This window comes from Shewanella sp. SP1S1-7 (assembly GCF_031932105.1).
Lineage (GTDB): Bacteria > Pseudomonadota > Gammaproteobacteria > Enterobacterales > Shewanellaceae > Shewanella > Shewanella baltica.
Window position 1 is genome coordinate 56,216 of sequence record NZ_JAUOEU010000015.1, and the last position, 53,457, is coordinate 109,672.

44 protein-coding genes and 1 pseudogene (1 of these 45 running past the window's edge) are annotated in these 53,457 nt (G+C 46.5%); 16 read left to right on the forward strand and 29 right to left on the reverse strand.

What is annotated here, in order from left to right; genetic code table 11:
• From Q4Q49_RS13010 to Q4Q49_RS13025, 4 genes are all read right to left on the reverse strand, one after another.
• Positions 1-428, reverse strand: partial view of a glutamate-5-semialdehyde dehydrogenase gene (locus Q4Q49_RS13010; protein ID WP_311999538.1) — the start only. Its footprint begins 850 nt before the window's first position; 428 of the gene's 1,278 nt are visible here — the first part of the coding sequence; it begins with the start codon at positions 426-428; its stop codon lies off the left edge, out of view.
• 12 nt (positions 429-440) lie between these two features.
• Positions 441-1,559, reverse strand: a complete 1,119-nt coding sequence (gene proB, locus Q4Q49_RS13015; protein WP_311889866.1) for a glutamate 5-kinase — start codon at positions 1,557-1,559, stop codon at positions 441-443.
• A 210-nt stretch (positions 1,560-1,769) separates the two neighbouring features.
• The gene (locus Q4Q49_RS13020; RefSeq protein WP_311999539.1) at positions 1,770-3,059 is read right to left on the reverse strand and encodes an NCS2 family permease; all 1,290 of its coding nucleotides are present in this window, start codon (positions 3,057-3,059) and stop codon (positions 1,770-1,772) included.
• A gap of 1,250 nt (positions 3,060-4,309) precedes the next feature.
• Positions 4,310-5,848 (reverse strand): leucyl aminopeptidase family protein, encoded by a 1,539-nt coding sequence (locus tag Q4Q49_RS13025; RefSeq protein WP_311999540.1) that lies wholly within the window; start codon positions 5,846-5,848, stop codon positions 4,310-4,312.
• A 219-nt stretch (positions 5,849-6,067) separates the two neighbouring features.
• On the opposite strand from Q4Q49_RS13025, the gene Q4Q49_RS13030 reads away from it, so the two are divergent.
• From Q4Q49_RS13030 to Q4Q49_RS13040, 3 genes are all read left to right on the forward strand, one after another.
• The gene (locus Q4Q49_RS13030; RefSeq protein WP_311999541.1) at positions 6,068-7,528 is read left to right on the forward strand and encodes an aminoacyl-histidine dipeptidase; all 1,461 of its coding nucleotides are present in this window, start codon (positions 6,068-6,070) and stop codon (positions 7,526-7,528) included.
• A 262-nt stretch (positions 7,529-7,790) separates the two neighbouring features.
• Positions 7,791-8,192 (forward strand): hypothetical protein, encoded by a 402-nt coding sequence (locus tag Q4Q49_RS13035; protein ID WP_311987141.1) that lies wholly within the window; start codon positions 7,791-7,793, stop codon positions 8,190-8,192.
• A gap of 228 nt (positions 8,193-8,420) precedes the next feature.
• Positions 8,421-10,067: a methyl-accepting chemotaxis protein gene (locus Q4Q49_RS13040; protein WP_311999542.1), complete on the forward strand. Its 1,647-nt coding sequence runs from the start codon at positions 8,421-8,423 to the stop codon at positions 10,065-10,067.
• A 153-nt stretch (positions 10,068-10,220) separates the two neighbouring features.
• On the opposite strand, the gene Q4Q49_RS13045 is transcribed toward Q4Q49_RS13040, so the two are convergent.
• Complete coding sequence (locus Q4Q49_RS13045) at positions 10,221-11,153, reverse strand: DMT family transporter (RefSeq protein ID WP_311999543.1); 933 nt, start codon at positions 11,151-11,153, stop codon at positions 10,221-10,223.
• 92 nt (positions 11,154-11,245) lie between these two features.
• Here Q4Q49_RS13045 and Q4Q49_RS13050 point away from each other — a divergent pair.
• Positions 11,246-12,152: pseudogene (locus Q4Q49_RS13050) on the forward strand (LysR family transcriptional regulator).
• 43 nt (positions 12,153-12,195) lie between these two features.
• Here the strand turns inward: Q4Q49_RS13050 and dinB are convergent.
• The 17 genes from dinB to Q4Q49_RS13135 form a co-directional block, all read right to left on the reverse strand.
• On the reverse strand, positions 12,196-13,272 hold the full coding sequence (gene dinB, locus Q4Q49_RS13055; RefSeq protein ID WP_311999544.1) for a DNA polymerase IV: 1,077 nt from the start codon (positions 13,270-13,272) through the stop codon (positions 12,196-12,198).
• Positions 13,273-13,461: 189 nt separating this feature from the next.
• Positions 13,462-15,465, reverse strand: coding sequence for a methyl-accepting chemotaxis protein (locus Q4Q49_RS13060; RefSeq protein ID WP_311999545.1), 2,004 nt, complete (start codon positions 15,463-15,465; stop codon positions 13,462-13,464).
• 296 nt (positions 15,466-15,761) lie between these two features.
• The gene (gene bfr / locus Q4Q49_RS13065) at positions 15,762-16,229 is read right to left on the reverse strand and encodes a bacterioferritin (protein ID WP_311999547.1); all 468 of its coding nucleotides are present in this window, start codon (positions 16,227-16,229) and stop codon (positions 15,762-15,764) included.
• 9 nt (positions 16,230-16,238) lie between these two features.
• On the reverse strand, positions 16,239-16,712 hold the full coding sequence (gene bfr, locus Q4Q49_RS13070; RefSeq protein WP_106651431.1) for a bacterioferritin: 474 nt from the start codon (positions 16,710-16,712) through the stop codon (positions 16,239-16,241).
• 261 nt (positions 16,713-16,973) lie between these two features.
• Positions 16,974-17,198 (reverse strand): (Na+)-NQR maturation NqrM, encoded by a 225-nt coding sequence (nqrM, locus tag Q4Q49_RS13075; RefSeq protein ID WP_063884096.1) that lies wholly within the window; start codon positions 17,196-17,198, stop codon positions 16,974-16,976.
• A gap of 11 nt (positions 17,199-17,209) precedes the next feature.
• Positions 17,210-18,256 carry an FAD:protein FMN transferase gene (locus tag Q4Q49_RS13080; RefSeq protein ID WP_311889855.1) on the reverse strand — a complete coding sequence of 349 codons (1,047 nt, stop codon included), beginning with the start codon at positions 18,254-18,256 and terminating at the stop codon, positions 17,210-17,212.
• A 98-nt stretch (positions 18,257-18,354) separates the two neighbouring features.
• Positions 18,355-19,611, reverse strand: a complete 1,257-nt coding sequence (nqrF, locus tag Q4Q49_RS13085; RefSeq protein ID WP_006080471.1) for an NADH:ubiquinone reductase (Na(+)-transporting) subunit F — start codon at positions 19,609-19,611, stop codon at positions 18,355-18,357.
• A gap of 46 nt (positions 19,612-19,657) precedes the next feature.
• Complete coding sequence (nqrE, locus tag Q4Q49_RS13090; RefSeq protein ID WP_006080469.1) at positions 19,658-20,266, reverse strand: NADH:ubiquinone reductase (Na(+)-transporting) subunit E; 609 nt, start codon at positions 20,264-20,266, stop codon at positions 19,658-19,660.
• A 5-nt stretch (positions 20,267-20,271) separates the two neighbouring features.
• Entirely contained in the window at positions 20,272-20,904 is a 633-nt protein-coding gene (locus Q4Q49_RS13095; protein ID WP_006080467.1) for an NADH:ubiquinone reductase (Na(+)-transporting) subunit D, read from the reverse strand.
• On the reverse strand, positions 20,904-21,692 hold the full coding sequence (locus Q4Q49_RS13100; protein WP_311999548.1) for a Na(+)-translocating NADH-quinone reductase subunit C: 789 nt from the start codon (positions 21,690-21,692) through the stop codon (positions 20,904-20,906). The genes Q4Q49_RS13095 and Q4Q49_RS13100 overlap by 1 nt, the downstream gene beginning before the upstream one ends.
• Positions 21,685-22,884: an NADH:ubiquinone reductase (Na(+)-transporting) subunit B gene (locus tag Q4Q49_RS13105; protein ID WP_006083936.1), complete on the reverse strand. Its 1,200-nt coding sequence runs from the start codon at positions 22,882-22,884 to the stop codon at positions 21,685-21,687. Before Q4Q49_RS13105 ends, Q4Q49_RS13100 begins: the two co-directional genes overlap by 8 nt.
• Complete coding sequence (locus Q4Q49_RS13110; protein ID WP_006083937.1) at positions 22,884-24,218, reverse strand: Na(+)-translocating NADH-quinone reductase subunit A; 1,335 nt, start codon at positions 24,216-24,218, stop codon at positions 22,884-22,886. Before Q4Q49_RS13110 ends, Q4Q49_RS13105 begins: the two co-directional genes overlap by 1 nt.
• A 401-nt stretch (positions 24,219-24,619) precedes the next feature.
• A complete protein-coding gene (locus Q4Q49_RS13115; RefSeq protein ID WP_311999549.1) occupies positions 24,620-26,674 on the reverse strand; it encodes a TonB-dependent receptor domain-containing protein in 2,055 nt (684 codons plus the stop codon).
• 165 nt (positions 26,675-26,839) lie between these two features.
• Positions 26,840-27,349 (reverse strand): S-ribosylhomocysteine lyase, encoded by a 510-nt coding sequence (luxS, locus tag Q4Q49_RS13120; protein ID WP_006080460.1) that lies wholly within the window; start codon positions 27,347-27,349, stop codon positions 26,840-26,842.
• Between the two features lie 168 nt (positions 27,350-27,517).
• Entirely contained in the window at positions 27,518-28,636 is a 1,119-nt protein-coding gene (locus Q4Q49_RS13125; protein ID WP_311999550.1) for a TRAP transporter substrate-binding protein, read from the reverse strand.
• Positions 28,637-28,888: 252 nt separating this feature from the next.
• Positions 28,889-29,209, reverse strand: a complete 321-nt coding sequence (locus tag Q4Q49_RS13130; protein WP_106651435.1) for a BolA family transcriptional regulator — start codon at positions 29,207-29,209, stop codon at positions 28,889-28,891.
• Positions 29,210-29,393: 184 nt separating this feature from the next.
• Complete coding sequence (locus Q4Q49_RS13135; protein WP_311999551.1) at positions 29,394-30,092, reverse strand: alpha-ketoglutarate-dependent dioxygenase AlkB; 699 nt, start codon at positions 30,090-30,092, stop codon at positions 29,394-29,396.
• A gap of 148 nt (positions 30,093-30,240) precedes the next feature.
• On the opposite strand from Q4Q49_RS13135, the gene Q4Q49_RS13140 reads away from it, so the two are divergent.
• The 3 genes from Q4Q49_RS13140 to Q4Q49_RS13150 all read left to right on the forward strand — a co-directional run bounded on the left by Q4Q49_RS13140 (position 30,241) and on the right by Q4Q49_RS13150 (position 35,094).
• Positions 30,241-31,374 (forward strand): methyltransferase, encoded by a 1,134-nt coding sequence (locus Q4Q49_RS13140; protein ID WP_311987163.1) that lies wholly within the window; start codon positions 30,241-30,243, stop codon positions 31,372-31,374.
• Between the two features lie 85 nt (positions 31,375-31,459).
• Positions 31,460-31,741: a hypothetical protein gene (locus Q4Q49_RS13145; RefSeq protein ID WP_006080450.1), complete on the forward strand. Its 282-nt coding sequence runs from the start codon at positions 31,460-31,462 to the stop codon at positions 31,739-31,741.
• Between the two features lie 155 nt (positions 31,742-31,896).
• Positions 31,897-35,094, forward strand: a complete 3,198-nt coding sequence (locus Q4Q49_RS13150) for a DUF2339 domain-containing protein (protein ID WP_311999552.1) — start codon at positions 31,897-31,899, stop codon at positions 35,092-35,094.
• 120 nt (positions 35,095-35,214) lie between these two features.
• On the opposite strand, the gene Q4Q49_RS13155 is transcribed toward Q4Q49_RS13150, so the two are convergent.
• Complete coding sequence (locus Q4Q49_RS13155) at positions 35,215-36,513, reverse strand: O-acetylhomoserine aminocarboxypropyltransferase/cysteine synthase family protein (protein ID WP_012090043.1); 1,299 nt, start codon at positions 36,511-36,513, stop codon at positions 35,215-35,217.
• Between the two features lie 209 nt (positions 36,514-36,722).
• Positions 36,723-38,135, reverse strand: coding sequence for a PLP-dependent aminotransferase family protein (locus tag Q4Q49_RS13160; RefSeq protein WP_311999553.1), 1,413 nt, complete (start codon positions 38,133-38,135; stop codon positions 36,723-36,725).
• Between the two features lie 157 nt (positions 38,136-38,292).
• Here Q4Q49_RS13160 and Q4Q49_RS13165 point away from each other — a divergent pair, with 157 nt between their 5' ends.
• The 4 genes from Q4Q49_RS13165 (at position 38,293) to Q4Q49_RS13180 (ending at position 42,143) form a co-directional block, all read left to right on the forward strand.
• A complete protein-coding gene (locus tag Q4Q49_RS13165) occupies positions 38,293-39,627 on the forward strand; it encodes a cytochrome ubiquinol oxidase subunit I (protein WP_311999554.1) in 1,335 nt (444 codons plus the stop codon).
• Between the two features lie 60 nt (positions 39,628-39,687).
• On the forward strand, positions 39,688-40,695 hold the full coding sequence (gene cydB, locus Q4Q49_RS13170; RefSeq protein WP_107403925.1) for a cytochrome d ubiquinol oxidase subunit II: 1,008 nt from the start codon (positions 39,688-39,690) through the stop codon (positions 40,693-40,695).
• A gap of 181 nt (positions 40,696-40,876) precedes the next feature.
• Entirely contained in the window at positions 40,877-41,011 is a 135-nt protein-coding gene (locus Q4Q49_RS13175; protein ID WP_006080444.1) for a DUF2474 domain-containing protein, read from the forward strand.
• 727 nt (positions 41,012-41,738) lie between these two features.
• Complete coding sequence (locus Q4Q49_RS13180) at positions 41,739-42,143, forward strand: GreA/GreB family elongation factor (RefSeq protein WP_311999555.1); 405 nt, start codon at positions 41,739-41,741, stop codon at positions 42,141-42,143.
• A gap of 769 nt (positions 42,144-42,912) precedes the next feature.
• On the opposite strand, the gene Q4Q49_RS13185 is transcribed toward Q4Q49_RS13180, so the two are convergent.
• Positions 42,913-43,689 carry a helix-turn-helix transcriptional regulator gene (locus Q4Q49_RS13185; RefSeq protein WP_311999556.1) on the reverse strand — a complete coding sequence of 259 codons (777 nt, stop codon included), beginning with the start codon at positions 43,687-43,689 and terminating at the stop codon, positions 42,913-42,915.
• 341 nt (positions 43,690-44,030) lie between these two features.
• On the opposite strand from Q4Q49_RS13185, the gene Q4Q49_RS13190 reads away from it, so the two are divergent.
• Positions 44,031-44,921 carry a DMT family transporter gene (locus Q4Q49_RS13190; protein WP_115334000.1) on the forward strand — a complete coding sequence of 297 codons (891 nt, stop codon included), beginning with the start codon at positions 44,031-44,033 and terminating at the stop codon, positions 44,919-44,921.
• A gap of 164 nt (positions 44,922-45,085) precedes the next feature.
• On the forward strand, positions 45,086-46,717 hold the full coding sequence (locus Q4Q49_RS13195; protein WP_311999557.1) for a methyl-accepting chemotaxis protein: 1,632 nt from the start codon (positions 45,086-45,088) through the stop codon (positions 46,715-46,717).
• 194 nt (positions 46,718-46,911) lie between these two features.
• On the opposite strand, the gene Q4Q49_RS13200 is transcribed toward Q4Q49_RS13195, so the two are convergent.
• The 4 genes from Q4Q49_RS13200 to Q4Q49_RS13215 all read right to left on the reverse strand — a co-directional run bounded on the left by Q4Q49_RS13200 (position 46,912) and on the right by Q4Q49_RS13215 (position 49,870).
• Positions 46,912-47,376, reverse strand: a complete 465-nt coding sequence (locus tag Q4Q49_RS13200; RefSeq protein WP_259215014.1) for a hypothetical protein — start codon at positions 47,374-47,376, stop codon at positions 46,912-46,914.
• Positions 47,377-47,457: 81 nt separating this feature from the next.
• A complete protein-coding gene (locus Q4Q49_RS13205) occupies positions 47,458-48,303 on the reverse strand; it encodes an FAD:protein FMN transferase (RefSeq protein WP_006083954.1) in 846 nt (281 codons plus the stop codon).
• The gene (locus Q4Q49_RS13210) at positions 48,300-48,854 is read right to left on the reverse strand and encodes an FMN-binding protein (protein WP_006083955.1); all 555 of its coding nucleotides are present in this window, start codon (positions 48,852-48,854) and stop codon (positions 48,300-48,302) included. The genes Q4Q49_RS13205 and Q4Q49_RS13210 overlap by 4 nt, the downstream gene beginning before the upstream one ends.
• A gap of 107 nt (positions 48,855-48,961) precedes the next feature.
• Positions 48,962-49,870 carry a DUF6662 family protein gene (locus Q4Q49_RS13215; protein WP_063884108.1) on the reverse strand — a complete coding sequence of 303 codons (909 nt, stop codon included), beginning with the start codon at positions 49,868-49,870 and terminating at the stop codon, positions 48,962-48,964.
• Positions 49,871-50,549: 679 nt separating this feature from the next.
• Here Q4Q49_RS13215 and Q4Q49_RS13220 point away from each other — a divergent pair.
• The 3 genes from Q4Q49_RS13220 to Q4Q49_RS13230 form a co-directional block, all read left to right on the forward strand.
• The gene (locus Q4Q49_RS13220) at positions 50,550-51,884 is read left to right on the forward strand and encodes a Na+/H+ antiporter NhaC family protein (RefSeq protein ID WP_063884109.1); all 1,335 of its coding nucleotides are present in this window, start codon (positions 50,550-50,552) and stop codon (positions 51,882-51,884) included.
• 129 nt (positions 51,885-52,013) lie between these two features.
• Entirely contained in the window at positions 52,014-52,742 is a 729-nt protein-coding gene (locus tag Q4Q49_RS13225) for a 23S rRNA pseudouridine(2604) synthase RluF (protein WP_311999558.1), read from the forward strand.
• A gap of 108 nt (positions 52,743-52,850) precedes the next feature.
• The coding region (locus tag Q4Q49_RS13230) for a hypothetical protein (protein WP_311999559.1) at positions 52,851-53,457 on the forward strand (607 nt) is incomplete at its 3' end.

The window sequence follows — 53,457 nt, forward strand, 5'->3', positions numbered from 1 at the left end:
TTAAGGGCAAGTACCGCGATATCAACAGTCACATTAGGCCGAGCTTCGTAAATCACCCCGATAACCCCAAGTGGTACTCGGCGGCGAGTCAGCCTTAAACCGTTATCTAATAATTGACTGCCAAATTCTTCGCCTACCGGGTCAGCAAGGCGGATCACATCGCTAATATCGCCAATAATGCCCGCCAGACGCGCATCATCGAGCAACAATCTGTCGATCATCGCATCCGTTAATCCATCGGCTTTAGCGGCGGCAACATCTTTAGCATTCGCGGCTAAAATGGCTGCGGCGTTTTCTGTCAGCGCATCGGCGATGGCTTCAAGCAAACAGGCCTTTTGGCTCGCCGTTAAGTTAGCTAAGGCATAACTTGCCTGTTTGGCATTATTACCAAGTTGCTGTAAATACTGATCTTGATTAATTTGACTCAAAACAGACCTCGCTTATAAGACAACCATGTCGTTGCGGTGCACGATTGCGTCACCATAATCGTAACCGAGTAAAGACTCGATCTCATCGGAATGCTTGCCCGCGATCAAACTGAGGGCTTGGCCGCAGTATCGTGTCATCCCTTTAGCAATCACTTTACCCTGTTGATCAACTAATTGCAGCGTTGCGCCGCGCTCAAACTGGCCTTTAACGCCGATGATACCTTTAGACAATAGGCTGCGGCCCTTGTCTGTCACGGCTTTGACCGCGCCCGCATCGAGCACTAAAGAACCTTGAGTCGCAGGTCCCGCTAAAATCCACTGTTTACGGCTTTCTAGCGGGTTTTCAATCGCACTAAAATGCGTGCCAACAGATTCCTTACTCACCACTTTTTTAATCACATCGGGGTGATGGCCAGAGGCGATAACCACTTCGATGCCCGCACGGCGAGCAATATCCGCCGCTTCCAATTTAGTCGACATTCCGCCCGTACCTAAACCAGAAACAGACCCGCCCGCCAACATACGCAGACTGTCGTCAATCTTGACGACTTGGGAGATCAACTTAGCATTCGGGTTAGTGCGCGGATCAGCATCGAATAAGCCCTTTTGATCCGTCAATAAAATCAATAAATCGGCATCACACAGCAGTGCGGCACGGGCCGACAGATTGTCGTTATCACCGACTTTGATTTCATTGGTGGCAACGGCATCATTTTCATTGATGATGGGCACAATATTATTGGCCAGCAAGGCATTAAGCGTGTCACGGGCGTTGAGGTAACGCTCCCTATCCTGCAAATCGGCGCGGGTCAGCAGCAATTGGCCGACATGCAGCCCATAAATACTAAAGAGTTGTGACCAAGCGAGGATCAACTGACTTTGCCCGACAGCGGCTAACAATTGCTTATTGGCCATAGTGTCGGGCAGTATCGGGTATTGGAGATGTTCACGCCCAGCGGCAATGGCCCCTGAGGTGCATAATACGACTTCGACCCCTGACTTCATCAGTGCGGCCATTTGACGAGCAAGCTCAACCATGTGGGCTTTATCTAGCTGTTTACTGCCAGAGGTCAGCACACTCGTCCCTAACTTCACTACTACGCGGCGATACGCAATCTCACTTAAGTTCATTATTCATTTGTAAAAAATAACCGAACAATCCTTATACCTAATCCGCTGAGTAATTGGTAGCAAGGAGTTATTAACTCCGAATAAATTTTCGATTTTGCTTAGAATCGCGCATTAAAAAGGGCCATCAGTTAGATGACCCTCAAAAAATATTGTCTATTGTAGACAATCTAGGTTGCGAGCTTGCACTGCACGAGCCACTAATCGATAGGATTAGCCATAGATAAACTTAGCCACAAACAGCGCGGCCAAGACGACAATGCCCACATTGAGATCGCTAAAACGACCCGTGAGTAATTTGATTGCGGCGTATGAAATCATCCCAAAGGCGATGCCTGTAGCGATAGAAAACGTCAGCGGCATTAAAATACACACAACGACTACCGGTGCGGCTTCAGTCAAATCTTCCCATTCGACATGCACGAGCCCCGACATCATCAGAATCGCCACATAAAACAGTGTGCCCGCCGTCGCATAAGCTGGGATCATGCTCGCCAATGGCGACAGGAATAACGCAGCAATAAAGAGTAATCCCACGACAACTGCCGTTAAACCAGTCCGGCCTCCCGCACTCACACCCGCCGTACTTTCAATATAGCTTGTGGTCGTCGACGTACCAAAAGCCGCGCCCGCAATGGTCGCTAAACTGTCGGCAGTCAAGGCACGGTTTAATCGCGGTAAGCGGCCCTTCTCATCGAGGAAACCACCGCGCTGTGCAACCGCAACTAAGGTGCCAGAGGTATCGAAGAGATCGACAAATAAGAAGGCAAACACCACAGATAACATCGTCACTTCAAAGACTTGAGATAAATCCATCTTCAAAAATGTCGGCATGATCGACGGCGGCATAGATACAATACCCTGATACTGCACATCGCCAAACATTAATCCCAGCGCTGTGATAATCAAGATACTTAGGATGACCGCCGACTTCATTCCACGTTGCACCATAGCAATGATCAGGAAAAAGCCTAACACAGCCATGACCGCCGGAAATGCAGTGATATCGCCTAAGGTCACTAAGGTTGCAGGGCTTGCCACCACAATACCGGCGCTCTTAAGGCCGATCAGCGCAAGAAACAAACCAATACCAGCGGCAATACCAATACGCAGCGACATGGGAATGCTATTTACAATCCACTCTCGAATGCGCACTAAAGATAAGATTAAAAAGCAAATACCCGACAGGAATACTGCGCCAAGTGCAGTCTCCCAGCTGTAACCCATCTCACCCACAACAGTATAAGTAAAGAAGGCGTTCAGTCCCATACCGGGTGCAAGTGCGATAGGATAATTCGCCATCAAGCCCATGACTATACAGCCGACAGCCGCAGCCAAACAGGTCGCCACGAATACAGCCCCATGATCCATGCCCGCATCGGCTAACATCATTGGATTCACAAAAATGATGTAGGCCATCGTCATAAATGTTGTCAAACCGGCGACCGCTTCCTGCTTGAGGCTCGTTTGATTTTGTTTCAGTTTGAACAGTTTTTCTAACATGGAACAAGGTTCCTTTTTATTTTAAGTATGTAGGGTAGGTAGATGTAAACACTATGTAACGTGATGACATTTGCAGCCGATTATAGGGAGTTTAGGCTGGTCAGGCCAGAAAATTGGCAAGGGATAAACACAAGTAACCATAAATCATTCGGTAAACGGCCGAGTAATTTATTCTGAACGCAAATGATGGAAACCTCGCCATGACTGTGCGGTTCAATAAAATGATAAATATGCGGAGTCAGTTAGCGCTTAGCAACTTAGTTAAGCTTGTATTTATTAGTATTGGTAATGTTATCACCTGAGCAAACTACTTCATCAGATAGTGTTTACATAGCGCATGAAAGGAGCGCTTGGAATTTTTTAGGATCACCCAGTGCATACCAATAACCCCAGAGTGGCGCAGGCTCAACATACACTTCAACCTCTTCTCCAGTAATCTCAACGCCACATTTATTAAAGAAGCAATCCCTCACCTCTGAGGAGGCGATTAAGCGTGAGGGCTGGTAATAGGTGCTTTACCACTTCTGACACTATCAGTTTATGCTCATTACTATCAGGTAAAACAGTTACAGGCTTAAGCGAAAAAAAGGCAAAAAAAAGCCTGCTCAATGAGCAGGCAAAGACATATTTCAAGCGTCCCTTTCGGGGAAGTACATTACCGCGCTAGCGGGAAAAACCTGGCATACCCATGAAAAAACATCGATATGCTACTTGAGTCTAAACACGCCAAAAAAGGCGATACAAAGGTTGATGGATGATGGATGATGGAAACTAAACTTTAAGGAGGGTTAGGCCTTAAAGCTCATGGCGAATAAACCGCCACGCAAAACATCAGTGTTAAACCAAGTGTTCTGCCAATAAAAATGGTTGTTGCCTGTATAAGACATAGTCAATACTCCTAAATTAGTTGTGATTAAGTACTCTAGTGAAGCTTGGCTCGGTTCCCTGGAACTAGAGATTCTCATATCCGTTGAGACGACTTGTCACTCAGGTCCTTGGAGAAAAATATCCATCCTGGATAGACTAGAGAGGAAAGGCATAGCGCCTAATCCACGAAAGCAATTATATGGTTTTGTAGTTTTATTACAACCTTTATTTGTATTTTTTTGATTAAGGCTTTTTAATGTAATTAAATTACACAATTATAGTAGGGTTAATGGCGATCTATTTCACAGAAAAACAGAAATAATCCTGTAAGCATCTAATAAGTAAGATATTACAGAATTATTTCTTTTTGTTACCACAAATCGTTAGCGATTGATCAGATATTGATACAAGCCCACCAGCGGACTGGCCGTAGGTTTGCCGTAGAGCGGATCACCTTCTGTCGCACTGCCTGCGATATCTAAGTGCATATAAGCTAAGGGAATTGGGGCTGTTACACCATGGTCAAATAGCCCCGACGCTTTCAGTAAAAATGCCGCCGGATATTGATGTCCTCGGGCGGTAATCGATGATGGGGCATTATTTGAAGATAACATTTCAGCAGCGCCTGACACATCGCGGATCTTAGCGAAGTCTTCAGGTCGCAATGTAGACACTTCAAAGGGTTCGCCCCATTGAGTCGCCTGCTGTTGTAAAGTGACAGCGCATTGCTGCGAACTCGCTACTGAGTTTTCCACCGCCGCAGGATAACTGCCATAACAGCGCACCACGTGACCCGTGAGTGTTGCTACCGAAAACATTTCAGGCTTCACTGCCGACACGGCTTTGATGCGTAAATGGCTCAGTAAATCCGCCAGCACTAAGCGCCCTTCGGCATCCGTATTACCAATCCGCACTCGTACACCCGCATGACTGGTGATGATTTCATCGGTCACGAAGGCTTCGCTGCCTATGCTGTTACGCACTAAACCTAACTCGGCAATCACGCGAATGCCCTTAGGCTTGAGCATTGACAGGGTTTTGAATAGCCCCGCCACGGCAGAAGCGCCGCCTTTATCACGGCTCATGCCCGCCATAGAGCCGCCGACTTTCAAATCAGCGCCGCCGGTATCGTAAATCACGCCCTTACCCGCGAACAGGAAAGTGCGAGTCACTTCACCCTCTGGCAGATATTCTAATTTCACCACCCGAGGTTGATGACGACCGACGGCAAAAGAGGAACGCGCTACTGCACTGAGCAGCGGATAGTCACGCTCTAAAATATCTCTGTCTTCTACCACTGCGGTTTTGATCACGCTGCCCGCTAAGGATTGCAGACAATAGTCAGCAAAGGCTTTAGCCGACATGCGCTCAGGTTCTGTACCACATAAATCCCGCGCTAATACGCGGCCCGCTTCTAACGCATTGAGCAAATTGCTGTTATGGGTTGATGAAGATAGTAACCCTATGGCCTCAAATGCAGGCGTTAAGCCCGTCGCTTCACGCAGCTCTAAGGTTTGCCACAGTTCTTGACCGCAGGCTAATGCCGCGACTTCAGAGGCAAAACCAAAACGCAAATCCTTCGATGGCACCACATATAACAACGGACGTTTGGCGCCCGCCTCTTTTGCAATGGCAATCGCCGCCCTTGCGGCATCGGCATATACACGCACATCTACATACTCGTCGTTCACTTGGGTGACAGGCGCGATGATCAAGCGACCTCCCGCCAGACCCGGGGCAAACAGTAATGTCGGGCTCTTACCTACGCGCTTATCCACCTGGGCACCGTGCTGAGCCAATAAACTGATCTCATCAAAACCTATGGTATCCAGATCGGGCGTTACCACCACAACTGCATCCCAACCTTCACCATCAAAAATGGCATTTTCTGCTTTTACATCAACGAAGTTAACTTGAAACATGACCCATCCTTTTTCATTATTGTGTCTGCATTATTCCCGCTCTATCGCCTAATTACCAATCTAAAAGTGGTATCGAGACCCTCTGAAAAATCCGAACTGGAAACTTTGGCTGCCAGCGTAACAAAAGCCTGTGATGCTGAGATTAATTGGCTGCGCAGAATGTGCTAGAATGGCCGCAAATTTGCCCTATACCCACAAGACCTTATGAGGGACACTTCTGTGACAGCTTTAAGTCAGTTATACCCACAGCCATTATGGCAATGGTTTGAACAAATCTGCGCTATTCCCCACCCATCTAAGCATGAGCAAGCCTTAAGCCAGCACATTCAAGCGTGGGCAAAAAGCAAACAACTTGCCGTCGTTGAAGATGCCGTTGGCAACTTGATCATCCGCAAACCGGCTACGCCTGGAATGGAAGATCGTAAAATCGTAGTCATTCAAGCCCATATCGATATGGTGCCGCAGAAAAATGCCGACAAAGTACACGACTTCACCCAAGATCCTATCGAAGCTTATGTCGATGGTGATTGGGTTAAAGCCAAAGGCACGACCTTAGGTTCAGATAACGGTATCGGCATGGCATCGGCGCTGGCCATTTTGGGCTCTGATGACATCAAGCACGGTCCATTAGAAGTGCTACTGACCATCGATGAAGAGGCGGGCATGACGGGCGCCTTCGGTTTACAGGCGGGCATGTTAGACGCAGAGATCCTGATCAACACAGATTCTGAGCAAGAAGGTGAAATTTACATGGGCTGCGCCGGTGGCGTCGATGCTCAAATCACTCTGCCTATGGTGTGGCAAGCGTCTGAGCAAAGTTACTCTGCCTTTAGCCTGCATTTATCTGGCTTAAAAGGCGGTCACTCTGGGGTGAACATTCACTTAGGTCGCGGCAACGCCAACAAGTTATTGGCGCGTTTCCTATTTGAAAATGCAGATAATTTAGCGTTAGAGCTGACACAATTTAGCGGCGGTTCATTGCGTAATGCGATCCCACGTGAAGCCAACATCAGCTTTATGTTGCCAGAAGAAAACGTCGGTGCCTTAAACGAAAAAGTCGCTGAGTTTGAAGCGCTTATCCGCACTGAACTCGCCATTGCCGATCCTGATATGCGTTTAGTGTTAAACACTATCCCAACGCCAAAACGTGTGATGAGCGAAAACAGCCAAAATACCCTGATCGATTTGCTGCATGTGTGCCCGAACGGCGTGATCCGCATGAGCGATGAAGTCGAAGGTGTGACTGAAACCTCACTCAACGTTGGCGTTATCAGCACTGACGATGAACAAGTCACTATCCTGTACCTTATTCGCTCACTGATTGATTCTGGCCGTACTCAAGTCGAAGGCATGTTAACTGCATTAACTAACTTAGCCGGAGCCGATATCGATTTAAGCGGCGCTTACCCAGGTTGGAAACCAGATAACAGCTCGCCTGTGATGGCGATAGTACGCGAAACCTATCAAGACATTTACCAAAAAGAGCCTGTGATCATGGTGATCCATGCGGGTCTTGAGTGTGGTCTATTCAAGAAACCTTATCCAGAAATGGATATGGTCTCGATTGGCCCCACGATTCGGTATCCACACGGACCAGATGAGATGGTGAACATCACCACAGTCGGCCAATACTGGACCTTATTATTAGCCGTACTCGAGCGTATTCCAGTTAAGGCGTAACGCCCTAGTCTAAAGTTAGCCTAGCTCACTCAATTGGCACTTAATTCAAGGCCACATCTGCTCAAGTCAGATGTGGCCTTATTTTTTATCGCGCCTTCTATTTGTGTGTAGAAATGCCATTGATAAAATTTTTATGAAAGAACTGAATAACTTGAATTTTCTACTATAGTTGTTTTGTCTAACCCGAACGTATTTTTGCTTGTCGCGCTTTTAGAGATAGCCGCTTTCCCCTTCAATACAGTGACCTTAAGGAATAGAGATCATGAAATTTGGTAAAATCTTGTCAGCCGCCGCACTACTGCTCAGCAGTAACCTCAGTTTCGCCGAAGAAGTCCCCCAAGCCGTTATCGATCTAGCCGATTCACTGATGCCATTAGGTAAAGAAGTGGTGCTGGTGAATGCCGTTAAAGCGCAAAATGCTCAAGGCAAAAGTTTAGATTCGATCAAAACATTAGATGAAAAATGGATCGCCACCGCTGGGATTGATGATTTTATGTCGTCCTTGATGAACAACGAAGCGGCCAAGTTTCTCACCACCTTCGAAGCCAGCCAACCTTACTACCAAGAAATTTTCCTCATGGATAATCAAGGTGCTAACGTCGCCATGACCAGTAAAACCTCGGACTACTGGCAGGGTGATGAGGATAAATGGCAAAGGCGATAAGCACATAGGTCCGGTCAAATTTGACACTAGCTCCCAAGCTTATCTGGTACAAATATCGATACCCGTCATGGATGGCGATGCCGCAATTGGTGCTATCACCATAGGGATCAACCTAGATCAATTCGGACTCTAATAGCCAGAAAACGCCAGTGATGGGCCGCATCCGCTTTTATTTCGTGGTTATCGCGGCCCTCACCTTTCAGTGTATCAATCAAGGAGGGCGTGGCTATGGAATGGTATAAAGATCTTTCCGTTAACCAGAAACTGACTTACCCGAGTCTGCTACTCGCTGGCGTAGTCATCTTCGCCTCTTCAACTGGCATCTTAGGGCTTAAAGCATTAAATAACAGCGCAAATACGCTCGCACTCGAATACTTACCGAGCCAATCTGAACTGCTGCAAGCTGATAAAGAGCTTTACCAAGCGCAAGTTGCCGAACGTAGCTTGATGTTCGTTAACGTGGGCACTGACTCCTATAATAGCCTTCTAAAACAGCACACTAATAGTATATCTTTGGTCAAAGAACACCTTAATCAGTTTTCCGAGGTGACCACTAGTCCCCTCGCAAAAGAAAAACTCAATGAATTAAATCGCAGTTTCGAGGCGTGGAGTACCACCACTTCTGAAATCAGCAATCAGCGCACCCAAAATGGCCGTAACGGTCGCACGACCGCCATTGATCTGAGTTTTGGCCAAGCAGCGACGCAATTCGAGCAGTTGCATCAAAATATTAATCAGTTGATCGATGACTTAAACAGCAACACGGCAGCAGCCGTCACCCAAGTGGATGATGACGCCTATCGTGGACAGCAGATGCAGTTAATTGCTTTAACGATTAGTATCCTGATCTGCATTCTGTTCATCGTTGCGCTGCCTAAACTCATCAGTAAGCCACTCGCAGTTTTGCTCGCGAAAATCCACGACATTACCGATGGTGATGGCGATTTGACCGAGCGAATCCAGCTAACCTCTAAGGACGAACTGGGTGATCTTGCCAATGCCTTCAATCACTTCCTCGATAATTTACACGGCATTATCTCGCAGTTTAAACAATCTACTTCGGAGCTGAATGTCGCCGCCGAAGGGCTAGCCAAAACCAGTGCCACGGCAAAACATACCTTGATGGATCAACAGGCGGCCACCCATAGAATCGCCGATGCCAGTGATCACATTGCTGCCTCAGTGCAAGAAGTGTCTGTCAGTGCCAGTCATGCCGCCGATGCCGCGAAACAAGCCGATGTCTTTACCGCCGATGGCCAAGAGAGAGTGAAAAAAACCATCAATGTAATTCGTGAACTCGCAGGAGATGTAGGCTCAGCCGAAATGCAGATCAACAAACTCGAACAAGAAGGCCAACATATCGGCCGCGTGCTTGAGGTGATCCAATCTATTGCCGAGCAGACGAATCTATTAGCCCTTAACGCAGCGATTGAAGCGGCGCGAGCGGGCGAACAAGGACGCGGCTTTGCTGTGGTTGCCGATGAAGTGCGCTCCCTCGCCTCTAAGACCCACCAATCCACCGCAGAAATTAAATTGATGATCGCCAATGTGCAAAATGGCACCCAAAGCGCTGTGGCGGCAATTAATATCGGTAATGAAAAGGCGATTTCAAGCGTCGAAGCCGCCAGTAATGCCGGTGAAGCCCTAGCGCATATTGCAGAAATGGTGAGCCAGATCAGCGAAATGAATAATCAAATCGCCCTCGCTGCCAAAGCGCAAACCACTATGGCCAATGAGAGTCATCAAAATATTCAACACATTGCCGAACAGTCGGAGGACAGTTTACGCAACACTGATGAAATCTACGCCGCAAGCGTACAACTCTCGTCAATGGCGGGTAACCTCACGGCGCTGGTCAGTCGTTTTAAACTGTAATTTGTCGAGAGTGAAAGTTTTTATATAAGTTACCTTTTGTAAATCAGTGATGTTTGAAAAGTCCCCTCTACCGAATAAGGGAGCATAAACCTGTCGCAGTGATGATCTGAATTCAGGTGCTCCCTTATATTTAAACAGCAAAGCTAGCATAGATTAGCAGCGCTTAACCACTAAGCCTCTTGCCGCGCGTAGGTTGACTAACATAGGTAACATCAACGCAAGGATTACTATCAGCATACCCACCAATTGAATTTCCGTTACCGCCTGCCCCATGGCTAACGCCGTTAATGCCGCAAAAACGGGCACGAGATTAAAAAAGACCGATGCCTTAGCGGGACCAAGCGCCTTAACGCCGTTAATCCAAAACAGATAACCGAGCACAGTGGCGAACAAACCTATGTAGAGCACGCTAGACAAAGCCGTCGTCGACAGTCCAATCAACTCCTGCCAAGGATGAAACTCACCTCGGCCAAGCCCAACCACGGACATAGACACACTGGCAGCTATCATACTCAGCAAGGTAAAGGGCAACACAGGCAACCAATGGCCGACCCATTGCGAACAAATGGTATAACCACTCCACGCCAACATGCCGGCGGCAATCATCACATCACCTTGGTTAAAACTAAAGTTGAGTAATTGCTGCACACTGCCGTTAGTGATCACTAGCAATACGCCCGCCAAACCGCCCACTAAGCTGAACACTTGTTGTCTGCTGAGCCATTCACGCTGTAATAACGCGTTGACGATTGAAGTCACCAGCGGACTGAGCGCCATAATCAAGGCGCCATTAGCTGCAGAGGTATGCTGCAGGCCATTAAATAACGCCAGATTTAAACCGCCCACACCAATCACGCCTACTAGCGCTATGACAATGTATTGCGCCAAACTCAATTTGGGCCAAGCCTGACGAGTAAAAACGATATATAACGCCAGAGTCACCGCCGCAATGGTAAAACGCCAGAATACGAGGGATTCCCCTGACATCTCCTCCAGCACTCGCTTAGCAATGGGAAACACGCTGCCCCAGCTAAAAACGCAAATCAGTAGACAAACAATTGTCATGTAAGGTGTATGGGATTTCATATCGGACTCTAGGGAGGTAATTGGGATTGAGCTTAGTTTATAAGTTTCATATATTATTAAAACAAACAAGATTGAGAGCTTAAATTCCAAATATGAAACTTAATTATTCCTTAGACGATATGCGTTTATTTTGGGTGGTGGCACAACAAGGGAGTTTTAAGCTCGCGGCGCAGCACTTAAGCATTCCGCATTCCACCTTCGACCTTAAGCCGTCGAATCAATCTGTTAGAACAATCATTAGGCCTGCGTTTACTGCACAGAGACGCCCATAGAGTCAACCTTACCGCCACAGGTCAGCGTTATCTCGAACGCTGCGGCCCGCTGTTTATCGAGTTAAACCAGGTATCCGGTGAGTTGCATGCGGATAAACATCAAGCGGTTGGCAAACTGCGGATCTCGGCGCCCATCAATACAACCTATCGCTGGCTAGGTGAATCACTCAACGCCTTCCAACGGCATTATCCCAATATCGACATCGATTTAAGCCTGTCGAACATGAATATCGATGTCAGTGAAAACGCCATCGATATCGCCTTTCGAGTGGGTGAACCTAAAGATCCCGATTGGATTGCAAGGCCACTCACCACGATTAGCTTTGTGCTTTGCGCCAGCACATCGGCAACCCAGTGGCATGCGCTGCAATTCATAGAAGAACTGGATCTGCATCCGGTTATCATCGCTAAGCCCACAAAAACGTGGCGTTTACAGCACAATATCACTGGGCAAGATTTCGAGTTTGAGCCGAGGGGTAACATCAAACTAGCCGTCGATGATATGGCGATCGCCAGTCAGGCTGTCGTGGCGGGACTCGGTATTGGACTATTACCCATCAGCATGGCGAGTGAACAGATACAAAGCGGCAAGCTCGTTCAAATACTGCCAGAATGGCAAGGTATTCCGCGCACCGCCTACTTGATGTATCGCGATCGGGACAATTTACCCTTGCGGGTCAGACTGTTAATTGATTTTATGTTGGCGAATCCACCCGAGGCTTATTGAGCCATTCAGGCATGAGTCTGCGGCGTATCGACTCAGTAAACGCCTAGAGCGCTAAATCAAGCTGAGTCTGGGCATTTGGGATTTCGGGCACTGCGAGGATAGAATCGGCGAGGCCGACCGAAATACCCAATAGTCGAATGCCGCGGCCCTCTTGCCTTTCCATTGCCTGTGCGAGTAGATCATAAAACATCACAATCGAGACTTCATCGCTGCGATGCTCAATAGTGGTTTGCTTGAAATCATTAAACTTGAGTTTGACCACTTGCTTGTGAATTTTGCGCTCTTTAGCGCTGCGGCTCAAACGTAGGGCTAATTCTTGGATCAACCCCGGCATCACTTGCTGGCACTGCTCTAGACTATAAATATCCTTCGCCAGCGTAGTTTCAACACCGACTGATTTACGCTCCCTATCGGCGGAAATGCCCCGCTCATCAATTCCTTGGGAACGCTCAATCAAGACACCACCAAACTTGCCGAATCGCGCCAATAACTCAGGTTTAGAATAGGCTTGCACATCACCACAGGTATTGAGACCAAGCGAGGAGAGCTTTTCGGCGGTGACTTTGCCGACACCGGGAATTTTACGCAGCGATAAGGTTTTAACAAAATCAGGGAGTGTCTCTGGGGTAATCACATATTGGCCGTTTGGCTTATTCAAATCCGAGGCAACTTTAGCCAAAAACTTCACCGGTGCTATGCCTGCCGAAGCGGTTAACCCAGTTTCGGCTAAGATATCGCGGCGAATGGCCTGCGCAATCAAGGTCGCCGAGCCCTTATATTGTTGGCACTCACTCACGTCTAAATAGGCTTCATCTAAAGAAAGCGGCTCAATCAATGGGGTATAGCGGGAGAAAATTTCACGAATTTGCAGCGACACCTCTTTATAAACCTGCATCCGCCCAGGAACCAAAATGAGATCGGGACACAACTTAAAGGCATAAGCGGTCGCCATCGCCGAACGCACACCGAATTTACGTGCCTCGTAACTGCAAGTGCTGATAACACCACGACGATCGCTGCTACCGCCCACAGCTAAAGGCTTGCCACGGTATTCGGGAAAGTCGCGCATTTCCACTGCCGCAAAATAGCAGTCCATATCGATGTGAATAATTTTTCGCACGTTGAATTCCTCCAACGCCAAAATACTGTATATAAAAACAGTAATCAAGTGTTCATCATCAATTTAGCGGGGATCTGGCGGGAAACCTAAAATTAAAAGGAGCCTAAGCTCCTTTTGTGAGTGCACTATGAGTAATGCCGTGATTGAGCTGATGGTCAGTGAGCGAATAGTTCACTGACCAACTCAGGCTTAAATCTTAAATTGGCCGATATTACGAGTAAGTGCGCGGGTCATATCCTCAAAGCCTTGCAAGCTTTGCGACAAGTCCTGACTCGAAAGCAAAGACTGATCCGACAACCCCCGCACATTATCGACATTGAGCGCCACTTCCTCGGCCGCCACGGCTTGCTGATCGATTGCTACGGTTATTTCAACCGTTTGCTGTTGGATTGACATAATCGCCGTCGCAATATCATTCAGTGCCGCTTCGACCTGAGTCGTTAGCTCTTGCCCCGCTTTCGCTTGCTCAACGCCCGATTCCATCACTTGCTCAGCCTGCAATGCGCTTTGTTGCAAGGTTTGGATAATGCCTTGAATGTTGGCGGTAGAATCTTGGGTACGCGATGCCAACGTGCGCACTTCGTCTGCCACCACAGCAAAGCCACGGCCTTGCTCACCCGCACGCGCCGCTTCAATCGCCGCATTCAATGCCAATAGATTAGTTTGCTCAGCAATGTTACGGATCACGCTCAAGACTTCACCGATTTGCTCTGAGCTATTGCGTAAGTGTTTAATCACTTTCGCCGCGGCGATCACTTGCTGTGACAGCGCTTTCATCCCTTCGGTCGCACGGGAAACAATCTGTGTACCATCGTGGGCTTGAGTTTGCGCCTTCTGGGCAAAATCATTCGCCCGTTGTGCACTGACAGCCATTTCTTGACTGGTTTGCGCCATTTGCGTTGCGGCGGTAGCCACCGAATCTATCTGCTGCTTTTGCGATGAGACCGACGACACGGCTAAGTCGCAGATCTGCCGCGCATCAATAACGCCCGTGCCAACCTCTTGGGTTAAGCTGCGCGTATCCAACAACATATGCTGCACTTTCTCGGCGAAGCGATTAAAGGCATCGCCAAGTTTGCCTAACTCGTCTTCTCGATCCATCAGAATACGTTTTGATAAATCACTGTCACCTTCGGCGATATCTTCCATCGCATCCAATAACTTAGCTAACTGGCGTCTAAAGGGCAGCAACATCAACCATACCGTCACGCCCATTAGCAGCATGATACCTATGGCGACCATACTGGCATTCCAGAACGCGGCGGTCACTGGTGCTTCAATCACTTCGTGGGGCAACATAAAGGCTAAGTGCCACTTTTGTTTGGGATAATCGCCGCCCACAGTCACAAAGCTCACCCGTTGGGGCACGCCATTAAAAGTAACATTAGCAAACCCTTGCGCTTCCCTTTGCATCTGTTGTCGTAATGCAGAAAATCCTGATGTGTCCTTAAACTGAGTATCCACTTGATTCGCCAAAGAACCCGGCGGGAAACGTTCTGAAAAACCAGGGAAATACACCAACTTGCCTTCGTCTGTCATCAGGAAAGCTTGGCCAAAATCACGGTATTTAATCGGTGCCAGCAGGGATTTACCAATGGTATCAATCAAGATATCCATGCCGCCAATGCCAATCAGCTCACCATTCGCCGCATAAACGGGGGTTTTAACCGTGGCAGAAATTGAACCATCGTTCGCATCGACCGCAGGATCGCCAACAAACAAGCCACGCTGGTCAATCGCCTCCTGCCACCAAGGTCGTTTGTTGGTGTAGTAATCTGGGTCGCCATCGAAGCGGCCATTAAGGTCAAAGTACTCGAAGGTATTGGCCGAGCCAAAAAACACCGACTTAACATCGCTATCGCGATCGGAGAAAGACTTAAAGTAACCAATAATGTCTTGATACTGGCGATCAGCCGCGAGATGACTGCCACGGGCGTGATACTGAGTAAACCATTTGACTAAACCCGGCTCGGCAAATACTGAATGGATCACTTGGCCCTTAGCAATAAAGTAGCCGCTGATCTCATTGGCTTTTAAGGCAACTAACGCCGAAATATCCGCATCGACTTGCTTTCGCGTGTTATCACTTTCTTTTGTCACCAACAAAGCGGCGACTAAGGTAAGCAGTACAGCAAGCGCACCAACGATAGTAACCACTAACTGCAAACTTAGAGAACGTTTCATATATCCCATCAATCTTCCCGTCTGGCTGACCAACAAGTTAACAATATGGCTCGCAAAAATAGTTTTACACGGTAACAATTTTTACCTGTTAACAACAGATGAAATCGCTATAAAAAACGTAAATAAGTATTTGTAAAGAAAGGATATTGAACGTATAACAGGATTCGCTAAATTTAAGGCGGATTGCAGAGGATGAGTTTGTAGAGGCAGAGTTTTACAGTCAGATAGACTATATACAGATTGGATTAATAGGAAGCGGTAGAAATAGGATCAGCGAGACACTCCCGCTGATCTTGATTTAGTGATTACATCTTAGTTTGTAGGTAGTTTTGTAGCCCAACACGGTCAATCAGTCCGAGTTGTTTTTCGAGCCAATACATGTGGTCCGACTCAGTATCGTCGAGTAACACTTCGAGGATTTCGCGGGTTTGGTAATCTTGCTTCTGCTCACACAGGGCAATCACTTGGCGCAAATCGTCCGCGACCTTGTACTCGTAGGCGAGATCATTACGCAGCATCTCTTCCACATCTTTACCTATTTTCAATGCCTCACGGGCGGCAACATTAGGCGTTCCTTCGAGGAATAAAATACGCTGTACTAATTTGGCCGCATGGGCTTTTTCATCATCGGACTCATGGGCGATACGCTCATAGAGTTCATTCAAGCCCCAATCTTCGTACATATGGGCATGGACAAAATACTGATCCATTGCCGAAAGTTCTCCCGTTAGGAGTCGATTTAACGCATCGATGACGTCTTTATCGCCTTTCATATCCCGCTCCTATTGGTCGCTAATTTGCGATTGAAGATAATTTTGAATACCGGTTAGCGTAATGAGCTCTTGCTGCGACTCGAGCCAATCTAAATGCTCTTCCTCGTCTTCGAGAATGTCTTCCAGCAGATCGCGGCTCACATAGTCTTGCTCGGCTTCACACAGGTTAATGGCATCACGCAGCAATGTCAGTTGCTCTTGCACCATGGCCAGATCGCAGTCGAGCATTTCTTGGCTATGTTCACCAATGCGAAGTTTCTCGAGTTGCTGCAAATTAGGCAGACCTTCCAAAAACAGCACGCGCTCGATGAGCTTATCGGCGTGCTTCATATCTTGGATGGATTTTTTGTATTCGACGTGATTGAGTTTCTCTAAGCCCCAATGTTTAAACATGCGGGCATGGAGGAAATATTGATTGATGGCGGTCAACTCACAGGTAAGCACCCGATTCAGTTGCCCAACCACTTTAGGATGACCTTTCATAAGTTACTATCCTTGGTAAGCGTGAAAAAGATTGATCTAAATCAAGCTTCTAGCCTAGTACAATTTACCCATCAACTCAAATTATCTTTATATTTCACCAACTTAATGATGAAAAGCATTATCATTCCTGCTTAGATTAACGCGCTATCTCCCTCATAACCCAAGGATAAATTTAATTGGATGGTCTAGCTTGATAAGTTTCATGCAAAAAAATAGCCTCCAGATGGGAGGCTATTGTCGAAACAGACGATTGAGAGAATATTAAATAATACGATCTTTGGTTAACTTCTCACGGCGCGCTTCTTCAGCGGCCATACGACGTTTACGTTTGTCACAAGGGTCATCACAATCACACGCTTTCTCAATCCCTAGAACACCTAAACCGCCACAGCTTCCTTCGACGGCTTTGCGCTTGATGAGATAACCTATCGACATCAGCAAAAAGAACAGTAATAAAACTACAAATGCCGCGATAAAAGTGCTCATGTTAACTCCAACTACTTAAGGAAAGGCTTGAAGGCGTCACTGTAATAGACTTTAAATCCTTCGCCTTGCTTTTCAATTAGCATTATCGCCAAGTGTTCCTTCTTGGCAAGCTCCAATGATGCTTCTGTACCTAAAACCATCATAGCCGTCGCAAAACCATCGGCAGTCATGCAATTCTGATGCAATACGGTCACAGATGCTAGCTTATGATTGATTGGCAAACCGGTACGTGGATCAATTATATGGGTAAAACGTTGGCCGTCTTCCTCATAATAATTACGATAATCGCCCGAGGTCGCCATCGCCATAGTCCCTGGTGAGATAACCTGCTGTACGGCTTCAGAGCCATCATCGGTCGGTTGCTCTATGGCAACGCGCCAAGAGCTACCATCGCCTTTAGCACCTTTAATGCTCAGTTCACCGCCAATTTCAACTAAATACCCAGTCGCGTGGTATTTATCGAGAATAGAAGCAACTTTATCAACCCCAAACCCTTTGGCGATTGATGACAGGTCTACGTACAAATGCGCGTTATGCTTACTTAAACGATGACCTTCTATCGAAAGCTCACTAATACCGGTTTTGGCTTTCGCCGCATCGATATCGGCCTGAGTCGGAACCTTAGTTGGGCGCTTATCAGGACCAAATCCCCACAGGTTAACTAAAGGACCTAAGGTAATATCAAGTGCCTTATCCGTCACTTGATATAAGCGTATTCCCTCTTGCACCACTTTGATGGTATCCGCTGAAACTTCAACGCTTTGCTCCAATGGCAATTGGTTGAAACGGGATAATTCTGAATTTGGGCGATACGTCGACATCTGGTCATTGACTAGCTCAAGGGCTAAATCAATTTCCGCTTGAAGTAATTGCGCCGTCGGCATCTGCTCATTCGGCACGACTTTAATGTGATAAGTCGTCCCCATAGTGCTGCCCGCTAATGAAATGACCTCGTTCTGCTTTGAGCAGGCTGAAACAAAAAAGGCCAGCCCTACGAGGACTAGCCAGTTAAATGAATGCTTTAATACTGAGATATTGATCTTTAAGGTCTGAAACATAGTGACCTACTACTCTTATTTGGGCCCTTAAATGCAAAAGTTGCAGATGAGAGATTATCCTCAACATCTGCAACTTTTCTATCTAGGACTAATGAACATTAGCCGCCGAAGTCATCCAACAAGATGTTTTCGTCTTCGACACCAAGATTTTTCAACATGCCAATTACGGCAGCGTTCATCATTGGAGGTCCACACATGTAGAACTCACAATCTTCTGGTGCATCATGGTTTTTCAGATAGTTTTCATACAATACGTTATGAATAAAACCTGTGTAACCATCCCAGTTATCCTCTGGTTGAGGATCTGAAAGTGCCACATGCCATACGAAGTTATCATTCTCAGCCGCAAGGCCGTCGAAATCTTCTACGTAGAACATTTCACGTTTAGAACGTGCACCGTACCAGAAGCTCATCTTACGTTTAGACTGAAGACGCTTCAGTTGGTCGAAGATATGTGAACGCATTGGCGCCATACCCGCACCACCGCCAATAAACACCATTTCTGCATCGGTATCTTTCGCGAAGAATTCACCGAATGGGCCAGAAATTGTCACTTTATCGCCAGCTTTTAAGCTCCAAATATAAGATGACATCTTACCGCAAGGCAGAGTCAGGTTACGTGGTGGAGGCGTAGCAATACGCACGTTCAGCATGATAATACCGAACTCTTCTGGGTAGTTAGCCATTGAGTATGCACGGATAGTTTCTTCATCAACCTTAGATTCAAGATTGAAGAAACCGAAGTGTTCCCAGTCGCCACGGTATTGTGCAGGTACATCGAAATCTGCATATTTAACATGGTGAGCAGGTGCTTCGATTTGAATATAACCGCCAGCACGGAATGGTACAGATTCGCCATCAGGAATTTGCAGCTTCAGTTCTTTAATGAAAGTGGCTTTGTTATCGTTAGAGATAACTTCACATTCCCATTTCTTGATACCGAAGATTTCTTCGTCAAGCTCGATTTCCATATCGTTCTTAACGTTAACCTGACAAGAAAGACGACAGCCTTTACGGGCATCACCTTTGCTAATGTGGTCAAGTTCTGTTGGCAGAATATCGCCGCCGCCAGACTTAATCACTACGCGACATTGGCCACATGAGCCACCGCCACCACACGCACTCGATACAAAGATACCGCTGTTAGCCAAAACGCCTAACAACTTACCGCCCGCACCGGTTGTAATCGCTTTTTCAGGATCGTCATTAATGCCGATCGTGATGTCACCACTAGCCACTAACTTAGACTTAGCGAATAAAATCACTAATACCAAGATGAGGACAATAGCAGTAAACATACTCACACCGAGGTAAACCTCGAGCGGAGTAGATTTAAAAATACCAAGAATATCCATTAACTTATCCTTAGAAGGTCCAATTCAAGAAGCCGTTATGTGTCTCTTACAGAGACACACCAGAAAACGACATGAAACCTAAGGCCATCAAACCAGCGGTGATAAAGGTAATCCCTAAACCACGTAGGCCGTTAGGCACGTCGGCATACTTCAGCTTCTCACGGATACCGGCCATCAATACGATAGCTAATGCCCAACCCACTCCTGAGCCGAAACCAAACACCACACTCTCGCCTAACTTGTAGTCACGCTCAACCATGAATGATACCGCACCAAAAATCGCGCAGTTCACTGTGATCAAAGGTAAGAAAATACCTAATGCGTTGTACAAAGGTGGAAAGTACTTGTCCAGTGCCATTTCCAGAATTTGAACCAAAGCCGCAATCACACCGATAAAGGTAATGAATTTCAAGAAGCTTAAGTCAGCTTCAGGTGCGCCAGCCCAAGCAAGTGCACCAGGAGCTAGCAGCCCTTGATATATAACTTGGTTTGCTGGGACAGAGATAGTTAACACTACAACTACCGCAATCCCTAGGCCCATGGCTGTAGTGACTTTCTTAGACACAGCCAAGAAAGTACACATACCTAGGAAGAAGGCCAGTGCCATGTTTTCAATGAAAACAGAGCGAATTAACAGGCTAATATAATGTTCCATCGCACTTACCCTTTTGCTTCAACTTGCTCTGGCTTATAGGTACGAATAATCCAAATCAAAACACCGATCAGGAAGAACGCACTCGGAGGCAGTAGTAGCAGACCGTTTGGTTGGTACCAGCCGCCATCAGAGATCTTGTGCAGGATTTCAACACCGAACAGAGAACCGTTACCAAACAGTTCACGTACGAAGCCAACAGCTAACAGAATTGCACCGTAACCTAAACCGTTACCGATACCATCCATAAAGCTCATCATTGGCGGTGTTTTCATCGCGTAAGCTTCGGCACGACCCATTACGATACAGTTCGTAATAATCAGACCGACGAATACCGACAGCTGCTTAGAGATCTGATAAGCATAAGCCTGCAGCAATTGGTCAACCACGATTACCAAAGAGGCAATAATGGTCATCTGTACGATAATACGCACACTGCTTGGAATATGATTACGGATCATTGAGATAAACAGGTTCGAAAACGCGGTTACCGCAGTTAACGCCAACGCCATTACCAGTGCAGTTTCGAGCTTGCTCGTTACCGCTAATGCACTACATACACCAAGTACTTGTAAAGCAATCGGGTTGTTGTTGACTATAGGTCCGGTCAGAACCTGTTTCAGTTCTTTAGCGTCAGACATTAGTTGAGACCTCCATTGCGTGCTTTTTCAATGAAACTCGCAAAACCTTCTTTCCCTAACCAGAATGTCAGTGAATGTTGCACACCGTTACTCGTTAAGGTTGCGCCAGATAATGCGTCTACACCGTATTCAGTGCTAGCAACAGCTGGGTTTTTAGTTACGCTGATAGCAATGTTACCTTGCTCATCAAATAACTTTTTGCCATGCCATTTCGCTTTCCACTGAGCATTTTGCACTTCGCCACCTAAGCCCGGCGTTTCGCCTTGCTCATAGTAGACTAAGCTTTGCACTGTGTTTAGATCAGCATCCATAGCAAGGAAGGCATACATAGTAGACCAAAGGCCATAACCATGGATTGGCAGGATCACACTCGTTAATTTGCCTTGTTCATCACGAACAAGATAAACCACAGCGTTATCCGCTACACGTTTCACTGAAGCAATGTCGTTCTCAGGTACAAATGAGGTTTTCACATCACGAGACGCTTTACGTTGATCAAAAGTGTCAGCATTAACACCCTCAACCCAAGTACCCGTTTTTAAATCGACCAATTTAGCTTCGATGTGTTTGCCGTAAGTATCCAGAATTTGCGCTTTGGTGACCTTGCCAGCTTTAGTATCGATAAGACCAGCGGCTTCCAGAATGTACTTTTGCTTATCGAGCAGTTTATTTTCTGCTTGAGTCGGTCTCAGTAACACTGCTGCAGTAGACACAAATATCGCACAAATCAGACATAGGCCAACGACGATAAATAAGGTTCTGCCGAACGAATCTTTATTACTAGCCACGGGCAATCCTCCGCTTGATATTTGCCTGAACCACGAAGTGGTCGAACAATGGCGCGAACAAGTTAGCAAACAAAATTGCCAACATCATGCCTTCAGGGAATGCAGGGTTAATCACGCGGATAAACACAGCCATTGCACCGATCAAGATACCGTATGCCCATTTAGCTTGGTTAGTGAATGACGCTGACACTGGGTCTGTCGCCATAAACATCATGCCAAACGCAAAACCACCTAACACTAAGTGCCAGTACCAAGGCATTGCAAACATTGGGTTAGTGTCGCTACCGACAAAGTTAAGCAGAGTAGAAATGGCAATCATACCTACCATTACACCGCCAACGATGCGCCATGAAGCGATACGCGTGTAGATGATGACCAAACCACCTAACAGAATCGCTAATGTAGACACTTCACCAACTGAACCTGGAATGAAACCGAAGAACGAATCCCACCAGTTTTGGTTGATTGCATAATCTAATGTGCCCGCAGCAGCTTGGCTCAGTGCAGTCGCACCTGAGTAGCCGTCAGCTACAACCCATGAGGTATCACCCGACATGTTCAACGGATAAGCGAAGAACAGGAAGGCACGACCCGCTAGTGCTGGGTTTAAGAAGTTACGCCCTGTACCACCGAACACTTCTTTCGCCACGACCACACCGAAGGTGATACCCAGCGCCACCATCCATAATGGGATAGTTGCTGGCAGCGTTAAAGCGAACAGGATAGAGGTAACGAAGAAACCTTCGTTGACTTCATGACCGCGGATAGAGGCAAACAGCACTTCCCAGATACCACCGACGGCGAAGGTCACCGCGTAGATAGGTAGGAAGAAACAGGCGCCATACCACATTAGCGCAGGCCAGCCAGAGTTTGCCGTCAGTTCGGTACCGAACATGCTGAACAAGCTCACTTGCCATACGTCAGGGGTAGCAAAACCAGCCACTAAAGCTAATTGAGCTTGTAAACCTACGTTGTACATACCCACGAACATCGCTGGGAAAGCACAAGCCCAAACCGTAATCATCATACGTTTTAGGTCGAGGTTATCGCGAACGTGGGTTTTGCCCTTGTTCACTTTACCTGGGGTATAAAAAATTGTGTATGCCGCTTCGAATAGGGCATAAAACTTTTCGTATTTACCGCCTTTTTCAAAGTCGGGTTCAATACGTTCGAAAAAATCTTTCAAGCTCATTAGCCTTCCCTCTCGATCGTATCTAGACAGTCACGCAGATATGAACCGTAGTCATACTTGCCTGGACATACGAACGTACACAGTGCGAGATCTTCTTCATCTAACTCTAACGCGCCTAACGTGGCAGCACCGTCAAAGTCACCTGAAATCAAGTCACGCAACAACATAGTAGGAAGAATGTCCAATGGCATTACACGCTCATAGTTACCAATTGGCACCATAGCGCGGTCTGAACCACCTGTACTGGTCGTCATACTGAACAGACGAGAAGGAGCAAGATGTCCTAAGAATGCACGAGTGATAGAATATTTGTCTGAGCCTGGTAATACCCAGCCTAAAAATTCTTTCTCTGTACCTTCTTCTAACAGACTTACTTGAACATGGTAACGACCTAAATACCCTTGTGGGCCAACGGCTGTACGACCATTCAGAACAGAGCCTGAAATCAGACGAACATTACCATCTAAGGCTTCACCTGCGGTTAATTCAGTCATACTCGCGCCCACAACAGTGCGTACGAGTCTTGGCTTAGCCGCTTTAGGGCCTGCGATCGCAATAACACGTTCGGTATTGAGTTCACCCGTCGTAAATAGCTGACCAATTGCTATTACATCTTGGTAACCAATATGCCAAACGGTACGTTTTGCAGAGGCAGACAATAAGAAGTGAATATGAGTACCGACTAATCCTGCAGGGTGCACACCAGCAAATTCTTCAACTTGGGCGTTTGCGGCAGGAATATCAGCGCCAGGCGCTTTACAAAGGTAAACTTTACCGTCAGTAAGTCTTGCTAAGACCTTAAGACCATTAGCAAAATCTTCTTTATGCTCACGGATCACCACAACGGGATCAGCGGCAAGAGGTTGAGTATCTATTGCGGTTACAAAAATACCAGCAGCAGAAGAGTCTACAGCAGGAACTTTGCTAAAAGGACGAGTACGCAATGCAGTCCATAAACCTGATTCGATCAGATTGTCACGGACTAACTGCGAGTCGAGCGTATCGAGTGCAGTGGCATCATATTTAGCAAAGGCAACGCTTTCGTTTCCTTCCACTGCAATGACAACAGACTGCAGAACACGCTGGGCGCCCCGGTTAATGTCTAATATAGTACCACTGGCTAAAGCCGTATATTTAACGCCTAAATTCTTCTTATCTTCAAAAAGAACCTGGCCTTTTTGTACTTTATCGCCCACTTTGATTTTCATCGTTGGACGTAAGCCAATATACTCTTCACCCAAAGTAGCTACATGTTTAATGGCTGGGCCATTATGGATAACTTGCTCTGGTCCGCCTGCTATAGGCAGTTCCAATCCTTTCTTAATTGTAATCATATCCACAAGCACTACGTTTGAAGGAAAGACAATGCGCCGCGTTCCTGCTAAATACTTAGGTTTTAAACAAAACCTACTGCATTGAGCTAGCGCAGATTTATCACAGAAATGCGATCGCAATCACGCTGGTCGCGCGCATTTTACCCCAATTGACTTGGCATCGCCACGAAAATTATAGGTGATTTCAAACCTAAAATACGGATTGAAAAGAATCATGCGCTACGGCGTTCACCTTCCGACCTAGTGACTGATCAGAAAGAGAGAATATTACGGCCACTGCGTACTATAGCATTAATAATTAAAGATTTAATTTAGCAAAAAGTCGAAACATCCACTAAACGCGGCTTAAATCGATCTTATTTGTTTCAATTGATTTAAATTCAAACGAAATAAAATTCAACTTAAAAGCGCCATTGATAACCTAAATAGCTAATACGTCCATTTTCCGATCGAATTCCGCTATTTGATGCTGTTGTGACTAATGTCTCATCTAAGAGGTTTTCTATCCGAAAATAAATCTCATGGTGACGGTTAAAATGATAATTCGCCGCTAAATCTACCCGCCATTGTGCGGCGACAGGCTGTAATTCGGCGCCGAATTGGCCCATTTCGCGCTCCGATTGATAAAAGACATTCGCATGCAGTTCATATTCGTCATATTTCATCCCAGCACTCAACTGCAGTTGCTGCTTGGGTAACCAAGCCACCCTATCGCCAGCCACGACGCAGCCTTGGATTTCATTGCAGCTATTGGTTTGATACTCGGCATTTGAATACTGATAATTCAAGGCTAAAGGTAACTGCACGCTGCCCAGTTCCCACTGATAGCCAAGATTCAGCTCAACTCCTTTGGTCAGCACATCCACGACATTGCCTTGAACCCACAATCGACTGTCGGCACATTGGGTATACACATCGCAATTGACATGCAGATTATCAAAATCTTGAATGTAGGTTTTAATATCAGCATTAAAATGCTCGCTAGCATATTGGGCGCTGACTTGATATTGCAGCGACACTTGCGCTTCTTGCTCAAGATTCCCAGCACTCGCGGCGGTCCAGGAGCGTCGAATATCTGCACTAAAGCGCCAATCTCCAGCATGATATAAAACGCCAAGCTGTGGCATCCAATCGCTGTCAGAAAAATCCGCCGCTTCGAGTCCGGCGTAGGCTAAATTGACCTTGCGATTAACATCCACTTTTTCATAGGCGAGCGCGAGTTTAAGCTGCAATCCGTCCCAATTAAACAAGGAATCGATGGCCGAGGTGAATGCGGTAGCATCATCGGTATAAGCCAACAGCGCATCGGGCGCATCACTCACTAGACTCAAGTCCTGCTGCCATAGACTTTGCTGTTCACCAAGGTGCATCTCAGCTTTATCCGTATGGTAACGGGCACTCAAACTAATTTGATGGGCGCCATATTGATTCACGGACTCAGTTTGTACCCCAAAGGAGCTAAAATCATTGTCTTGTTGTAACGAAGCGACCGCGACACCATCGACTGTCGGCTGCCGTTCAAATACAGCCAGCGCAGCTAAACTCTGGGTATCGAGCATTTGCCCATCAAATTGATTGAGTTGATTTAATTGCTGCGAATAGGATTGATAGTAAAAGTCCGTGATGACTTTATGCCCACCACTAAGCGCAACTTGGTGCGATAGTTGATACTTATGGTGTCGCCCTTGATGCTTATCTCCAGCCGTGGCTGAATACAAACTCATCGGTTCTTGTTGCCAATCGGCCTGCGTTAAGCCGAGTTGGGAGCGATAGCTATCATCATCGAGGAACTGATAGGTAAACTCAGTCACCTGTGGACTTCTAGCACCTAATAAACTCGCAGCATTGATTTTAAATAAGATATCAGTGGTTTGGCGGTCAGTATCTTGACCATTAAGCAAGCGATCCGCGCCACTAGCATCACTGTAGTTAACCGCGAGTATCATGCCGTATTCTTTTTGCTTCACGCCCCAATTCACATCGACACTGTAATCGGCATCGGTATTGCCTTCGAGCGTTACTTTACTGTTTTCCGCTTGCTCGGCCACAGGTAAGGTTTGATAACTCACCACCCCAAACGCCCCTTGCCCACCAACCGCCATATTCGCCATTGGCGTGACAGTGACACTCTGTTGTTGCAGCAGATTGGGTAATAGTTGTAATTGCGGTGCAGAATAAGGCGCAGGTGAGAAATACACTCTATCTTGCAATACGGCCACGCCTTGACTCGCGCTGCGCATACTAATGCTTGCTGGATTTCCGTTAAGATCCGCAGGTAAAACCGTCAAAGCCGTTAACTGGCCTAACGCTAAACTGTCAGCAGTGGAGTGGAATGTGTCATTGAGCAGGTTCAGTTCAAGCATTTGACTGTGGAAATCATCGGCGAACGTTGTGTTAGAACAGGCAAGAGATACAGAAATTGCACAGAGTGATACTGTGAAGTAACGACTAGGCATACCAAGCTCCCAAAAATTTTGTTAGCGTACGGCGTTTTTGTTATTAACTTGTAAAATAGCTGAATTTGTTTGAAAAAAAAAGCGACTCTCGTCGCTTTCTCTCATTAACTTCAGGAAACTGAATTTACTGGCTAAGTACTCTTATACAATTAAGAGTGCAAACCGTTACAGATTACCTAGAATTTCGTCGCTTAATTTCAAATCATCATTGCGATTCACACTCACGCCAGCCGCAATAATATTACGGGCGATATCTTGTGCCTGCTCTAACGAATGCATCTCATACGTACCGCATTGGTATTCGTTCAGCTCAGGGATTTCAGACTGCTCAACCACTTTAAGCACATCTTCCATCGCAGCTAACCACGCATCGGCCACTTGGCGCTCAGTCGGCTCTCCAATCAAACTCATATAAAAGCCGGTACGACATCCCATTGGCGAAATATCGATGATCTCAACATTGCTACCATTTAAATGGTCACGCATAAAGCCAGCGAATAAATGCTCCAGAGTGTGAATACCACGCTCACTGAGAATATCTTTATTCGGTGCGCAAAAACGTAGATCGAATACTGTAATCGCATCACCCTTTGGCGTGCTCATATGCTTAGCAACACGAACCGCTGGGGCATTCATTCGAGTATGATCAACGGTAAAGCTATCAAGTAATGGCATAGGGATCTCCAAATTCTCAGGGCGATATCAACGCCACTGTAACTGTCTATTTATGGCTTGCAAGCATAACACCAAATGAATTACGCCGATAACAAGATAATTTAAGATGAAATCATCTCATATAAATCAGCGATTAATCTGACAGTCAGTGCTAAAAACACCCCACATTTAGTGTTGACGCTGTTGGCTGTAAGCATCCTCAGATATTTTATGATACTGGCGTACACCTTGCTCGTAGGCGTGATAGGCGGCGTACACTTTGCGCATCAAAGGATCTTGATTGGCTTGTTCTTCAATCACTTGTTTAGAGATTTTCTCAAGTTCCAACAACACTTTTGGTGGAAATGCTTTAAGCACTACCCCTTCATCATTCACTAAGGTTTCAAGGGCCGTCACATTGCGGGTCGTGTATTCATCGAGCATATCTTGGTTAATCGCTCTCGCCGCGACTCTCACTATGGCTTGTAAATCTTGAGGTAAACTCTCGAAGGCAGCTTTATTAATCAAGAATTCCATATTAGAACCCGGCTCATGCCAACCTGGGTAATAGTAATACTTCGCCACTTTATGTAGACCAAAAGCAAGGTCGTTCAATGGCCCCACCCACTCTGCCGCATCAATCGAGCCCGTTTGCAGGGCACCATAGAGTTCACGCCCCGCCATATTCACAGGTATAGCGCCAACACGCTTTAAGACTTCGCCGCCCAAGCCCGGCATGCGGATCTTCAATCCCTTAAAGTCAGCAATGGTATTGATGGGTTTATTAAACCAGCCGCCCATTTGCATCCCAGTATTGCCACCCGCGAGGGGAATGATGCCAAAGGGGCGATACACTTCTTCCCACAATGCCATGCCACCGCCGTAGTGAAGCCAGCCGTTCATTTCTTGCGCTGTCATACCAAAGGGAATCGATGAAAAAAACTGCGCAGCGGGCGCCTTGCCTTTCCAATAATACGAGGCGGCATGGGCCATTTGAATTTTGCCCTGACTCACACCATCAAATACGGCAAACGCTGGCATTAACTCACCCGCGCCATAAACCTGGATCTTTAACCGACCGTTAGACATGTCATTGACTAGATGGGCAAAACGTTCGGGAGCCATACCTAAACCGGGGAAGTTTTTAGGCCAAGACGTCGCAAGGCGCCATTCAATAGTGGAAATAGCTTGGGGGTCATCCGTTGCAGCATGGGAAACAGCTATGCTTTGTGCATCACTGGCTGCGGGGTTACAACCGCTCAGCCCCATCAGCAGCATTAAGACGAGTACACTCCCAAACTTACGCATTTTTAATACTCTCCCTGACATCAAACGAGCCCATGGTTCTAACAAACGTGAACATGCTCTCAGGACAGAGCTCCGCAGTCGCATCACCCAAACCCTTAAAATAGAACATATTGTTAACACAGAAACACAGTGAGGGAAACCAGAAACTCGAGGGGTAAAACCAGAAAATGGCCTTAGTTTGACCTAAAACAAAAAACCACTCTATGGAGAGTGGCTTTGAAATCTAAGCTAAAAGTATTGGAGAGCGATGAATTAACCGCGACAATTTGGCGTATTAGGCACTTGTACATTCGCATCCCATTCACTTTGAGTGAAAGTGTGAATCGACAAGGCATGCACGCCATTCGCTAACTCATGGGCTAAGTGAGTATTAACCAATCGATGCCGGGCCAAGAGACGTAAACCATCAAACTGCTCACTCACGAGCACAACTTTGAAATGGGTTTCCGAATTCGGTGGCACATGGTGACGATTACTTTCGTTGATCACTTCTAAGTGAGTCGGCGAGAAGCCTTCAGTTAACTTCTGCGTGATAGTGTTAGCCACTGTGCCCTGCGCATGAGTATTGGACATATTCGAGTCTCAGAATGGGGAAATCCAGTGGCCGCAGAGTACTGCTTCAGGCAGAAAAGATCAAATTCACTTAGTCTGTTTGCTGCTCAATAACCACTTTATAAGTCATCTTATTTAGCAGGCCGTTCACCGCCACCAGTAATAAACAGGAGGCAATGAATAGCTGTCATTTAACAACGGGCATTTAGCCATGGAAATTAACGATGAGTTGCCTAAAGGTGTAATTCCAGCGGGGCTCTTTTACTTTCAAACGTTTAGGTAAGCTGTGCAGCCAATCGTTTTGCATAGGCCAGTGCATGATCAGCAAATCACCGCTGTGCAAACTGATGCAGTGCTTGGTTTGGCTGTGTTTATGCTTAAGCACAAAATCCCGCGTGGCGCCTAAGGTAATAGACGCAATATGGCTACCATGGGCAATTTCTGGTTCATCATCGCTATGGGCGCCCATACAATCTTTTCCATCGGCGTAACGATTGACTAATACTCCATTACTCGCCAAACCATAATCCCGCGTTAACTTATCCCTCAACTTCTGGGCATATTTAGGCCAAGGTAAGGCGCGGATAAACAGTCCTGAATATAAATAGTCACAGCCCAAATCGCCAAACCACACTTGCTGGCGAGGAATTGCGTGAAACTGACCAAATACTTGGATTTCGGGGCGACTTAAGGGATAAGTCTGCGCTTCTTTCATCAACGCAAGTTGCTGCTCAGCATTAAGATAACCCCGCACTAAGGTGATGGGCGGTATGGGTTGCCCAGTCTTGTTCAAACCGTGATCGGTAAGGTTCAAACTTAGCTGTAAATCAAGACCCGCTTCATCATCAAGCTCAGAAAACAAATCGTAACCTTGGTTGTCACGCCGCTCATTATCTTTAGCCATCAACCTACTTGTCCCCCGCAACTATCGATTCGTTTGCTTGCCGCTTCGTCCATGGTAGGGCTAACATTAGCTCTTGATGCAGAGCCGTCGCACTGCGCCATGAAATCTGCGATAATCTGCGCCTTAATTTATTGGCGCAGTGTGGCACATGACAACACAATTTTCAGTAGCGGGTGTTGAACTCGAACTTTTACGGTATCCAGCTCAGCAGGAATCTAATCTTCAAGCTTGGGATGCCGCCGATGAACACTTACTCAAAAGCCTTATTGAGTCAGAGCAAGCCGCCGTGCCAACCGCCATTATCAACGACAGTTTCGGCGCCTTAAGCTGTGGTGTATCGAAACTGAATCCAAGTTGGCCACTGTGTGTTGAAACCGATGCCAGAACCAGCTTTTTAGGCACAGAACAAAACCATGGCCGCAATCAGTTTCCGATGGATAATCTGCAATGGTTTACCAGCCGCGATACCTTGCCAGAAAACTTAGCCTTAGTATTGATGAAGTTGCCTAAGAACTTAAGCTACTTTGCCCACCAGCTAACACGCTTATCGCAAGTGTTACCCACTGGCACTCGCATATTAGTGGCAGCCAAAGCCAAATCGATTAATGGCGCCTTGCTCGATGTCTTTGCTAAGCATTTAGGCCCAGCAAGCGCTAGTTTAGCGTGGAAAAACACCCGAGTAATTACCTGTGTCAGTGATGGTAAACCCAGACCATTAGCCAAAGAAGTGACTTGGGCCGTACCTGAATATCAACTTGAGATCAGCAACTTAAGTAATGTGTTTGCCGCCAACAAACTCGATATTGGCGCACGCATCATGCTCGAAAATTTGCCGAAAGGAGATTTTAAGTCGATTGTCGATCTCGGCTGTGGCAATGGCGTGCTGGGACTGCGAACCGCCCAGTTATTCCCTGAAGCTGATATCCACTTTATCGACGATTCCGAAATGGCGGTCGCATCAGCCAAGGCAAACTGGGCTCGTAATCAATTACCTGCAGACAAAGGCCACTTCTATTGGGACGACTGCATGACGCATCTGCCAGAAGAAGTGCAACCGGATCTGGTGCTGTGTAATCCGCCCTTCCATCAAGGTGAAGCCATTACCGATCATATCGCATGGCAGATGTTTTTAGACGCTCGCCGCCGCTTAAAAGACGGGGGGATTTTACATATCGTCGGCAACCGCCATCTGGCTTACCATGTGAAATTACAGCGCTTATTTAAAAACTGCACCACAGTCGCCTCCAACGGTAAATTTGTGATCCTGCAGGCTAAGAAGTAATGTCAGGTCAAAAAACAGCCTGAAATCATCACAGCCTAATGGCGGTCTGAGGATTTAATCAATCCCCAAAACAAGGAAAACTTGCATGACTCATCACCAAGAAGAGCAATTATGCGAATTACTCGACAATAAGCAAAAAGAGCTACTGACAGCGATTGATAAGCAACTTAGCGCCTGCTGCGATCTGCTCGATAGAACCGCACGCGATACACACTTACATAATGCTCAAGATACTGTCGTCAGCTTATCTTATTTATATGCAGTGCTTCATCAGCACTGCTTCGAGCAGTTGCACCAAGGCGATCCCGAGATTGCGAGAATCGTAGCCAACAACCAAAGTGCCTTAGCGGAAGAATTAAATAAATAATTTGCCTTGAATAAGCGAAAATTCGGCTAACCACCTTGAATTTAACGCAGCCCAAGTTGCGTTAAAACTTGTTTTCTATGTCGCTTTTATGTCAGTACACTTCAACCCAGTAAAAGTTTAGTATATTACTAGTATTAAATACTTAGGATTGAGATATGCCGTTAAAGGATGACGTCGCCCAACTAAAAGCTGAGCTGGCACAATTACAGTCGCTGCATTTATCGCAGCAATCTTCGCTCAGCCGTCAATTGGCAGAATTTTCAACTAAGCTCGATACCTTAAGTCAGCAAATTGCGACTGAAGACGCCTTTGATACCACTGTCAGTATGGCGGCAGATGCAGTATCGATTGCGGCTGTGCTCCCTGCCGCAGATAACACGCCCGCATTAACCTATGCGGCACACACACCAATCCTTGAGTCCGCTCCCGTAGCGCCTGCTCAAGCAGAACCCAACCCATGGCAGCAAAACGCTTTGCAAGAAGACCCTTGGCAAAGAAACACAAAAAATACCTCAGCAGAACAAGTCGCTAAAACCAAATACCAGGCGCAGGGCCAACAACTGAGTGATGAAGTCAAATTACAGGCAAGCGTGCAAGTGGCGAGTCAATTTGATGATCTGCTATCCCAAGGATTAGCGGCCATCATGGCGCCCTTTGGCGCAATTACCGAACAAATCAAATCCTTCTACAATCATTATCAGGCTAAGGGATTAGGCCCGGTCTTCTTGATGACAATCGCAGGGATCATCACCCTGACATTAGGCTTTGGTTATTTACTGCAATATTCCATCAACCATTGGTTCTCAGAACTGGGCAAAGCGCTACTCGGGTTTGCCAGCGCGAACGCTATCATAGCTGGCGGGATTTTTATTCGCCAAAAACGTGCGGGCATGGCGGACTTTGGTTCTGGGATAGTCGGATTAGGCCTTATTCTTAACTTTCTCTGCGCTTACTTTATTGGGCCGTATTTTGAAATCATCCCCAATAGCGCGAGTTTTATCTTACTGTTATTGATCACTCTGGCAGGTTATGGTCTGTCGATGCGCTTAGATGCCAAAGTCATTAGCGTCATCTCCTTGGTCGGCGGCTCGACCGCGCCTATGATGTTGTTATCCCAAAGCTATGCACCACTGCTGTTTCTTCCTTATTTACTGCTTATTGGAATTGGCGCCCTTGCCCAAAGTTATAAGCTTAAGTGGCCGTTATTACTGGAAATCACCGCGCTGCTGCACATTGGCTGCATCGAAGCCTTTAGCTATTTTGTGCCACTGCCACTCACCGACTTTGGCGGTGGCAGTCTGCTGGCGCTTTTCAGTATTAATGCGACCTTTTATCTCTACGGCATCACCGGCTTACTATTTACCCAGCAGTTTGCCCATCAAGATAAACAACCAAGCAACACGCTAAGCCATCGCATGCTCGCTTTGCCAATAGCATTGCTCGCCTTTGTGCTATTCGAATTAACGCAATTCACTGAGTTCGCAGGGGAAATCTTCGCGATCAACGCGCTGATCTGTGCAGCCCTCTATTGGCAGCTAAAAAGCCGCTTAGAAAAAGCCCGCAGCGGCTTATTGTTAGTCTTTGCAGGAAGTTTTGCCGGATTTGCAGCACTGTATTTACTTAGCCATGATTTCCTCGGCTTAGTCTTACTGCTCGAAGCCTTATTACTGTTATGGATTGGCACCAAAGAAGAGCTGGTTTCAGTGCGCGCCGAAGCTTATGTATTACTGCTAATGGGATTAGGGTTAAATGCGTTTAGCGTGCTTGATAGCATGGCACTGTTAGAATCCAGCTTATTAGATGCCTTGGCAATTTCAGCTTTGTCAGCCTTTGGCGTTTCGCTGATCGCACTGGCCTTAAGTTGCGCCGCCTTAGTCTTTGCCATTCGACTATTATCATTCACCCATGCGCCGCTTTCTGCGTTAGAACATCAGCTTTGCAGAATACTAAAAGAACTATTAAGCGGTTTTTATGTGGCGACAATTATCCTCGCGGCTTACCTTTTGAGCAGCGATTACTATCTCGCTATCTTGCCACTGGTCAGCCTATTACTGCTGTATTTAAGCGCAAAGGACAAACTCGTTATCAGCGAATTTGCCGCTTGGATCTTGCTATTACCGCTGCTCTTTAAGGTCGTTGAAGGCATAACGCTCACTGACAGTTTCAGCTTTAGCGCCCAGCCGCTCATGGCCAAACTGGCACGAATTGAGTTATTTACCGCCTTACTCTTGGCCCATTATTGGTATCGCCGCCACTATAAAGATGCCCTATTTGCCAAAGCCGCTTATAGCATGCAAATCTTCTGCTATTTGCTGCTGCCGCTTATTCTGCTGCCTAAAGTTATCCGCAACTATTGGGAATATACCGCTATTGCCCTCTGGCTGAGCACCTTTATGAGCCTAGGTTTAGCCTACTTTGTTAAACATAAGAGTTTGAACATAGAAGCCAAAATCCTCACTTGGCTAGCGGTTCTGATGACCGCCTCGCTATGTCTTATTCACGTTTGGCAAGGACTCGCGGCGCTGGTTATTGGAGCCCTCTTTATGGGCTTCACCCTGCTTCGTTATCGCCAATTACCCGAGACATGGCGCCCCTTACTGCAACTTCAATGGCAACTAAGCCCTTATTACTTTGCACTGGTATTAGCCGTGATCGTTTATGGCTTTAATCATTCAGAGCTCGTCGGAATAGCCATGACAGCATTGGCCTTAAGTGGTTATTTTGCCTTGCTTATCCAAAAAAGTTTAAGCAAAAGCACTGAAGGCCAAGCCTCGCGTAGTATGAAATTAACCCTAGTAGCCCAAATCCAAGCCGCAATAAAGGAAAGCTACCATCTCGCCTACGGCCTAACGTTAGGCTTAGCCCTGTTGCCCATCATGTTGCATTTTGAGATCACGCTTGGGCTTAATCGTGATAATGCCTCGTTTGTGTTAATTGAGTTTTTATCGCTGGCACTCCTAGCAAGGCTTATCTTGCAGCATGGCGCAGCAATACGCTTGCATAGACGTATCTTACCTTTACAAGGACTTAAGTGGGGTTGGCATTTGTTACTCGCCTTGAGTTACTTCATGTGGAGTTATAGCTTCGATAACATGATTGCCGCCCCACTCAGCGCGATTTTATTGGTTATCCATGGCAGTGTGTTGATGTTTATCAGCTTAAAACCACAAAATGCCGATATGATTCGCCTCGCCGCTGGGCTATTTATCCTATCGACGCTCAAGGTGCTATTACTGGATATGGCGTCCTTCGAGCTAGTGCAAAAAGTCATTGCCTTTATGCTGATCGGGGTTATTTTGCTGACCGTTTCTTACTTCTACCAGAAGGCGAGAAATCGACTGCAGCAAGATTAACGTCGTTTTTAAAGCACTAAAAAAGCCGCTATCGAATTGAATCTATAGCGGCTTTTTACTGTTAACGATTTAATAAATCGATGAGGCATCGGCTATTTAACATGGGCTACTCAATAAAAACTACTTGCTAACCAGTGCCTTATCGAGCGCCTGCGCCACATCGTTAATGATATCGTCAATATGCTCAATCCCAACCGAGATACGGATAAGATCTTCAGACACGCCCGCCCTTGCCAGTTCATCGGCATCGAGCTGTCTGTGCGTAGTACTCGCAGGATGACAGGCCAAGGATTTCGCATCGCCAATGTTCACTAAACGCAGGATCATCTGCAGCGCATCGATAAAACGTCCACCGGCAATTTTACCTTCTTCAGGCGTGGCCGCTTTAATCCCAAAGCTGATGATCCCAGAAGCTTTGCCGCCAGTGATCTTGTGGCAATTATCCTGATAAGGGCTGCTTGGCAACGCGCCGTAGTTCACCCAACTCACCGCCGGATGCAACACCAAATATTCGGCTAATGCTAGCGCGTTCGAGCAATGGCGCTCCATTCTAAGGCTTAGAGTTTCAAGGCCTTGCAACAGTAAGAATGCGCTGTGCGGTGAAAGCGCAGCGCCGGTATTACGTAGCGGTACCACACGGCAGCGACCAATAAACGCCGCAGGGCCAAAGGCTTCGGTATAAACCACGCCATGGTAAGAAGGATCGGCTTGATTGAGTAAGGCAAATCTTTCCTTATTCGCGACCCAATCAAACTTGCCTGAATCGATAATCACCCCGCCAATCGTCGTGCCATGGCCACCAATGTATTTGGTTAAAGAGTGGATAACGATATCGGCGCCATGCTCAAACGGGCGACATAACACTGGGGTTGCGACCGTATTATCGACAATTAAAGGCACGCCATGCTTATGGGCAATCTCGGCTAAACGTTGTAAATCAACAATATTGCCCGCCGGATTACCAATTGATTCGCAGAACAAGGCCTTAGTTTTGTCGTCGATCAGCTCATCGAGGCCTTCAAAATCATCGAAGGCCGCCATACGCACTTCTACGCCTTGGCGCGGCAGCGTATGGGCAAACAGATTATAAGTGCCGCCATAGAGCTGACTGGTACTGACAATATTATCGCCAACTTGAGTCAGGGCTTGAATCGCATAGGTAATCGCCGCCATACCCGATGCCACGGCCAGCGCACCTATGCCGCCTTCAATGGCCGCCAGACGTTGCTCTAGCACGCTAGTAGTAGGATTCATGATCCGCGTATAAATGTTGCCTGCGACTTTTAAGTCAAATAAATCAGCACCATGCTGGGTATCATCGAAGGTATAAGAGGTGGTTTGATAGATAGGTACCGCGGCCGCTTTCGTGGTCGCTTCTGACTCATAACCGTAGTGTAATGCCAGTGATTCAAGCTTCATTTTGCCTTCCTTCAACAGAGTGCTGTCCTTGTTCGAACCCAAAGGATTGCACAAGATTTGTGCATGTTCAACAAGCTAACAGATAGACATCTGGAAGTCTAAAACTTTTTACCTCAGCATTTAACTTCTGACCCCATACCTCAAGCAACAAAGCGGGTTAACATAACAGGCTCATATAAAAAGCTAACCTAACGAGCTAATATCACGAACTAGCACGAATAGTTACGGATGAGTTCGGCCAGCACTACGACAGCAGAGACTATCTCTGGCGAGCACTCGTATGAGGCATTCAAGCGCATAAAATGGCGGAACTCGACCTGATTACTAAAGAGATTTCCGGGAGCTACACTGATCCCGCGCTCAATCGCCTGAGAATAAATTTGTGTTGCATCCATGTGTGCAGGCAGCGCTAACCAGAGAAAATAGCCGCCCTGCGCAAAGTTAACCCCCACAGACTCGGGCAGATGTGCGCGCAATAACTGATACGTGGCCAATTTGCGATCGGCTAACTTTTTACGTAACTGTTTCAAATGGCGTTCATATTGTGCCGACTGAATAAAATCGGCGATAGCAAGCTGCATGGGCGCGCTGGTCGATAGTGTCGACATAACTTGCAAGCGTTGCAGCTGCGGCGCATGCAGTCCCGCCGCCACCCAGCCGACACGATAACCTGCAATCAAAGACTTAGAAAATGAGCCACAGTGCAACACCCGTCCTTCGGTATCGAAGGCTTTTACAGGCCTTGGCGCACTGGAGTCGACATAGAGTTCTTGATAAACATCATCCTCAATTAAACTGACTTTATGCTCGTTTAGTAACTGATAAAGTGCCTGTTTTTTAGTATCCGACAAGCTACAGCCTAGGGGATTTTGATGTTGACTCATCAACCAGCAGGCTTTCACTGGGTAGGTTTTTAACACTTCCGCTAGCGCCTCGAGATCAATCCCCAGTTGTGGATCCGTCGCGACCGCAATGGCCTTAAGCTTAAGCCGTTCGATCGCCTGCATCGCGCCATAAAAGGTCGGTGATTCAATGACTACCCAATCCCCCGCTTGAGTCAGGGTCGCTAAACTCAAGTTCAGTGCCTCCATGGCGCCCGAGGTAATGATGATTTCATCGGGTGAAATGCTCATACCCAATTTGGCATAACGTTGGGAAATCGCCTTACGCAGCCCCGCATTCCCCGGCGGTAAATTATCGGCGGCAAAAGACGGTGACATGTGCCGAGTGACCTTGACTAACGAGCGCGCCAACGCTTGCTGCGGGAATAAACTGGGATCGGGAAAACCTGAGCCAAAGGGCACTATCCCCGCCTGTTTTGATGCCTGCAAAACAGAGAAGACAAACTCGTTAATATCAACTTTATCAGAGAGATAAATCTGCCGCTGACGGTCGGGATAGCGAAAGGTTTCTGGCTGCGGCGCCACTAAATAACCCGATTTTGCCTGCGCCGTAATCACGCCTTGGCTTTCCAATAGCTGATAGGCATTAAGCACTGTCATCAAACTCAAACCCGAATCAGCCACAGTTTGGCGCAGCGACGGCAACTTGTCCCCCGCCTGCCAGACGCCTTGGGCTATTCGTGTCTTTAATTCCTGCGCTAACTGCTCGTACTTCGCCATCTGTTATAGCTCAATCAATATATCCTGTGTCTGTTATAGCCAGCTTATCCCATGCTCTAATGGCACACAAGCTTTCACCGCTGGGCCAATATTAGGCTCAGTGGACACTGCATTAATGAATGCCTTTGTAACGAGACTATTATCTCTCGAGGAAATTATGTTTGATTTTGATGCCACTGTACTTGCTAGGATCCAATTCGCTTTTACTATCTCTTTTCACATTATTTTCCCCGCCATCACTATCGGCCTCGCCACTTATTTAGCGGTATTAGAAGGCTTATGGTTGAAAACGGCGAATCAGGTGTACCAACAACTCTATCAATTTTGGTCGAAGATTTTTGCTATTAACTTCGGCATGGGCGTGGTATCTGGCATTGTTATGGCCTACCAATTTGGTACCCATTGGAGCGCGTTTTCCGCCTTCGCGGGCAGCGTAACTGGGCCGCTACTCACCTATGAAGTGCTTACCGCCTTCTTCCTCGAAGCGGGTTTTCTGGGGGTCATGCTATTTGGTCAGCAGAAGGTAGGCAAAAACCTGCATTTCTTCGCCACTTGCATGGTTGCCACGGGCACGATTATCTCGACCTTCTGGATCTTAGCTTCAAACAGCTGGATGCAGACGCCCCAAGGTTTTGAAATCGTGAACAATCGCGTCATTCCTGTGGATTGGTTTCAGATAGTGTTTAACCCTTCATTCCCCTATCGTTTAGCCCACATGACAGTAGCGGCATTTATTTCGTCGGCTTTCTTTGTGGGCGCATCGGCGGCTTGGCATTTACTCAAAGGTAACGACACGCCCGCAATCCGTAAGATGTTGTCTATGGCGATGTGGATGGCGTTAATTGTCGCGCCGCTGCAAGCTGTGATTGGTGATTTCCATGGTTTAAATACCCTTGAATATCAGCCTGTAAAAGTCGCGGCGATGGAAGGCCATTGGCGTAATGAGGGCGATAAACCCACTCCATTAGTCTTATTTGCCATTCCTGATATGGACGCAGAGAAAAACCACTTCAGCCTTGAAATCCCTGGGCTGGCGAGCCTGATTTTAAAGCACGATTTAAACAAACAAGTGCCAGCCTTGACTGAGTATCCCGCCGAGGACAGACCCAATGTGTTGTTAGTGTTTTGGAGTTTTAGGGTCATGGTCGGCTTAGGCCTATTGATGATTTTTGCCGGACTGTGGAGCGCTTATCTCAGACGCAAAGACAAACTCTACAGCAATAAACACTTTCTGCGTTTTGTGTTGCTGCTCGGCCCCGCAGGACTGCTCGCGACACTAGCGGGCTGGTTTACGACCGAACTTGGCCGCCAACCTTGGGTGATCCAAGGATTGATGCGCACTCAGGATGCCGTGTCTTCCCACAGCGTTACCCACCTGAGTATCAGCCTAGGGATTTTCATCGTCAGTTACTGCGGCATCTTCGGCGTGGGTTATAGCTATATGATGCGACTCATCCGCAAAGGGCCAGATATCGCGACAACAAGCCATTAATTTTAAAGTAAATAAATCTAGTTTTACTTATTCAATCTTAAACATATTTAAGGGCTCACCATGGAATTCGATTTACCCTTGATTTGGTTCGGGATCATCATTTTTGCCACCTTAATGTATATCGTGATGGATGGTTTTGATCTCGGCATCGGCATACTGTTTCCCTTTATTCACGACGAGGACGACAGGGACATTATGGTCAATACCGTCGCCCCCGTTTGGGATGGTAACGAAACCTGGTTAGTGCTCGGCGGCGCTAGTCTGCTCGGTGCCTTTCCCCTCGCCTATGCCATAGTGCTCGAAGCGCTAACCATACCGCTGCTCATCATGCTGCTGGCACTGATTTTTCGCGGCGTGGCATTTGAGTTTAGATTTAAGTCGGGTGCTGAAGCTAAGCCATTTTGGGATAAAGCGTTTATGTTCGGATCTATCACAGCCACGTTTTCACAGGGCGTAGTGCTGGGGGCGTTTATCTCAGGCATTTCGGTCAGCGAGCAGCAATTTAGCGGAGGTAGTTTCGATTGGTTAACGCCCTTCTCACTCTTCTGTGGATTTGGCCTTATGCTGGCCTATGCTTTGCTAGGCGCGACTTGGCTGGTAAAAAAATGCCAAGGCGAGCTTAAAACGACCATGCAACAACTCGGCAGAGCACTGACCTTATGCTTACTTATGACCATAGGTTTAGTCAGTTTATGGACGCCTTTTGTGCAGCCCAATATTGCCCTGCGCTGGTTTAGTTTGCCGAATTTATTCTATTTCGCCCCAGTGCCCATACTGGTATTAGCCTGTGGCTGGGCCTTGATGAAATCCTTGCGCCGCGATGATAACTATCAGCCATTTCTACTCACCTTATGCCTAGTTTTTTTAGGTTTTAGTGGACTCGGGATCAGTATCTGGCCGCACATTATTCCCCCCAACATCAGCCTTTGGCAGGCGGCAGCCCCCGATAGCAGCTTAAGCTTTATGCTCGTCGGCGCGCTGATGATCATCCCGCTGATTTTGGTTTATACCTTTTGGAGCTACTACGTGTTCCGCGGCAAAGTCACTAAAGATGCAGGCTATCACTAACGATTTTTCTGGTAAGACATGACCTCAAAATGCTGCCGAAGCGACTTTGCCTAGGCAGCGGACTCTATTTAAACGGCGAGTTCACTTTAGGCAATAAATTCGATTAAGACTTCAATTCAAACACTGGTTCAATTCAGACACAGGTTGAATTGAGACACTGGCTAACACCTAGGAGATAAACATGACGACCCCAACTAAATCTCTCAGCTATCGACTCGGCTGGTTAGTGCTCATTTGGTGCACGAGCGTCAGCTGCCTGTTCCTCGTCTCCATGTGCATTAAAATACTGTTGAAAGGCGCGGGATTAACCACCTAAGTGGATACTCAGTACTTTACAACTTTAAACGCGAATATTAAGGCTTAATTCAGTTAGCTTGCATAGCATAGCGTTAAAATATACTTAAGCATCACAATCACCGAGCTAAGGTATTATTCGAGCGTACATTGTGAGTGAGTGCATTATTTGAGTTAGCTATTTAAGTGAATTAGTGTGCTATTTACTTAATGCGTATTTTATCGCTAAGCTCACAGTGCTCGATTTATTTTACGCGTGCTAGGATTAAATTGACTAAGGTTAGCGTTAACATCAACAAAGTTAATTTAGTGTTAAATCCGAATTTTACTGTGGATAAGTATATTCAGCAATATAAGCTTGGTCATGCTTGCATTATTTTTTTACTTGACCTATGGTATCAACCAAGCATGGCTTATTTAGTTAACACTTTACTTAGTTAGCACTTTACATTATTCGCCATATTGAACGCTTAAAAAAGCAACCCATAACACACACTTTTGACTGGAGATGTAAAACTATGTTTAGCACTGCATTTTCATCACTATTTCCCCATGTATTAGCGAGCACTCTTAGTTTAACCTGCTGTTTGGCTAAATCATTCCGCTTCTCTCTCAAATTCCCAGTCTAAGCCGAGCGTCACTCGCGCTCGGCAGAACTTTAATACTCTGGTTAAATAAGCACTGAATACAGTGATTCCTCTTTTTAAATTCTTTGCTTGTACTTTTACTTGGTTATTTCAGAGGCGGGAATGGCATATTCATTTTTTAGCGGTCTATTTCAGAATTTTATTCTAAAAACCGAAACCTATTATTTACAGAACAGTTTTAATGCCTCACTGCGCCCAACCGCTTTGGCTGGGGTGATTAGCAAGCTTGAGCAGCTCAAGCATGATACGGCGAATGATAAAGTGACTGTAGGGCGGGAGATCCACTTAGTTAATCTGCAGGATCAGCAAGAGTATCAAATTGAACTCGTGTATCCACCAAAGCATAAACCCAGTGCAGGACGCTTCTCTGTTATATCCGATTTAGGCGTCAGCTTGCTTGGGCGGTCTAAGGGCGAACTGGCTGAAGTGAGTATTTTAGGCAAGCCGGTGCTATTTATGATTAAAGATGTCTGCCTAGCGAAAAAGCAACCGAAAAAAGCTAAGTAGCCAGTTGATTCAAGCAGCGTTATTTTTAGTGGCCATTTAGCAGCTTATGCCCGAATTCAACTCCGAAGTTCGTTCAAGTGTTAAGCCATTTTTAGATGACGTATTTTAAAGATAAAGTGTGTTCAACTCCGTGACAACATGCTTCAACTCGCTATTAGCGGCGGCTTCTAGCGGTACTTTCAACATAATAGGATAAGAAGGAATGTTATTTTGAAGTCATTAACTGGCCGCGTTATTTATTAAAGACAGGTATTAAATGAATTTAGCACTGTAATTAACGCCTTTTTCCACTATTTACACTAAGTCATGGCAGCGCTTTAAGGTAAAACAGCAAAAGGGTTAAGAGGTTTAGGTTCGGCGCCTCAATCGTTAAATTCATTTTTATGTGTCCTTTATAAATAAACCGACTCAATTTAAGCCTGAAATAAAAATTGAGCCCAACTATCGAAACCGAATTGCGGCGCGGATTCGGATAGTGACCTTCACTTTGGAGTCTATATCTATGAGTAAAGAAAAAAACAAAAAACCGCCAATGAAAACCTTAAAAGAGAAGCGTCAGGATAAACGGAACCGCCAAAAAGCATCCGACTAATTTATCCAACAATGTAAAAATCCCTTAAATCCTCTCTTTAAATAGGCCGAAAATAGGGTGCTAAATGCTTTGGCACCCTATTTTATTTCACGGTTTTATCAGCTTATCGCTTCACAACACATACTAGCGTTTGACTTAACACACTGTCATTTTTCAACACACTAAGCTTATATGTCATCACAATCGACGGCGATACTGCTCTGGCGAGCACTGGGCATACTTTTTAAACATCACAATATAAGGTGAGGTTTGGTTGTAGCCGAGCGTTAATGCTACCTCTTTGATCGCTAATCCCTGACGCAGCAATTGTAATGAATAGATAAACTTATGCCTTTGCCTTAACTCGGTAAAACTCATCCCCAGCGCTTCTTGGCAACGACGGGCTAAGGTACGCTCTGTGGTATGTAATTCACTTGCCCAAGATTTAAAGGTCTTAGGACTCGCGGGATCGGCTTCGAGTGCCAGCAACAGCGGCTGTAACAGTTTATCTGAAACGGTGGGCAAAAATTGCGGCAGGGCTTGGCCGATAGTGAGCTGATCGAGCAAAACCTCAACGAGGCGCTTATCCGCCGCCGAATTTGCCACTCGGACTTGCCGCTCCCGCAGATAGTTCACGATCGATTGGGCAATAGGAGTCACAGCTAACAAACAGGTCTCTTGGGGAAACGCCGCAGCCCGCTCGACAACTATGTTCATCGAACAATAATGGATACTGCGCCGAGTATAACTTTCATGCTCTATCCCCGCAGGAACCCAAATCGCATATTGCGACGGCGATAGAAACCGTTGCCCAGCGGCATGTAATTCCATGATGCCACCGCTGATTAACTGCAATTGTCCCCATGTGTGTTGATGCTTAGGCGTCACCGTATTAGGCAGGAAAGCTTCATAGTTAAAGAAGATATCCGCAACTGGCCCTTGCTCTGCCGTGAGGGGATGGTAAACCGTACGCATTTTGTCTGTCCTCAAAGCCTTCTAGCTCAATACATTCTCTCGTTTAATAGTGCTCAACTGGTTTAATCGCGCTCAAGCTATTTTGCTATGCCATAGCACTCTGTCCGCCGGGGAACTGACCTTGTCTGATAAGCGATATCTATATCATAACCGACCATGGATAATTGCCAGCAATTATTATCTGGATGCATAAGTGCTAGGTCATAAGCAGAGTCTCTCATTCTCAGTCACTAATTCTCAGTCACTCATGCTCAGTCATTTAGAGTTAGCCATGTAGACTCAGTCGCTTATGTTCAGTCATTCATGCCCAGCCACGTAAGCCAGTATCGAAAGGCAAGATCATGTTGTATTTGTTCCCCCTGTTGGCCGTATTAATTTGGGCAGGTAACTCGATAGTTAACAAGCTCTCATTTGGGATTATCGATCCTGAAGCCATAGCGTTTTATCGTTGGTTTTTCGCTATGTTGCTGTTAACGCCCTTTGTCGCGGGTCGTGTGTGGCAAAAGCGCCAAGTGATACTGCCGCTGTTACCTAAGTTCGCGACTTTGGCCATGCTAGGTATGGTGCTCAACCAGAGTCTGGCTTATTTTGCGGCGGCCACCACCACGGCGACAAATATGGCATTGATCACCTCACTCGTGCCCATGATCAGCCTGTTTTTAGCCGTGCCCTTACTCAAACAGAAGCTGTCGCCATTAGCCTTTGGTGGCACGCTGATCTCCCTCGTTGGCTTAATTTTTATGCTGAGTCACGGCGATATGATGAATCTTGCCATCGGCGTCACCCAAGGTGATTTGCTGCTGCTGATCAGCGCCTTTGTATATGCACTCTATGGCGTATTACTGAAACGCTGGCAATTACCACTGCCCACTTGGGAATCGGTTTATATTCAAGGACTCATAGCTGTATTTATGCTGACTCCGCTGCTGTTCAGTAGCCCGAGTATGGCGATCAGCACGCAATCGGCACCACTGATACTGTATGCGGCAGTTGCGGCCTCGCTGCTCGCGCCATGGGCTTGGATCAATGGCATCAGCAAACTCGGTGCCGATCGCACCAGCGTGTTCTTTAATTTAATGCCGATTATTGCGGCGATATTGGCGGCCATTATCCTAGATGAAACCTTGGCCATTTATCATTACATTGGCGGCTCTATGGTCATCATGGGCGTCATGCTAGTGCAGATAAAGCCTAAGCCTAAAGCCATACCCACCTTAGCTTGCCCCGAATAACATAAGCTAAAATATCAATGCCCTGGCTGCACAGTCGGGGCTATTCACCTTCGTTCAATGGACACAAAACTTCTCACCGAATCCCATCGCAATTTACTGCATGTAAAAGCAATTTCATAAATAACGGCTAAGCTATTTATTAAGTTATTAATGGAGATGTTCCTATGTTTAACAGTATTCGCGTTAAGTTTTCGCTGATGTTTGCCATTATGGCGACAGCGCTCATTGTTATGGCCGTCACAGACGCCATGCAAAGCCGTGCGACGGTAAAGCAGATGCAAGAATTCAGTCAGTTATTTAATCCAGCGATTTCGGCAATTCTCAATGCAGACCGCGATCTTTACCAAGCACAGCTCAGTGAAGAGGTGTTATTGAGGGAAGAATTATCAGCCGAGAATCGCAAGAGTGAAATTGATAACTGGCAAGAAAACGTCGACCAAGCCCGTGACCGAATGGGCGAGTTTAAAAAAATCCTTAAAGACCATCTGCTGGTACTGCAATCCACCAATGGCTTTGAAGCGCAATTTTCCCTTTGGTATCAAGCCTCATCTGAAGTCATTAATGCCGTCAAAAGTAATGACTTTGAACGCGCGAAACAACTCCACGAAACCAAATCCAAACAAGAATTTAAAGCCTTAAGAAGCATCTATAATGCCGCAGGGGAAGCGGCCGATAACCGCGTAAAAGAGCTGGACTTGCAAGCAACTGAACAGGCAACCACCCAAACCCAAATTTCCCTCACCATAGCCAGCTTAGTGGCCATAGTCGCTCTGTTGATTGCCTACTTCGGCCCTAAAATCATCGTTAATGCCATTAAAGATATCACCAGCAGGATCAATGACATTGTTGATGGTGACGGTAACTTAACTCAGCGGATCCCCATCAAACGTCAGGATGAAATCGGTGAGCTTGCCCATGCCTTTAACTTATTTGTAGAACAACTGCAGCAGATGGTTATCTCGATTATTGGTCAAACCAAGGATGTAAGCCACACCGTTGAAAGCCTTGCGACTAAGTCCACCACCACAATCAACATCAGCCATGAACAAGAGCAGTTTGTGGATACCATAGTCACAGCAGTCAATGAAATGAGTGCGGCCGTAAGAGAAGTCGCCAGCAATGCCCTACACACAGCGACCGAAATCACTAAGGTGAACGACCAAACGGTGGAAGGTAAAAATATCCTCGCCCAGTCCGTTAATCATATTCAGCAACTATCTGAATCGGTTAAGAATGCCGTGTCAGTTATTGAAAAACTCTCAGTCAATTCAGCCAATATTGCCTCAGTGCTCGATGTGATCCGCTCTATTGCTGAGCAAACTAACCTCCTTGCCCTTAACGCGGCCATTGAAGCGGCGCGCGCTGGCGAACAGGGCCGCGGCTTTGCCGTAGTCGCCGACGAAGTGCGTACACTGGCGAGTCGCACCGAAACCTCGACCCAAGATATTCAACGCATGATTGAAGAGTTACAACGCGGCGTAAATGATGCGGTTAAAAGCATTGAATCGGGCGCCAGCCTGACCACATCAACTGTCACCCTCGCCAGCCAAACCCAAGATGCATTGGATGAAATCCTAAACTCCACCTCTAAGGTCAGCGAGATGTCCACTCAAACGGCAACGGCGACCGAAGAACAGACCCATGTAACCGAAGAAATTAACCGTAACTTGACTGAATTATCCGATAAAACAAGATACTGCAACTTAGTCATTCAAGAGACCCAACAAATCGTGGTCAACACTAAGGCAATTTGCAGCAACCTACAAAAAGAAGTGGCGCGATTTAAAGTCGCCTAAGCTGACAGATTGCTAACGACACATAGTTAGCAACAAGCGGTTAGTGGCAAGCGGTTAATAGCCAGACCGCTCGTGACAAACAGCTAAAACGAAAAGAGTGCCAATTAGGCACTCTTTTTAATGTGTTTTAACATGGGATTTTTAATCGAATGCTTTTGAATTGGGTTTCAAATTGGGCTTTGATGCAAAACTTATCAGCTACGGTGACGCCTAAGGGATTGAACGCGAATTTTACGGCCATGGTAATAATGCCAAACAAAACCTGAAAACAATAACATCCCCAAAAACATATGCAATAAACTGGCAAACAGCTGGGCTGATTCTGAGCTCAAGTAATACAGTCCCACACCCGTTAACGCTAAGGTGATAAGACTGAGTGACATCACTAAGCCACTCCAATGGTTCAATTTTTTACGCCATCCTGCCCGAATATGACTGTGCCAAAGTGCACCAAGTAGCATCAACAGCAACCAACCTAACAACACATGCATCACCACTGCGGGTAACCGTAGTTCACCGCTGAGGCCAAAATCCACTTCCCACTGCAACTTAAACTCCATCACCCAAGGCAGCATAAACAAGCCTGTGAGCGTGGTGACGCTAATGGTAAGAATGATTAGCCAAAAAAACCAATTTGGATAGCCAGTTAATTTCTTCATAGGAAAATGTTATACACTCAGCACGCAGCTTTTCCTTAGTAAATTCAGTAAGGAAAACTGCAAATAGTACCAAAGGAATGATTATTCAAAACTGACTAATCGACCACCTAAGTGAGCAATTTTGTCAGCGGCGGAGTCAGAGCTTAGGTAACCCGCAACCTTAGTCAAGGCATCGGCGCGCCAAGCAAAGGGCGCACTCACACTGACAATACGTTCACTTTCAAGATCGATATTCACATCAGTAACATTGCCCGTGGGCAGTAATAACGCAGGATAATCATGGCTTAAGGTTTGTGACACCCGCGAACTTGCCAGCGCCATATTGCTCACGCAGATCTTTTGGCTCAATCCCTTTGGGCCGCGGCAGAGTACATTTAAAGAGGCACTGCCAAAGACTCTTAAATCGCCACCGGCATTCACCCAACCACCGCCAACGCCCGCACGGCGCAGCTCACTAACCGCCATATCAACCGCATAACCTTTGGCTATGCCATCTAAGGTTAAAATGAGTGGCCTAGCTAATCGTACTTGATTATCTTTTATTTCAATATCTTGCCACTCACCTTGCAATAACAAAGGCATACCAAGATAGGCAGGCAAAGCACCGCGGGACATCATTTCCCCGCCGACAGTACAATTGAACAAGTTGTTGCTCGCCTTGCCTAGCCACTTAGCTAACTTGAGCACTCGTAAACTGTCTTGGCTTACACGAATCCATGTCCCTGGCTGGCGATTTAGCTGATTTAACTCACTGTCTTGCTGATGAAAACTCAGTAACCGACCAATATGCGTCACACGCGAAAAAGCCGCTGTCATCGCGGCTTCTAAGGCTTTATCCTCAAGTGGGATCTCACTGCCAGAATGTGGCAGTGACTCGGCGGCAATTTCCACCAAAGTCCCGAGTAAGGGTTTAGCGCGACGTATCACGATAATGCCGTCTGTGACAGGAAGAGTTGATGAATAACCAACAGACGCTTCACACCATCGAGTAAATTACGACAACTCAAGGTCGCGCCGCTGATATTGGTGACATCCTCATCCAGTTTAAAGGGATCGTTCAGTGTTTTACCGTGGAACTGTTGGCGCCAACTGGCCTCGCGCACTTGACCGCCATGGGTCTCGCGGTAACTCAACACTTCTAAACCTAACACTTCACCTTGCGGGCTAATCCCCACGGCATAAGTAATGTATTCATGTTTACCGACCACATCATCAACCATAAACCAACCGAGAAATTGCCCGTCTTTCTCCACTTTCCAAATCGGCTGTTGATCTTGACGCTGACGCACGCCAGACAAATCTTTGATCTGATCTTTCGCATCTGAGCTCAATAAAGTTGGCCGCTCGCTAAATACGGCCGCTTGATCAAAAATCAATGCCTGCGCCTGTGCAACCGTTAAATAGTCAGCAGCAAAAGCAGGCGCGGTCACCACGACCATGGGCATAAACCACAAGCTATTCCAATATGTCTGCGCCATTTCAATACCTAATGTTAGTGAATATGGAATAAAAACGAGCCATCCTTGGCACTCACTCTGGCGGTGCAGCCTATTACATTCGCTGCAACAGCCTGATTGAACCTAGATTAAAAGTTAAATGCGACCTTCAATCTGATTTCTTGTTCTGTTTTTTCAATCAGATGCAAACTAGTATCGCGCTGACCTTGGTACTGCTCACCACCGCCACTTAACTGTGGTAACCAAGTCAGCGTCGCCCACCAATCGGCACTGCCATAATGCAATGAAGGGCCAGCAAAGAAGGACCATCGTTCTTGACCAATTTCAGTTTCAAATTCAGTTTCAAAAAGCACTTCGGCGCTAACGAACCAATTAGGGGCGAAACGATAGCTTAAGCCTGTGCCCATTTTCAATTCCAGTTCCATCTCTGGATCCGTCGACCATTCGAAATCTTCTGGTAGATTAGCGATAGGGGCGCGGTCGGCATAGGTTGATTCCATGCCTAAGTTCCCCACCCAAATTAACTCACCTTCGAGCATGTATTTTTGGGTTTGCAGACCAAGATCTAACGACAAGGTGTCTTTGTCTTGGCCAGAATGCACATCAATCCAGTCGTAGTCGAGGGAGGCTGTCATCGACAAACCTATGTCATCCTTGGCTGGGCTTAAAAACATATAGCTTAGGCCAACTTCGGCGCCAGAGGATTGAAAACCAATTTTTTTCTCTGCCGGCAAATAACCATCGATGATAAGCCCACTGGTGTCTAAGGACATAAACTTAGCAGAAGCTGACACCGCCAGTTTATTCGTTAGGCCATACTCGAATTCAGTTTCGTAGTTAATACCTCTGTAGGTGCCTTGACCCTTATCATTACGCAGGGTGACCTTTTGGTACAGTTCGATGGCGTCTTTAGGCATAGCTTCAGCGCCTTTGACATAACCGAATAAATCTTCACCGGCGATCGCAGTATGGTTCAACCCTAAAGTCAGTAAAGAGACGGCTACGAGACTCAAGCCATGGCGAGAAGATGTATGCATTTAAACAAAGCCCCAAAGAGTTATTAACATAATTTGTGCGGATTCTATTAAACTCTCCAGTACAACGCAAATCGTTATCATTAGTGTTTTATAGTTTTTTATGCGGCTAACACTTTTTTACATTTGAAAACAATGAATTGATTGTTAAGGTTTAATTAATATTATTTTGTTATGTGAACCTGATCAGGCCGCTAAACGAGCGCTGCAAGCTAATAAGCAATAAAAATGAACTTAACTCGATGGATCCAGCTCATCTACTTCGCCTTCTAAACTCATATCGACACTCGCTCAGTGCATCAAAGCTTCAAGGGAAATAAGGGCGATAAATAGCCAACTTATCCCATCACCCCGGGCCACAGCTTTAATTTTACGCTATTCCATTCAGTTGCAATACACTCTAAATCAGATAAAAAACCTCTAACTTAACCTGAATGCAAACTGATAACACATTGATTATAAATTAAAATGTAGACTGAGCTTCATCTTATACAACCTATTAATAACCTAGCGATCACAACGGAAGTAAAAACATCTAGACGTCTAAATTGACAGGTTAGCGGGGATCAAATATGCTTTGCCTCAAGTTGCTAGGATACGATGCCGAAGTGACACTAAATTTAAGCGAGTTTGACTGCTAAGGAACCTGCGGAAAGAACTCTAAGCGAAAGAGAGATAACATTTGAGCAATCCAACACCAGCAACACAGCACAGCCCGGCATCTTTCATTGCCCTGTTGCCATTATTTGTTTTCCTTGGTCTTTTCATTGGCGCGGGTGTGTATTTCCAAAGCCAAGGTGTCGACTTCGCCTTCTATCAATTACCGAGTGTTATCGCCATTTTACCTGCGATTATTCTGGCGTTGATTTTATCAAAACAGAAATTGAATCAATCGATTGATACCTTCATTGGCGGTATTGGTCACAGCAACATTATTGCTATGTGTTTGATTTATTTATTAGCAGGCGCCTTCGCAGCGGTCGCTAAAGCCACAGGCGGTGTCGATGCCACTGTTGCTCTGGGTTTATCACTGATCCCATCAAACTTGTTGTTACCCGGTTTCTTCGTGATTGCGGCCTTTATCGCAACAGCCATGGGAACCTCAATGGGCACCATAGCTGCTGTCGCACCCATCGCCCTCGGCGTGGCCGACCAAGCGCAAATCGACTATGCCCTGATGGCAGGTGCTGTGATGTCTGGCGCCCTATTCGGTGACAACTTATCGATTATTTCCGATACCACGATTGCAGCTACGCGCACTCAAGGCTGTGATATGAAAGATAAATTCCGTGAAAACCTGATTTTCGCTATTCCCGCATCACTGCTAACCTTGATTGCCTTTGTATTTGCAGGCCAAGGCCAAGCAGAATTAGCGTCGCAGAACATAGATCTCATTAAGGTCATTCCTTATCTGACCATTTTGATCTTAGCTGTGGCGGGTCTGAACGTATTTGTGGTCTTGACCTTAGGTATCTTATTAGCGGGCGCTACGGGTCTGTTTACCATGGATTACGGCGTAATCCAATTTGGTAAAGATATTTATGCTGGCTTTAGCAATATGCAGGAGATTTTCATTCTGTCTATGCTGGTCGGTGGTTTAGCGGCACTTATGCAGCAACAAGGTGGTCTTGCCTTTGTGAGCAAACAGATTGAAAAGCTGATCACGCGTTTTTCAAAGGCACAAGGTGAAGCATCATGCCGCGCCGCAGAACTGGGTATGGCTGGCATAGTCGCAGTGACTAACACTTGTGTGGCCAACAATACGGTTTCTATCGTGGTGACCGGTGATATTGCCAAAGACTTAGCCGAGAAACATGGCGTGAGCCCAAAACGTGCCGCCAGCGTCCTCGATATTTTCGCCTGTATTATCCAAGGTTTGATCCCGTATGGCGCACAAGCCTTGCTGATCGCCTCGACCTTTAGCATCACCCCATTGGCTGCGGTATCACACGCTTGGTACTGTATGATTTTAGCCGTAGTGGCCGTTGCGATTGTGATTTTCCGCAAACGTCATTGATAAGTCGCACTGTATTTATCGCTTGTTAAACAGCAGGTTGAAATAGCTAATTAAGATGCTGATAAGTACAATTGAAGGAGCCGAATTCGGCTCCTTTTTTATGTTTAAATTCATCAACCTTGGATTGATATGCGCCTCGCAAAATACCTCGCCCAATGTGGCATAGGCTCACGCCGTGAAGCCTGCCGTTTAATTGAGGCAGGGCGCATCACACTCAATGGCCATATCGCCCGCCACACAGATCCCATCCGTTTGGACGAATTATTAAACTGCCTCGACCGTATTGAGCTTGATGGCGCACCTATCACTCAAACCGAAACCCTCGCCTACTGGGTATTTAACAAAGCCGTAGGCACAGATTGCCGCCTGCTGGAGCAGGATGAAACGAGTCTTGTACACTTGCTCCCCAAAGCGCCAAGACTCTATCCCGTCGGCAGGCTCGATAAGGATTCCCGCGGCCTACTGCTGTTAACTAATGATGGTGAGCTAACCCATAAACTCATGCACCCCAGTTTTGCCCACAGTAAAACCTACCATGTGCACCTCAACCGGCCATTCACTGATGATTTTGTTGAACAGATGGCCAGTGGAGTACGTTATAAAAACCTACAAACCCTGCCCTGCCAAGTCCGCCGTCTCAGTTCGGACAGCTTTGAAATCGTACTGATACAGGGCTTAAATCGCCAAATTCGTAGGATGTCCAAGGCGCTCGGATATCACGTTATCGATCTTGAGCGCGTCGCCATAATGACACTAAATTTACGCGAATTAGCATTGGGTGAGTTACAAGAAGGTCAAATGCGGCGATTAACAGAATCGGAAGTTGCAGAGCTAAAAGCAGTACTGGCGATGAAATAAATAGATGGTTTGGATTTAAAATTGAGCTAATAGCAGACAATCGTTTAACCCTTTTACTTGTTAGGATAACGCTAGAACGAAACAATAGTTATTAAGAGATGGAGCATAATGTCAAAAATATGTTTTGAAACGGGAATAGATAGACTTAATTGGACTGTCGATACGCGTATTGATGATGCGCTAGAGTTTATTCTGACGAATACTGGATCACGGCAAGGTTGCTTATTAGCATTAAAGTCTCACTATTATGCTAAATCCTTGTTGTCTTGGTTTAAGGATGGGGATTTAGAGCAACTTCGCCAACATGCTTATACGTCGGCTAAGTTAGATAGGCTCTATACTCAGAGGGCTAGCAGCGAGTGGCAAGGTGCATTTTGTCACTTTATGGCACTGATAAGTGATCATGAGCCTTTAATAAGCTGGCACAGCCAGTTTATCTCTCCTCTTTACCGAGTAACAGGCGGGAAAGCAGTGCGCAACCGTGTGGGTTGCCCTGAATATCATGCGTTCCAAGCGATTTTAGCGCTGCAAGGTAAATGGGATTTGTTGGGGGAGCGTGCTGAATATATTTTAGCCAACCCACCGGGTCAGAAAATGGCAAAGTATCAAATTGACCAAGAGTTTTATCTTGCGCTGGCAAAAGGGGATGTACCTGCCATGGAACAGGTATTAAACAGTCTTACGGGCCCGAAAGCTAAAAAATGCGGGGACCAAA

Bases quoted from the DNA above. Each gene is read 5' to 3' on its own strand.
- Q4Q49_RS13080 (WP_311889855.1), bottom strand. From the start codon at position 18,256: ATGTTTCAGACCTTAAAGATCAATATCTCAGTATTAAAGCATTCATTT.
- Q4Q49_RS13160 (WP_311999553.1), bottom strand. From the start codon at position 38,135: ATGGCGAAGTACGAGCAGTTAGCGCAGGAATTAAAGACACGAATAGCC.
- Q4Q49_RS13105 (WP_006083936.1), bottom strand. From the start codon at position 22,884: ATGAGCTTGAAAGATTTTTTCGAACGTATTGAACCCGACTTTGAAAAA.
- Q4Q49_RS13095 (WP_006080467.1), bottom strand. From the start codon at position 20,904: ATGTCTGACGCTAAAGAACTGAAACAGGTTCTGACCGGACCTATAGTC.
- Q4Q49_RS13175 (WP_006080444.1), top strand. From the start codon at position 40,877: ATGACGACCCCAACTAAATCTCTCAGCTATCGACTCGGCTGGTTAGTG.
- luxS (WP_006080460.1), bottom strand. From the start codon at position 27,349: ATGCCATTACTTGATAGCTTTACCGTTGATCATACTCGAATGAATGCC.
- Q4Q49_RS13225 (WP_311999558.1), top strand. From the start codon at position 52,014: ATGCGCCTCGCAAAATACCTCGCCCAATGTGGCATAGGCTCACGCCGT.
- Q4Q49_RS13045 (WP_311999543.1), bottom strand. From the start codon at position 11,153: ATGAAATCCCATACACCTTACATGACAATTGTTTGTCTACTGATTTGC.
- Q4Q49_RS13145 (WP_006080450.1), top strand. From the start codon at position 31,460: ATGACTCATCACCAAGAAGAGCAATTATGCGAATTACTCGACAATAAG.
- Q4Q49_RS13165 (WP_311999554.1), top strand. From the start codon at position 38,293: ATGTTTGATTTTGATGCCACTGTACTTGCTAGGATCCAATTCGCTTTT.
- Q4Q49_RS13200 (WP_259215014.1), bottom strand. From the start codon at position 47,376: ATGAAGAAATTAACTGGCTATCCAAATTGGTTTTTTTGGCTAATCATT.
- Q4Q49_RS13195 (WP_311999557.1), top strand. From the start codon at position 45,086: ATGTTTAACAGTATTCGCGTTAAGTTTTCGCTGATGTTTGCCATTATG.
- Q4Q49_RS13215 (WP_063884108.1), bottom strand. From the start codon at position 49,870: ATGCATACATCTTCTCGCCATGGCTTGAGTCTCGTAGCCGTCTCTTTA.
- Q4Q49_RS13125 (WP_311999550.1), bottom strand. From the start codon at position 28,636: ATGCGTAAGTTTGGGAGTGTACTCGTCTTAATGCTGCTGATGGGGCTG.
- Q4Q49_RS13185 (WP_311999556.1), bottom strand. From the start codon at position 43,689: ATGCGTACGGTTTACCATCCCCTCACGGCAGAGCAAGGGCCAGTTGCG.
- Q4Q49_RS13210 (WP_006083955.1), bottom strand. From the start codon at position 48,854: ATGGCGCAGACATATTGGAATAGCTTGTGGTTTATGCCCATGGTCGTG.
- nqrF (WP_006080471.1), bottom strand. From the start codon at position 19,611: ATGGATATTCTTGGTATTTTTAAATCTACTCCGCTCGAGGTTTACCTC.
- nqrM (WP_063884096.1), bottom strand. From the start codon at position 17,198: ATGAGCACTTTTATCGCGGCATTTGTAGTTTTATTACTGTTCTTTTTG.
- Q4Q49_RS13140 (WP_311987163.1), top strand. From the start codon at position 30,241: ATGACAACACAATTTTCAGTAGCGGGTGTTGAACTCGAACTTTTACGG.
- bfr (WP_106651431.1), bottom strand. From the start codon at position 16,712: ATGAAAGGTCATCCTAAAGTGGTTGGGCAACTGAATCGGGTGCTTACC.
- Q4Q49_RS13180 (WP_311999555.1), top strand. From the start codon at position 41,739: ATGGCATATTCATTTTTTAGCGGTCTATTTCAGAATTTTATTCTAAAA.
- Q4Q49_RS13155 (WP_012090043.1), bottom strand. From the start codon at position 36,513: ATGAAGCTTGAATCACTGGCATTACACTACGGTTATGAGTCAGAAGCG.
- Q4Q49_RS13110 (WP_006083937.1), bottom strand. From the start codon at position 24,218: ATGATTACAATTAAGAAAGGATTGGAACTGCCTATAGCAGGCGGACCA.
- proB (WP_311889866.1), bottom strand. From the start codon at position 1,559: ATGAACTTAAGTGAGATTGCGTATCGCCGCGTAGTAGTGAAGTTAGGG.
- Q4Q49_RS13020 (WP_311999539.1), bottom strand. From the start codon at position 3,059: ATGTTAGAAAAACTGTTCAAACTGAAACAAAATCAAACGAGCCTCAAG.
- nqrE (WP_006080469.1), bottom strand. From the start codon at position 20,266: ATGGAACATTATATTAGCCTGTTAATTCGCTCTGTTTTCATTGAAAAC.
- Q4Q49_RS13135 (WP_311999551.1), bottom strand. From the start codon at position 30,092: ATGGCTAAAGATAATGAGCGGCGTGACAACCAAGGTTACGATTTGTTT.
- cydB (WP_107403925.1), top strand. From the start codon at position 39,688: ATGGAATTCGATTTACCCTTGATTTGGTTCGGGATCATCATTTTTGCC.
- Q4Q49_RS13035 (WP_311987141.1), top strand. From the start codon at position 7,791: ATGAAATTTGGTAAAATCTTGTCAGCCGCCGCACTACTGCTCAGCAGT.
- Q4Q49_RS13115 (WP_311999549.1), bottom strand. From the start codon at position 26,674: ATGCCTAGTCGTTACTTCACAGTATCACTCTGTGCAATTTCTGTATCT.
- Q4Q49_RS13150 (WP_311999552.1), top strand. From the start codon at position 31,897: ATGCCGTTAAAGGATGACGTCGCCCAACTAAAAGCTGAGCTGGCACAA.
- bfr (WP_311999547.1), bottom strand. From the start codon at position 16,229: ATGAAAGGCGATAAAGACGTCATCGATGCGTTAAATCGACTCCTAACG.
- Q4Q49_RS13025 (WP_311999540.1), bottom strand. From the start codon at position 5,848: ATGTTTCAAGTTAACTTCGTTGATGTAAAAGCAGAAAATGCCATTTTT.
- Q4Q49_RS13190 (WP_115334000.1), top strand. From the start codon at position 44,031: ATGTTGTATTTGTTCCCCCTGTTGGCCGTATTAATTTGGGCAGGTAAC.
- Q4Q49_RS13040 (WP_311999542.1), top strand. From the start codon at position 8,421: ATGGAATGGTATAAAGATCTTTCCGTTAACCAGAAACTGACTTACCCG.
- Q4Q49_RS13060 (WP_311999545.1), bottom strand. From the start codon at position 15,465: ATGGGATATATGAAACGTTCTCTAAGTTTGCAGTTAGTGGTTACTATC.
- Q4Q49_RS13130 (WP_106651435.1), bottom strand. From the start codon at position 29,209: ATGTCCAATACTCATGCGCAGGGCACAGTGGCTAACACTATCACGCAG.